We start from the raw sequence: 57,671 nt of genomic DNA, 5'->3' as shown, positions 1-57,671 counted from the left end.
AAAGGAAAAACAAGAATTTACAACGCTGCGTGCGAGCCTTACCTGCAGCAGCTTTGTAAAATGCTCAACCGCATGGGCGCCAATATCTCCGGAATTGGTTCCAATCTTTTAACCATCGAAGGTGTTGAATACCTTCACGGAACAGAGCATACCATGCTTCCGGATATGGTGGAAATAGGATCATGGATTGGTCTTGCAGCCATGACCAAATCTGAAATTACCATCAAAAACGTCAACTGGAATCAGCTTGGCGTAATTCCGAATACCTTCAGAAAACTGGGAATCGAACTTGAACAAAGCAATGATGATATTTTCATTCCTGCCCAGGAACATTATAAAATCCAGAAGTTTATCGACGGATCTATTTTAACGATCTCCGATGCTCCGTGGCCTGGATTCACTCCCGACTTACTATCCATCATTCTGGTAGTGGCCACACAAGCCAAAGGAAGCCTTCTGATTCACCAGAAAATGTTTGAATCAAGATTATTCTTTGTGGATAAACTGATTGATATGGGTGCGCAGATCATTCTTTGCGATCCACACAGAGCAACAGTAATCGGTCTGAATCAGGAAACTCCTTTAAGGGGAACCACAATGGTTTCCCCGGATATCAGGGCCGGAAACGCGCTTCTGATCGCTGCTCTTTCCGCAGAAGGAAAATCGATTATCCACAACATCGAACAAATCGACAGGGGATATGAAAATATTGACGGCAGACTGAAAGCTATCGGTGCCGATATTGAGAGAATTTAACTGAGACGAAATAATGAAACCGCCCTTTTTCGGCGGTTTTTATTTTTGTATTCATAATGCTTTTCTTTGAAAGGCAAAATAAAACGGCAGCCATGAACCGACAGCCGTTTCCTGTAATCAAAACCATATGAAATCACTTATAAATATTTGCGGCAGGTATAGGCTACCGCGGTATTCAGAAGCTTATTTTTATTAAGGAAAAATTCCAGCTGCTCAAAATCATCCGGATATACGTTGATATACAACTGAACCGTTCCGAAGTTTCTTCCGTTTATATATTCAACATTTGCCGACAGCACTTTATGACAGATCCCGAACTGATGGTAAATGGTATTCATCAAATGTTCAAATTTCATCTTTCCATTTAATTCTATTTCCACTAACAGTTCTTTTTTAGAGAGGTTAAGCGCATTCTGCAAAACCTGAAGTCCGGGATTAGGCGTTATCATATCTGGCAATTTCTTTTAAACGTTGTTTACAAAGCAGACCGAAGAAATTTCTTTTTCTCAATGCTTAGCTATGACAAAAATATAAAAAATAATTAGTCTACAAAATTAGTAGGATAATAATTTTTAATTTTAACATTTAAACCAAATAAAATAGAAGAGGAAGCCGGAAGTTTCTTTTATCAGCAATCGTCACCGACAGTATCAAATATGAAAACACTCTTTATTACCCTTTACCTATTTCAGCTCCCTTATCCGCTCCAGCTTATCGGAAGATGCCAGGCCGTTCGGATTGCATCCGGACTCACCTTCCGGGACTTTAAGGTTTTTCTGATGATAAAACCCTTCCCAGAATGCATTGGTTTTTCCGGTTTTTGGATCAATAAAGGTCATCGGTTCCAGTTTGAAGACATGATTGTCCCTGAATGCTCTTTCGACGAAATCTGAGCAGTAATAAGAATTTTCATTTAAGATATAGTTGAAATTATAAGGTTTTCCCAACATGGAATTTGCTCTTTGGATAGCAGCAGGAACAGCTTTTTTAAATTGAGGTTTCAGCCGGTACACCACTACCCGCTGCCCTTCATCTGCCTGATCTTTCAGAAAAACTTTCAGGCTTTGCTTCTGTGAACCGCCTTTGGGAGCAGCATGCAAGACAAAAGTACCCCCTCTGTTCTTTTCCAGGATGCCGATATGGTCAAAGGAAGCATTTTTCTGTTTTTGGGTTACATTACTGATGGCTCCGGAAAGTCCGGTTTCTTTAGCCGTTACAAAAAGCAGATCGCCGTTTTCCAATCCTGAAACGTTTGTGCTTTTGCAGCCAGCCAGCAGATTCAGGGAGAAACTTACGGCAAGCAGATACAGCCGGCAACTATTTCTTTTTAAAATTCTTCTCATAAATATCAATCCATTCTTTAACTGTCATTTTTTTGCTGAGTTCAGCAAGCAGTTCCAATGGAATATCATCCATTTTTTTAAAGCGGACACAGGACTTCCCCATATCCAGCTTTCTTTTAGAGTATTTTGGGTATTCTTCCACAAACCAGTCCAGCAACTCAGGTTTGGCATACATTCCCATATGATAAAGGGCAATGAAATTTTTCTGGGAAGCGATGCTCATAAACGGCAACGGTGAACCAGGCGTACAGTGGTACCCTGCGGGATACGTTTCCAGAGGGACCGCCCAGCCGATCATTCCGTAGCTTAAACCCTGGGAAAATCCATCCGGTAAATTATCATTAATGGTTTCAAAAATTTTCCTGAAAACGTCTTGCCTGTCTTCAGGAATCTGTAAAATATAATCTTCAACGGAAGCGGATTGAATCTGCATTGTAGTCAGTTTTAATAACATGCAAATTAATAAAATTTAAATGAAACCTGATTTTATTCAAACAAAAACAGCTGAACCAATGGCCCAGCTGCTTATTCAATTTATTTACATTAAAAAACTTATTTCTTGATGGCTTTTGCTGTTGAGCGTGAACCGTCTTTGTACGTTACCGTTACCAGATATACGCCTGAATGCAGTTCTCCTAAATGCAGTTCGTTACCCGGATTTTCAATTGTTTTTACCACTCTTCCCGAAACATCTGCTACGGAAACCGACTTCACTTCTTTGGTGTCAGCAATGTATAACACCTCTTTGAAAGGATTCGGGTATACTTTGATTTCGCTTTTCTTCGCGGATGATTCAACAGTTGCCAAAGTATATCGCTAACTATGTCTATTTTATAAATTATCAATCAAAAACTTATTTAATCCATACTTAATCATATTTATCTGAAATAAATTTCCAAAAGGCAATTCTGCTTTTTAATTCTTTATATTTTCTTAAAACATGATAATTTTTTTTGCAGATTTAAAAATTAATACAAAAATCTTTATTTGGAACCTTTATTTTAATATTGGAAAATTAAATCTTATTTTTGCCATACAAATTTTTGAACAATGCCGAATATTTCAAACAGAGCACTGCACATGCCGCCATCGCCGGTAAGAAAACTCGTTCCTTTCGCCCTAAAAGCAAAACAGAGAGGTACGAAAGTATATCACCTCAATATCGGGCAACCGGATATTGAAACCCCGGAAACGGCACTGAATGCTTTAAAAAATATTGATCTGAAAGTATTGGAATATGCTCTTTCCGAAGGGAATATCGAATATAGAAAAGCCCTTACGGAATACTATCATTCGCTAGATTTTACCGACCTTACTCCTGATCATTTTATTGTTACAAACGGTGGTTCGGAAGCTTTGAATTTTGCCATTTCTACACTATGTGACGACGGTGACGAAGTAATCATCCCTGAGCCGTATTATGCCAACTACAACGGATTTACCAGCACGTTCAATGTGAATGTGGTAGCCGTTCCCTCAACCATCGACACAGGCTTCGCCCTTCCTCCGATTGAAGAATTTGAGAAAAAAATAACGGCGAAAACCAGAGCCATCGTCATCTGCAACCCCGGAAATCCTACGGGGTACCTTTATACGCGTGAGGAGCTTAAGAAATTAGCAGAAATTGCCTTAAAATATGATATCGTAGTCATCTCCGATGAAGTATACCGAGAATATGTGTATGACGGGAAGCAGCAGATCTCCATGCTTGCTTTTCCTGAGCTGGCGGAAAACTGCATTATTATCGATTCAGAATCCAAGCGTTATTCCATGTGCGGTGTGAGAATCGGATGTATGATCACCCGTTCCAAAAAAATACACGATGCAGCCATGCTGTTCGCACAGGCAAGATTAAGCCCCGTTCTGCTGGGACAGATTGCAGCAACGGCAGCACATAAAAACGACGATGCTTACATCAGATCCGTAAGAGAAGAATATACTCACCGAAGAAACATTTTAGTTGATCTATTGAATGCCATCCCAGGCGTGATCTGCCCGAAACCTAAAGGTGCATTTTATTGTGTAGCGGAGCTTCCGGTAGACGATACCGAAAAATTTGCACAGTGGCTTCTGGAAAGCTATTCCAATAACAACGAAACAATCATGGTAGCACCGGCCGGAGGTTTTTACAGCAATCCTGAACTGGGTAAAAAACAGGTAAGAATTGCCTATGTTTTAAAGGAGCAGGATCTAAAAAGAAGCGCAGCTATCCTTAAAGACGCTCTCGAAAAATACAGAGCCGAATTCAGTCTTTAATCATTAAAACATAAAATATGTCAGCAATAAAATATCCCGGTCTGAAAATATTCTTACTGCCTGTTTTATTGCTGATTTTCTTTTCCTGTCATGATAAGGAGTCCAAGACCGGCCATCAGAACCCTAATGAAATTATTTCGATCAGCTATTCGGACATCGGCGGGCATCTCGGGAGCTACAGGATTGTAAAGGTCACCGAAGATTCCATCCATGCAGAACAGGGGGTTACGAAAAAGAAAATCCATAAAGAGTGGAAATCGTCCATCAGTCCGCAGACCTGGAAAAGACTCATCTCCACGATCAATGTAAAAACCTTGGACCGGATAAAAAGTTCGCCCAGCCAACAGTCCGTAGACGGATTCGACGAAACCTTCCAGATCAGGACACCGAAAAAATACCATGCTTACGTAAATGCTTTTGCAGATACGGCGCATTACGAACAGCTTAAGAAACTGAAAGACCAGATCCAGGCCCTTCTTCCAACAGAATATAATTAAACAATGCACGAGAATTTTTCACTAAAACCATACAATACATTCGGGGTAGATGTAAAAGCAAACTATTTTGCTGAAGCAAACACCGTTGAAGAATTAAAAGAAGCCCTGCATTTTTCAAAAGAAAACAATCTTCCATGGCTTTTTCTCGGAGGCGGAAGCAACGTTTTATTTACCTGCGATTTCAACGGACTGGTGATTAAATTAAACCTGAAAGGAATATCCGTTCAGCCTCAGAATGAAAATGAAGTATTGGTTACCGCCAAAGCAGGGGAAAACTGGCATGAATTCGTAATGTTCTGTCTGGATAAAAACTTCGGCGGACTGGAAAACCTCTCGCTGATTCCCGGAAACGTAGGCACTTCCCCGATGCAGAATATCGGGGCGTACGGAACCGAAATCAAAGATATTTTCGTGAACTGCACCGTGCTTAATCTGGAGACCCTCGAAATCGAAACTTTTGATCTTGAAAAATGCAGGTTCGGTTACAGAGATTCCATCTTTAAACAGGAAGGCAAGGGAAAATATGTAATCCTGGACGTTACTTTTAAACTTACGACCCAAAATCATTATATTAAAACCGAGTACGGGGCAATACAAGCCGAGCTGGAAAATTCCGGAATTGAAAATCCGACCATTCAGGAGGTCTCAAAGGCCGTTATCAGTATCCGGCAAAGCAAACTTCCCGATCCGAAAGAAGTCGGAAATGCAGGCAGTTTTTTTAAGAACCCGACAATTCCTTCGGCACAGTTTGAATCATTGCAGCAGAGATTTGAAAATATTCCAGGTTACCCAAATGAAGATTCAGTAAAAGTTCCGGCCGGATGGCTCATTGAGCAGTGCGGATGGAAAGGGAAACAGATCGGCAACGTCGCTTCCCACAAACTGCAGGCTCTGGTTATTGTAAATGCCACAGGAAAAGCCACAGGAAAGGAAATCTATGACTTTTCAACGGAGATCATCAATTCCGTTAAAGAAAAATTCGGGATTGAGCTGGAAAGAGAGGTGAATATTATTTAAAAAGTTTGTCGAAGTTCAGAATTTCGATAAAGTTTCCGTACAATCATTCTAAAAAACAAATACACAATATGAAAATCGCTATTCTCGGAGCCGGAAACATGGGCCTTTCGTTTTCAAAATCGTTTTTGAAATACGAGCTGATCAGGCCGGAAAATCTTCATCTCATTACCCGGAACCGGTCTAAATTTCAAAAAATTTCGGAAGAATTCCCAAAATCAAAAATTTCGACTTTTGATGAAGTACAGGAACTGGATGCTGATCTGATCATCATTGCCGTAAAGCCTCAGGATTTTGCCCATGCTGCAGAGAATTTTAAATTTCAGCTGAAAGAAAAACAGATGATCCTATCCATTATGGCAGGAATCAACATCGAAAAAATCCAGAAACTGCTGCGCCATCCGTTGGTCGTAAGAGCCATGCCCAACTCTCCTACCCTTCTCGGAATGGGAATCACCGGCTATACGGCAGCGGAAGGCATTTCGTTCAGCCAGCTTATCCATATCGAAAGACTGCTGAATTCAACGGGAAGGTCGGTATATCTGGAGGACGAAGGATTACTGGATAGCGTAACCGCCCTTTCCGGAAGCGGACCTGCCTACTTCTATTACATTGTGGATGCCATGATCAAAGCCGGAACCGAAATGGGAATCGAGGAAAATCTCTCCAGGCTGTTTGTACAGCAGACGATGCTGGGCGCCTATCACCTGATCAACAATTCCGATAAAAGCCTGGAAGAACTCATCAGCGATGTAGCCTCAAAAGGCGGAACCACCGAAGCTGCCCTGAAAACATTTAATGAAAACCAACTGAAAGGCATTCTTAAAAGCGGCATCCTGAACGCGGAAAAACGGGCGAAGGAATTGAACGGGTAAGGATGAAAAACTTTGTCAAAGTTGCTGAACATCGATCCGGATCACTTCACAAAATGTTCAAACCTTTCTTCTACATTTTTTTTAATTAGAAATCCTAAAAATACCCCGAACGTATTCAGGATAATATCATCCACTTCAAAAATACCCATCCTTGAAAAATACTGAAGTGCTTCAACAATGGTAATGGCTGAAACGAAAGTAAATATAAGATTTTTAAGGACATTAAGCTTAGGAAAAATCCATCCAAGAAACCCAAAAGGCATGAACATGACGATATTTCCTCCGACGATTACGACAGCGTCTTTCCAGGAGATGCAGCCTTTAATGAAATTTATGGTGGACACGATAGGTTCTACCGTAAGTAAATTCTCATCCATCTGTTGCCTGCCCATCCCGAAAAACATCAGATACAGCAGAAACAGCGTATAGGGAACAATAATAATTTTATAAAATTTCTTTAACATCGGTTACAAATGTATTCATTTCAAAAACATTAAATTTGTATATTAAAACAAATTCATGAAATACGTTTTGCTTACGCTGATTTCGGCGATGCTGCTATCCATTTCCTGGCCTACCTACGGGATTCCTTTTTTTATATTTTTTGCGCTGGTTCCGCTTCTGATGATGGAGCACGGGGTATCTAAATTTTCGGATTATAACAGAAAAAGCTGGGTGGTTTTCGGACTGTCCTATTTATGCTTCGTGATCTGGAATACCGTGACAACAGGCTGGCTGTACGGTTCCAAAAACCCTGACGGAAGCCACTCGATGATGGCGGTTTTATTTCCGGTGCTGGTTAATTCCCTTTTGTATGCTTTGGTATTCCAATGTTACCACTGGTATAAAAATGCACAGGGGACCTATTGGGGACTGGCCTTCCTGATTGCCATCTGGATGAGCTTTGAGAAATTCCACCTGGGCTGGGAACTTACCTGGCCGTGGCTGAACCTGGGGAACGCTTTCTCAGACTATCCTAAACTGATCCAGTGGTACGACACGCTGGGCGCGACCGGCGGAAGCTTCTGGATTCTGCTGACGAACGTTCTGATTTTTTACACAGTAAGAATCTGGCAGGCCGGAAGAAAAAGAAAAGATTTAATTAAAAACACCTCAATTGTTGCAGCCCTGATTATCTTTCCGATGATCATTTCGGTGGTAAAATACAACAGCTTTGATGAAAAGCCGATCGGCAGTGTAAATGTACTGATGCTTCAGCCGGACCTCGATCCTTACGCTGAAAAATACTCACAGGACAGCCTGACAATAGAGAACGATCTGCTGAGCCTGGCCGAAAGAAATTCCAAAGGTAAAATCGACTATTATATAGCTCCTGAAACTGCTCTTCCGGGGAACGGATCTATTTCCGAAACGGCTTTTGAAAAGAGTATGATCATCAATAATCTCAAAAGTTTTCTATCGAAACATCCCGGTTCGGTTTTCACCACGGGAATTTCTTCCCATCATTTTTATACTTCGGAAAATAATTTGCCGAAGGAAGCCTATCAGCTCAATCCAGGGCTTTGGGTAGAACGTTTCAACTCAGCCATCCAGGTGATTCCGGATCAGAAAGTGGAAGTTTACCATAAGGGCAAACTGGTTCCGGGAGTAGAAATATTCCCGTATATGAGCTACTTGAAACCGCTTTTGGGCAATGCAATGATCAACCTCGGCGGCACTGTGGCTTCCTTGGGAACCGATAAAGAGAGAACGGCATTTTCAAACCCTTTCAATAAAGGGAATATCGCCCCAATCATCTGTTATGAAAGCATTTACGGCGAATTTACCGGTGACTATGTAAAAAAAGGAGCCAATTTCCTGGCTATTATGACGAATGATTCCTGGTGGGGTGTTACGGAAGGCCACAAACAGCTTTTATCCTATGCCAGACTGAGAGCTATTGAAACGCGCCGGGAAATCGCCAGGGCAGCAAATAGCGGAATTTCCGCCCATATCAATGCGAAAGGCGAAATCATCGAAGATACTTTTTACGGTGATAAAACCGCATTGTATGCCCGCGTAAACCTTTATGACGGAATGACCTTCTATACCAAAGCCGGAGATCTGCTTTCCCGCTTTTCTATTTTTGCATTCGGATTTCTTCTTTTTTATTTTTTAATTAAATGGTTTCAGAATAAAACCAAGAAGAATTAATGTCAGGATGAATTAATTTTCAGATTTATCATTCTTAGACTCAATGCGTACTGGAACAGATACCGGATTAAAATCAGGATTAATTGTCACGTTTTTATTTACAAATAATTTTATAAAAGATTTGCCTATCTGAAAAATTCTTCGTTATTTTGCACTCTCAAATATTATAGTACAAATAAGAACATCGAGATATGTCAAGAATTTGCCAAATAACAGGAAAGCGTGCAATGGTTGGTAACAACGTTTCTCACGCTAATAACAAAACGAAGCGTCGTTTTGAAATTAACTTATTAGAGAAGAAATTTTACCTTCCGGAGCAGGATAAGCACGTAACACTGAAAGTATCAGCTCATGGATTGAGAGTGATTAACAAAATTGGAATCGAGGAAGCTATCGAAAGAGCGACCAGAAACGGATTGATTAAAAAGAACTAAATCATGGCAAAAAAAGGAAACAGAGTTCAAGTAATCCTTGAATGTACAGAGCACAAAGAGAGTGGTATGCCAGGAATGTCAAGATACATTTCTACAAAAAATAAAAAGAACACAACAGAAAGATTGGAATTGAAAAAATACAATCCTGTTCTTAAAAAGGTAACCGTACACAAAGAAATCAAGTAATTTATAAAATATAATTTACCATGGCAAAGAAAGTAGTAGCAACCCTACAGAGCGGACAGTCAAAAAAAATGACTAAAGTGGTGAAAATGGTGAAGTCTTCCAAATCAGGAGCTTACGTTTTCGAAGAAAAAGTAATGAATGCAGACGAAGTAGACGGTTATTTGAAAAAATAATCTCCACTTTATTTACAATATAAAAAACTACTCAGCTTTTGGGTAGTTTTTTTGTTATCTTTGCTTTTAATCTAGCTGGAAGTGAGACCAGAAGCCCGAAAAACACAACGGTTGTGCGCTTCAGGCTTATGTCATCCAAATTCCTTCATTAATTAAATTCCGTAATTCATAAAGATGAGTTGGTTTAAAAATATTTTTAAAAAAGAAGAAAAAGAAACATTAGACAGAGGATTGGAAAAATCCAGCCAGGGTTTCTTTGAAAAAATGACAAAAGCCGTAGTCGGCAAAAGCAAAGTAGACGATGAAGTACTGGATGACCTGGAAGAAGTACTGATTGCCTCCGACGTCGGTGCTTCCACCACCATCAAAATCATCGAAAGAATTGAAGAGCGTGTCGCCCGCGACAAGTATGTTGGCGTAAATGAACTGGATAAAATCCTACGTGAAGAAATTTCGGGACTGCTGCTTGAAAACCCGCATTCGGGGACTGGAAATATCGATACTTCAAAAAAGCCTTATGTCATCATGGTCGTTGGAGTAAACGGCGTAGGAAAGACGACCACCATCGGTAAACTCGCCCACCAGTTTACCACAGAAGGAAAGAAAGTGGTTCTTGGAGCCGCCGATACCTTTAGGGCTGCCGCAGTAGACCAATTGGTCATCTGGAGCCAGCGGGTAGGCGTTCCTATCGTAAAGCAGGAAATGGGCTCCGATCCGGCTTCCGTAGCCTTTGATACGGTTCAAAGTGCGGTTGCCCAAAATGCCGATGTTGTCATTATTGATACTGCCGGAAGGCTTCATAATAAAATCAACCTGATGAACGAGCTTTCCAAGATCAAAAGGGTCATGCAGAAAGTTATTCCGGATGCTCCTCATGAGATCCTACTCGTTCTTGACGGTTCTACCGGCCAGAATGCCTTTGAGCAGGCCAAACAGTTCACCGCTGCTACGGAAGTAAATGCCCTTGCGGTAACAAAACTTGACGGTACGGCAAAGGGAGGTGTGGTTATTGGTATTTCAGACCAGTTTCAGATTCCGGTGAAGTATATCGGCGTAGGGGAAAAAATGCAGGATTTGCAATTATTTAATGGTACAGAGTTTGTAGATTCATTTTTCAAGAAAAGATGATGTTCATCATGTTTTCCCAACATTAATAATGAACCAAATTAAATATTAACATTAAAAAATGCAACTATGGGATTTATAACATGGATTATTTTCGGACTACTGGCCGGAGCAATTGCTAAAGCGATCATGCCTGGAAAACAGGGTGGCGGAATGCTTATCACGATGATTCTGGGAATTATCGGAGCCTTTATCGGAGGATCGATAGGCGTATACGTACTACACTGGGGAGACGTAGATTCTTTCTGGAACTTCAGAAGCTGGATCCTGGCCATCGGAGGTGCTCTTATCGTTCTGTGGATTTACGGAATGCTCACCAGGAGAGCTTAACCGATAAAATACAAAAATTAAAACGGCGGATCTGAATTTCAGGTCCGCCGTTCTTTTTACAATATAATTGAGCTTAGTTGATTTTAATCTGATAAGGCATTTCCATCTTCACTTCCGACTGCAGCTTTCTCTCTTCCACGATCTGCTCCAGCAATTCATAATTGGCTTTTCCTATTTTATTCTTAACTACTCTTGCCGAAATATCATCTTCGTTAAGGTTTTTGAAGATTTGCTCGAATGGTGTCATCTTCTTTGGATACGAGGCTACATTATAAGATTTAAGCCCGGCTTTCTGAGCAGCATACGTTATGGCGTCATTCAGCGTTCCCAGTTCATCTACCAGACCGATTTGTTTGGCTCTTACTCCACTCCATACTCTTCCGCCACCGATATTATCGATCTGCTCAAAGGTTTTCTTTCTGTTCCCGGTTACAAAATGCACAAATCTTTTATAGGTACCTTCCACGCTTCTGGTAATCATATTTACCCCGTACGGGCTCACTCCGTTTAAGGTAGAATAATACTGCGAATTGGCATTGGTGGCAACAATATCGGAACGGATTCCGTTTTTATTGGCAATATCCTTGAAGTACGGAATTACTCCGAAAACACCAATGGATCCTGTAAGCGTATTAGGCTCCGAATAAATTTTATCGGCGGCCATCGCGACGTAATATCCTCCGGAAGCAGCATAATCCCCGAAAGATACCACCAGTGGTTTTTTCTTTTTCAGCTGCTGCAGCTCGAATAAAATTTCATCCGAAGCATTGGCGCTCCCCCCCGGAGAATTGATCCTGAAAACAACGGCTTTCACTTTATCGTCATCCTGAAGGTCTTTGATGTATTTAATATATTTTTCCGAATGAATATCGTTATAATCATCCCCCCCGTTGATAGATCCTGATGCATACAGAACCGCTACCCTGTCGCCTGAATTTTCATCATCTGAATACGAATCGATATATTTGCCTAAAGAAATTTTATTTAGCTTATCATCTTCTTTTAAATTCAATTTAGTACGCATCATACGGTCGTATTCCGTTTTCTGAATAAGTTTATCAGCCAGTTTATACTTCAGTCCCAAATCAGGAATCATCCCGTAAAGACTATCCACCACCGTTCTGAACTGTGCCGTATCGATCTTTCTGGAAGCCGCCATTCTTGTAGAAGTATTTTTCCAGATGTCATTCAGTAAAGTACTCAGCTGTTCTTTATTTTCTGGAGAGATCTCGTTTCTGATAAAAGGTTCCACAGCAGATTTGAATTTCCCATGTCGGATAACTTCTATCCCGATTCCATATTTATCTGCGAAATCTTTAAAAAAGGAGACTTCCGTTGCCAAGCCTTTCAGTTCGATCATTCCTGCGGGATTCAGATAATACTGATCTGCTACCGATCCCAGATAATAGGCAGCCTGAGAAACCGTATTACCGTAAGCATACACAAATTTTCCGCTTTTCTTAAAATCCTGAATGGCATTCCTGAGATCATCGATCTGGGTAATACCGGCGCTCAGATAATCTGCTTCAATGCTGATTCCTTTGATGTTGTCATCGGTCTTTGCCTTGTTGATGGCCTCGATAGCGTCATAGATTAAAACATTTTTACTCTGGTCTCTGATATCAAATATCCCTTGCTGCGCTTCTGTGGGACTGTCTATAATATTTGTTTTAAGATTAATGGTAAGCACGGAATTCTTTTTTACCGCAACTGATTTCTCGCTACCCATCGCGCTGAACACAAGCATTATGATAAAAAAGAAGAAAAACACGACACATAAGATGACAATTGCCACTATATTTGCCAGTACATTTTTTAAAAAACTTTTCATATAATCAATCATTTCTAAATATGTCGCAGCATAAGGTGGTTTTGTTACTAGGAAGTAACCTCGGAGACCGAAAAAAAAATCTGGAAACCGCAATAAAAAAACTGGAAGACAGCGGAAATCAAATATTAAAAATTAGTGAATTTTTAACATCTGAGCCCGTAGAATTTGCCAGTTCCAATATTTTTTGTAATATTGCATTGATAATATTTACCGATCTTTCACCTATTAAGCTTCTTGAACAAATCAAAAGCATTGAAGCGGAAATGGGAAGGGTAAACGATTCTAAAATATCAGGTGTATATACTGACAGAGTAATAGACATAGATATCGTAACCTTTAATTGGCTTAATTTTAGCTCTGAAAGATTAGAAATCCCCCATAGAAAGCATATTTTTGAAAGGGAATTTTCTAAAATATTATTAAAAGATTTTATCTGATATAAAACATAAAACATATTGTATGAAATTAGGTTTATTATTATTGGCCGCATTGCCTATTGCTTCGTATGCACAGGATAGTATAGCTGTTACTTCAAATGATAAGTATCCGAATACATTCTCTTCAGGTTCTGCCAATGTTCAACCTTTTAACAACAAAGCCAAAAGATTCAACGACTGGTCGGTATCAGTGGGTGGTGGGGCTGCATTCATGGTGCATTCCGACCTTAAATCCATCTATGATAAAAAGATCAATTGGGGATATAATGCGTATGTAAGCTTAGACAAACAGATTACGCATGTTTTCGGTCTAAGCCTTATCTACCAGAGAGGTGAAACCACACAAAAGGCCCAGTTGGAAGGTGCAGCCGGTATTGCTGCCGGAGTTGCCACAGCAAACACAAAGTATAACCAGGTTGCTTTAATGGGAGATATTAACTTCTCAAATCTTTTGAGAAGGGTTGATAACCATTCTCCTTACCGATGGGCATTACACGGTTACGCCGGTGCAGGCTTCATGGGTTACAAGACATCATTGTATGACAACAATGAATTCAGATGGAGCAATGATCCTAAAAGAATTCCTTTATTTATTGAGCAAAAATTTGCTATTAACTCCTTTTATTACCAGTTTGGTGCAGGGGTGAAATATAACGTTTCCAAACTTATCGACATCGAAGCGAGAACCATGTATATCATGAGTGGAGATGATGAGTTTGATGGCGGTGGATATGCAGGTCCTGCAGATTATGACCCGTCTTCGAAAGTATCGAAGTACAACATGATCAACAAAGGCAGATCTGATAACGCATGGACTGTTAATTTGGGAGTTTCTTTCAAACTTGGAAAGCACGATACCCACTTAGCTTGGCATGACCCTCTTCAGGAAGCTTATTACAGAGCCAATGTTCTTGAAAACAAAAGCACGGAACTTGTAGTATGTGAAAAAGGAGACCTTGACAACGACGGCGTTTGTGACGATTGGGACAGACAGCTTGATACTCCTGCAGGAGCAAGAGTAGATGGCGCGGGAGTTGCATTGGATATGGACCTGGATGGTGTGATCGATTTATACGATAAGTGTGTAACGGTTCCGGGACCTGTGGAAAATCAGGGATGTCCTACCACCACAACAAAATAACTAAATCATTTAATTAACTAAATAAAAAATACACTATGAAATTAAGTTTAGCAATTGTTGCATTGGCTTTAACTGTTCCTACAGTTGCTTTTGCACAAGACTCAACTGCAGTGGCTTCATCAGGACAATATCCGAATACATTCTCTTCGGGTTCCGCGAATGTTTCCCCGTTTACAGATAAATCAAAAAGATTTAACGATTGGGCAATTTCCATTGGTGCCGGTGTACCATTGATGCAATCTGCAGACTTAACATCCATAAAAAACGGTAACGGTTCAAACCTTTTTGGATATTCTGCATATGTAAGTATTGATAAAGCAATTACGCATGCTTTCGGTCTTAATCTACAGTATGACAGAGGTGAAACAAGACAAGGTTTTTTCAATACTAAAGACTCTGCTCCGGCAAATGCTTCTGTAACACAGCAGGTAGGTGCAAGAACTCAGTATGATGCAATCTCATTATTAGGAGACATCAACTTCTCGAACCTTTTAAGAAGAGTGGATAATCATTCACCTTTCAGATGGGCACTTCACGGATATGCAGGGGTAGGAGTTTTATCTTACAGAGCATACCAGAAAGATGAAAACGGCCAGAGGCTTGCAAATCAGGTTAAAGCATTTGAACTAGGATCAATGTTTGCTCAGGCAGGTGCAGGTCTTAAATTCAAAGTGAACAGAAGACTGGATATCGAAGGTAGAGTAATGTATGTAGTAACCAATGACGATCAATTCGACGGAGGAGGTGCTAAGTATAGCGCGATCAACCAACGTGAAGAGCAGGTTTCCGATAACTTCGTTAACGCGACGTTAGGTATTTCCTTAAAGCTTGGAAAACACGAATCTCACTTAATGTGGCATGACCCACTTCAGGAAATCTATTACAAGCTTGATGTATTGGCTAACAAAAACCAGGATATCGAAGTATGTAAGAAAGGAGATCTTGATAACGATGGCGTTTGCGACGATTGGGACAGACAGCTTGACACTCCTGCAGGAGCAAGAGTTGACGGTGCAGGTGTAGCTCTTGATACGGATCTTGATGGTGTAATCGACCTTTACGATAAGTGTGTAACCGTTCCCGGACCTGTAGAAAACCAAGGTTGCCCTACAGTGGCTCCTACTCCAGTTGGCCCGGTAACTGATGATACAAGAACATTAGAAGGAATTGAATTTGATCTGAATTCAGACAGAATCTTACCTTCCAACACTCCGATCCTTAACAATGCTGTTAACTACATCAATTCTTCATCAGGTTCTTACACAGTAATCGGTGCTACCGATACAAGAGCTTCTGAAGCTTACAACCAGAAATTATCTGAAAGAAGAGCAAACAACGTTAAAGATTATTTAATTAAAAACGGAGTTCAATCCGGTAAACTTGACGCGATCGGTAGAGGTAAAAAAGACCTTAAATACCCTGAGTGCGACCCTGCTACTAAATGTCCTGAATGGAAAAACAGAGCAAACAGAAGAGTTTATTTCGAAGCTAAATAATAATTTTATTATTAAATTATATAAAGCCATGCATTGCGTGGCTTTTTTTATTATATTATTTTTATCCTATGATTTCTCAGCAAGATTTTCAGGAGCTAAAATTCAAAACGCTAAAACATTTTTGGGGGTACGATCATTTCCGTGATGCCCAGGAAGCGATCATTGATTCTGTAATCCGTGAAAAAGATACGCTTGTCCTGTTGCCGACCGGTGCGGGAAAGTCCCTTTGTTACCAGCTGCCCGCCCTGCTAAGGGAAGGAACCTGCCTGGTTATTTCTCCGTTGCTGGCCTTAATGAAAGACCAGGTCAACCAACTAAAAGCCCGCGGAATAGAAGCTGAATATCTATCTTCGGAACTTGATGAATACGATGCAGAAACGATTTATGACCGCTGTAAGGAAGGATTAACCAAAATATTATATATTTCCCCCGAGCGGATTACGAATAAACAGTTCCTTCAGCATATTGAAGAAATTGCTCTTTCCTTTATTGCGGTGGATGAAGCCCACTGTATTTCAGAATGGGGACAGGATTTCCGTCCCAGTTACCAGAATATAAAAGAATTCAGACAAAATCATCCTGAAATTCACTGCCTTGCACTAACAGCCACAGCAACACCAAAAGTACTTGATGAAATCAAATTAAAGCTGGGGTTAAAAGATCCTGAAGTTTTTCAGAAAAGTTTTAAAAGGGATAATATCAAAATTTTCACAGAAGAGATTTCAGATAAATTTCAGAAAGTCTTTGATATTTTAAAATTCACCAATGAATCCGGGATTGTCTATGTAAGAACAAGAAGGGAAGCTGAGCAGCTGAGTGAATTTTTACAGAAAAACCAGTTGACACATGTAGATTTTTTCCATGCCGGTTTATCCACCAAGGAAAAAAATACCCGGCAGCGCATCTGGAATACCAGCGATAATCATGTTCTGATTTCCACCAATGCTTTCGGAATGGGAATCGATAAGGATAACGTACGATTTGTGATCCACTACTCTCCTGCCCCCTCGATCGAAAACTATTATCAGGAAATCGGAAGATCCGGAAGGGACGGTAAGGAAAGTTTTGCATTCCTCCTGTGGAATACACAGGAACTCCTGAATTTTGATCAGATCCTGAAAAATCAAATTCCGAATAAAGCGGAATTTCTCAAGATTATAACTTACCTTTACTCTGTATTTCAGGTAGCTGAATTTGAACTGCCGGAAAAAATCTTTTCGTTAAATATCAACGCGATTCATAATTTTACCAGGCTTTCTACAGCAAAGATCAAAAATGTTCTGGGGTTTCTTCACAACCAGGAAATTATTTATTTTAATGATTATAAAAGCCTTTCTTCACTCCAGCTTATGATGGAAGCCGATGAAACTGATCAGTTGCCGAAAAAAGATGCCTATTTCCTGGAACTGATGCTCCGTTCCATTTCCGGTATTACCACGCACAAAGTGATGTTCAGTGAACAGCAGGTGAGCGGTAAAATCGGGGTAAGCATTGAGCTTATCAAGGAAAGACTGAAAGAACTCCATCAGAAAGGCTATGTGGAATATGTAGATGGCGCTCTGTCCAGTGTCAAATTCTTAAAACCGAGAGACGAAAGACTAAACAGCTCTGTCTACTGGAAACTTTTTGAACACATTCAGAAAAATAAAATCCAGAAGTGGGAAGAAATGAAGTTTTTCCTGGAAGATAATCAGTATTGTAAAATGAAGCTGATATTAAGTTATTTCGGTGAAAAAAACACAAAGAATTGCGGACAGTGCTCCGTTTGTGAGAAAAATAAACAGTCCATTTTCGGGAAAAATATTTCCAATCAGATCCTTAACCTGCTGGTCAAACGGCCGGCCACCATTGAAGAACTGTCGATCCAGCTGAGCTACCATTCCAAAGAAAACATTCTGGAAAATTTGATTTTCCTTTTGGATACGGGAAAAATAAAAATGCTTAACTTCAGAACATACGCTATAGCATGAGTAATGAGCAATCAGCATAAGTAATAATAAATATTTTTAAATCTTTTGATCCTTTCCTAAAGGTTTTATCTTTGCATTATGAAATCATTGAAAGTCGTATTTTTGGGTACTCCCGAGTTTGCAAAAACTGCGCTGGAAGCCATTCACCAGTCTCACCACGAAGTAGTAGGTGTTGTTACCGTTGCAGATAAAGCAAGCGGGCGCGGACAGAAGATCGCCCAATCTCCCGTAAAAGTTTTTGCCGTAGAACATCATCTTCCGGTTTTTCAGCCTGAAAAATTAAGAAACCCGGAGTTTTTAGAAGAACTGAGAAAGCTGGATGCCGACGTTTTCGTAGTAGTCGCTTTCCGGATGATGCCAAAAGTTCTATTTGAAATGCCGAAGATGGGAACTTTCAATCTTCACGCTTCCCTCCTTCCCGATTACCGTGGAGCCGCCCCGATCAATTATGCCATCATCAATGGTGAAGAAAAATCCGGAGCCACAACGTTTTTTATTAATGAAAAAATTGATGAAGGCCATATTCTGCTGCAGGAAGAATTAACAATATTACCCGATGAGAATGCCGGGAGCCTTCACGACCGGCTGATGGAAATGGGGGCAAAACTGGTCGTAAAAACCCTGGACGGACTTGCTGAAAATTCAATCACCGAAAGACCTCAGCCGCAGGTTGAACATCCGAAAAATGCCTTTAAAATCTTTAAAGAAGACACGAGAATTGGCTGGAATAAAAACGCAAAGGAAATCCATCAGTTTATCCTGGGAATGTCGCCCTATCCGGCCGCTTTTACCACATTAAAAATCGGAGAGGAAGAAAAAGGACTGAAAATTTTCGGTGGCAGGTTTGAAATTGCAGATCACGGAAAACCTGCCGGAACCCTGGATATTTCAAAGAATGAATTTAAAATTTATGCTGAAGATGGCATCTATTTTCCCACAGAGTTACAGCTGGAAGGAAAGAAAAGAATGAACATCAAAGATTTCCTGAACGGCTTCAGGAGCTTTGAAAACATACAAATGGCTTGAGGAAATTCTCAAGCCATTTGTATGTGTTGTCAATGGTAAATTTAAGTTCAAAAACAAAAATTCATAAGCAAAGCGAATTAACCATTCACCATTCACTTTACAGCTGCACCATTTCCGTTACCTCCACATCATATCCTCCAACCTGAGGCTTGATGTTCGGATTCTGGGTGATGACTTTAAATTTATTGATTCCTAAATTTTTGAGGATCTGTGTTCCGATTCCATAATCCCTATAGTTGAATGCCAGGGTCGGATGCTGCTGCTGTCCGTCCTGATAGTTCAGAAACTGTTGTAATTTTTTTAGTGTATTTTCAGAATTTGAAACATTATTGATGAAAATGATGGCGCCTTTCCCTGCTTCATTCACCATATTGGTTACTTTTTCCAGCAAAGGCTTTTCACCGTTGTTCAATCTTGTCAGTACATCAAAATACGAATCGGACGACTGTACCCTTACCAAAACGGGTTCGTTTACCGTCCAGCTTCCCTTCGTCAAAGCAAAATGGATCTGATCATTGGAAGTTTCCCTGAAAGCATAAAAATCGAAATCCCCGTAAGCGGTTTTCACTTTTCTTTCTTCAAGTCGGTCAATCAGGTTTCCTTTTTTAAGCTGATAATGGATCAGGTCTTCGATGGAAACAATTTTCATGTCATGTTTCTGCGCAAAAGCGTAGAGCTCCGGCAAACGCGACATTGATCCGTCCTCATTCATGATCTCACAGATCACACCTCCTTCTTTTAATCCTGCCAGACACGTTAAATCGATCGCTGCTTCGGTGTGCCCTGCTCTTTTCAGAACACCGCCTTTTTTTGCACGGAGCGGGAAGATATGCCCAGGTCTCATAAAATCGGTCGGCTTGGATTTTTCATCCATCAAAGCAAGAATGGTTTTCGCCCGGTCTGCTGCTGAAATTCCGGTAGAGGTTCCGTTCCCCAAAAGGTCTACGGAAACGGTAAAGGCTGTTTCCTTCGGATCGCTGCTTCTGCTTACCATGACTTCAAGGCCCAGCTCATCACATCTTTTTTCAGGAAGCGGCATACAGATCAGCCCTCTTCCGTGAAGCGCCATGAAATTGATAATTTCCGGGGTCGTCAGCTCGGCAGCACAAAGGAAATCACCTTCGTTTTCCCGGTCCTCATCATCTACTACTATGATTATTTTACCATTTTTAAGGTCTTCGATGGCCTCAGGAATAGTATTTAACTTAATATCAGACATTTTACTTTTTAATTTATGCAAAGATACTCATTATTCGCCGAATACGGCATTTTTGGCTTTTCTGAAAATATGATAAGACTCCAGTCTTTTCTGATGGTCGTAGATATGGGAATTGATCATCAGCTCATCCACATTAAACTTTTCCTGGAAGCTTTTCAGCTGCTCTTCAATTTCAGCCTGATCCCCGGTCAAGGTATACCGCAGCTTCTGCAGCACCATCGATCTTTCCATCGGTGACCAGATGTCATCCATACTGTCTACCGGCGGGGCAAACGGCTTTCTGTCGTTCCGGATGATATTAATAAACGCCTGGAATAAAGTCGTGGACATTTTATGCGCTTCTTCAGAAGTCTCTGCAGCTACCCCATTGATGCAGGCAATGATGTAAGGCTGATCCAGATATTTTGACGGTTCAAAATGCTCCCTGTAAATATTGAAAGCCATTTCCATCTGCTCCGGCGCAAAATGCCCGGCAAAAGCATACGGCAACCCCAATTCTGCAGCAAGAAAAGCACTGTCGGTGCTCGAGCCGAGAATATACATCGGAATATCCAGCCCTTCTCCGGGAATAGCCCGGACCAGTGCATTTGAATTTTCTTTGGAGAAATACTTCTGCAGTTCCAGGATCTGCCTCGGAAACTGTTCGTTGATGATTGCCGGGTTTCTACCAAGGGCCTGAGCCGTAAGACCATCCGTTCCGGGTGCCCTTCCCAGACCAAGGTCAATTCTTCCCGGGAAAAGGGATTCCAGGGTTCCGAACTGTTCTGCAATAACCAATGAGCTGTGATTCGGAAGCATAATCCCTCCCGATCCGACTCTTATTTTTTTTGTTCCGTTGGCGATAAAGCCGATCAGAACCGAAGTTGCTGAGCTGGCAATGCTTTCCATATTGTGATGTTCGGCAAGCCAGAATCTTTTATAATCTAAATTTTCAGCATGGTTGGCCAGCGACAGGCTGTCCTGAAACGTATCATGAACCGTTTTTCCCTGTTTTACCGGTGCAAGATCCAATACTGATATTTCGAAATTTTTCATACTCTTTATTTTAGTTTTAAAAACTGAACAAAGATAAGGCTAATAAAACGCATTAGTTACTTTTTGTAATTGATAGGATTGATGGTGATGGAAAGGGAAAAGCTATTGAGAATAATCTACCGTAAGTTTACAGAAGTAACCGGATCAAAAGGCTGGAGGAGGGAAGCTGGATGCCGGAAGCTTTTCTGTAGAAATCATTTGAGACCGTGTAAGATTTATAATCTTCTTTTTATTTAAACAAGTAATAGTCCCGAATTCACATATTTAATTTTTGGTTAATATATACTGCTTCGTATATTTACTTAAATAAAACAAAAACTGTGAAAAATAGTATTTCCGCTCTATCGGTTTTTCTGATCTTTAGTTGCGGACAAAAAGAAAATCCTCAAATAAAGTCTAAAACGGATTCCTTAATCAAGGGGAAATTTTTTTTCGCAAAGTGCGGAAGCTAAAAAGATTAAAACATCAGATACGGCATCTTCAAAACACCAAACCACATTAGATACTGTGGTTATAAAAACGGAAAACGGTATCGTAAGAAAATTCGACAAGAAAATATTCAATAAAATAGTTGACACCCATCCTGAATTTTTTGATGAAGTAATTCAAAGTCCTGAAGCTCTTTATTATATGTACGGAAAAAATTTTGGAAGTGAAGCAGGCCAGGATACGTACTGCCTTTTGTATGCTTACTTTATAAAGCAAAGAAATCCAGGAGCAGAAAAGTCGGAGCAGAGAACAAGACTTACGGATATTTACTTAAATATAAATTCTATATTCGGCTATCTTTCTTATGGAGGAACCTATTTTGGACATCAGGAATCCCGTCTTCCGGCAGAGTCCGAATATTCTATTTATGTCAGTTCAGATCAAGATAATTTAACAGGTCAGTATGATATTTCAAAACAAAAAAAGCTTTATATGCAATCTTTAAGGCAAAGAATTGCAGATGAAGTCACAGCTGACAATTCTTTAACCCATCAAGAAAAAATAGAGAGAATCAAGAAGATCGATACATTTGTTGATAACATCAATCATTTAATTACTAATGCCTTTTATCTTAAATGGGCTCAGCATTTCCAATATAAATATTATTAAATTTAAAGGATGAAACCAAAAGTAATGTACATTGAAAATAAATTCCGTGATCACAGCGGTCCGGCCTGGATTGGATTTGTTGAATTTTCAAAATCCGGGCAAACGATTTATTTCAACAATAAAGCGTTGAAAAAACTTAAAGTCCCGGGTATTTGGGGAAATTATTTTGATATTGAAACCGGCGAGGAATATTGGGTTTCAGGAGTAAAGAAGGACGGACGAGACCGGCATCGGTTTGGCGGCAGAAAAATTATGATTGATAAAAATTCCGTTTCGGAATATTTAAAGCTTGTTGATTTTACCGTATTGGATGAAAAGCATTTCGAATTCATTGATTTTGAAAAAACTTATAAAGCAAGATTTAATGAATTGGAGAATGCAGAAACTTTTTTAAGAAACGAAATGCGCGCTTTTACATTTTACGACAATAACCGAAGAAAATTAATTTCAGACCTAAAATATCCTGATTGAAAATAGCCACTTTAAACATCGACTGGGCAAAAAAGAAAAAGCCCGACCGGACAGCGGAATTCCTGGATCTGTTTGATTTCGATTTCCTCATATTGACGGAAGCGGTTGATCTCCATCTAAAAAGTTTTCCTTACCGATATTGTTGTGCTCCCATTCCGGAAAATACGGTATACGAAAACCTGAATTACACGAAATACCTGAAAGGAGAAACAGCGTTCCGGACTATTTTATATTCAAAAACAGCTTGTACAAAAAGATACCAGGTGACCGACGATAAAACCAATTTGGCACTGGAGTTTGAAACAGCATTAGGTACTATCATTTTCTACTGTACCATCATCGGAACCTGGTTTAACCGAAAACCTTTTGTGGATACAGAATTGCAGAATACCATCAACGACTGCAGAAAAATTTATACTGAAAACAGGAATATTTTTATTGTCGGTGATTTTAATACATCATTTAAAAAAGGTGAAGAACGTTTTTCTGTCAATACTAAAACCACGGCAGTTTTAAAAGAGCTGTTTGAAGAACTGAATCTGGTTAATGTAACTTCGGAAATCGAAGAAAATATCGATCATATCATTATTCCAAAAAGATTTTCGGAAAATACAGAACAAGGAATTTTTATGGATAAAAATATTGTAAGTGATCATAAGGGAATTTTTATTTCAGTAATAATATAAACAGGTAGCGAAAATCTACTAATATTGCAGAAAATAAAATCATGAAAACAAAAATTATTTATCTTTTTCTTGTGTCGTTTCTAATGATCAGCTGCAACTTCAACCAGTTTTATAAAGACCGGGAATCTGATAAAGCCGATGGCGAGAAAATACCGCAGAAGTTCTATTGGGAAATTCGGTATGGCGGAAATCAGGACAATATTTTTAAGCTGTTCGGAGAAAAATTTTTCAGTGTAACGAACAAAGAAAAACTTACAGAACTTTTAAATGTGGCGGAGCAAATCGGTCCGGTTGAAGAATATAATCTTTCTCACTGGGAAACTATGGTTGTAAAAGGTAGTAATCCCAAAAGTGAATATCTTTTCGTTTATGATGTGAAAAGAGGCACGGAAAAAACACAGGAAACTTTCACTTTAGAAAAAGATGAAAACGGAGATATAAAAATTGTAGGCTATCGTGTCAATCAGGATATGCTTAGTAAATAAAAAAACGGCCAGTAATTTTCTCAATTGCTGACCGTCTTTATTCTTTTCAGAAAACTTTTATTTTTCTTCGGCATACCGTTTAAACACCTGTTTTTCCTTACCTTCCTTTTTATTCTGAATCACTAAAACATCTTTGCTCAGTTCCTGGATTTCAAATGTTTTTTCTTTTCCCAATAACGTAATTTTCAGGTTTCCTTTGGTTCTTTCAATTTTGTAAGGTCCGTTCATTCCACCAATCATTCCGTTGGAAGCCTGATCGATCATTTCCAGACTTGCGGTACTGTCCTTTTTAAAGGTAAATATTCCGGTGGAATTGCTGTTCGCTATCGATTTTTGAGACCAAGAACCAATCAGCAAATCATAATTGAATTTGGAATCATGATCTGCATTCAGCAAAAAAGCAAACAAAAAAGTAAATAGATATTTCATTGTGATGAGGATTTAAGACCTAAAAATACAAAATTTCATCTGGTTTTTATTCTTCCTAAATTGTATATTAAAAAAACCTCACAGGTTTTGAAAACCTGTGAGGTTTGTCACTGACAGATCAGCAATATTTTATTGATTTTTCTCTTTCAGGTAATTAAAATGATTAATCAAAATCCTGATTTCATTGAATTCAAAATGGCTTGGAAGAACATTCTTCCATTCCGTTAAAGTTTCTTTCGGGTCTTTATAAAAAATCTCTTCAAAGGCTTTGATTTTGTCAGAAGTAATAACCCTTGAAATATCGAGCAATCCCTGTTCGGCAAATTTCGCCAGGTGCCCGATCACCGTTTCTTTTACCAGACCTCTTTCCAGGGCGATCTCGGCGATGGTTTTTCCCTGCTCAAAAAGCTGGAACGTCAGCACCTGGGAGGGAACTTTGGCAATTTTCATGCTTACTTCCTGATTGTTCTTTTCATCCAGCAGCCTGGTTTCCAGCAGATGGATTTCCTTCAGGCTGTTCAGATACTCTTCCACATCCTCCAGCCAAACCCGGAATTCTTCGTTATACTGTTTCAGGCCTTTGGTCCCTTTGATCTCCGCATAAAAATCTTTCAGCGGATTGAAAACTTTATCCCGGATCTCGGTAAAGAAGAAGTTAACGGCGCCTTTGGTTTTATTTTCTATCTCCGACCACTCCTCTTTCTGCTCAATAAAATTATTGACTTTCTGGGAAATCACTCTTTCCAATTTTTCAAAAATTTTTCCGAGGTTTACAATTTCATGCTTCAGCTGAAGATACAATTGGTTTGTTTTCACATGATCGATGCTCTTGGTAGCCACCGACAGTTTATTCCACTCCTCCACTTCATTCACGAACCATAAGCAATCCACCGTACGAAGGACTTTCTTTATGCTGTAATCGTATTTTTCATTGTTCAGGATCGCTTCCACTTTATCATTGGCAACGGTATCTGTATGAAAAGACAGGATCCGATTATCTTTAAAAATAACTTCCGGCGTGATTCTGGATTTTAAGACAATTCCTTCCAGCGTACGGCAACGCGACAAAGCCACATACACCTGCCCGGCCGTAAAACTTTTTCCGGCATCGATGATTACGCGGTCAAACGTAAGCCCCTGACTTTTATGGATGGTTACCGCCCACGCCAGCTTGATCGGAAATTGCTCGAAACTTCCCAGAACTTCTTCCTTGATATTCTTATCGGTGTCCAGGAAATATTTTTTCTGTTCCCAGACTTCCCTTTTCACCGTGATTTCCCGTTCGCTTCCGTCGAGGATTATTTTAATTTCGTTTTCATCCAACGCGGAAATTTCGCCCAGCTTTCCGTTGAAATACCGTTTTTCCCCGGAAATATCATTCCTGATAAACATGATTTGCGCACCGATCTTTAAGTCCAGAAACTGTTCGTTGGGAAACTGGTTCTCCCTGAATTCCCCAAACAGCTTGGCTTCATAAGTCTTGGCCGTCACCTTAATTTCTTCCAGTTTTTCCTGGTTGATATCGTCGGCCATTTTGTTGTGCGAACACAGATAAACGTAAGGTTCATCTTCCGAACTAAAGCCGGGATCGTATCTTTCGTTCAGTTTTTCAAAATCGATATTGGCAACGTCGCCGTCACGGATCGCATTCAGGATCGCCAGGAAATTCTCGTCCGACTGCCGGTAGACTTTGGTGAGTTCAATAGTGATGAGAGGGATTTCCTTAATCGCATGGCTGTCGAAAAAGAAAGGAGAATGGTAATACATTTTTAAGATATGCTCATCTCGCACCACCGGCGGAAGCTGATACAGATCCCCGATGAAAAGCATCTGTACCCCACCGAAACGCTGGTTGTTCCGTCTGATAAATCTCAGGGAAAAATCCATCATATCCAGCACATCGGCCCTCAGCATCGAAACCTCATCGATGATGATGATCTCCACTTCCCGGAGAAGCTTTAATTTATCTTTCCGGTATTTGAAATGGGGCATCAGGTCGGCGATATTATTCGCCAGACTGGTGTCTATTCTTTCCGTGGTCGGTAAAAACGTTCTCAACGGCAGCCCAAACATCGAATGAATGGTAACGCCTCCCGCATTGATCGCTGCAATCCCGGTAGGAGCCACCACAATGTGTTTTTTTCTGGTACGTTTTACGAAATCGTTGAGGAAAGTTGTTTTTCCCGTTCCTGCTTTTCCCGTTAAAAATACGCTTCGGTTGGTGTGTTCTATTAAGTCAAAAAAATGATTGTTCATCGTCTTCAAAATTACGGAAATGAATTTTAAAAACCTTACCTTGGCATAAGTTTTGAAAATTTTGAGACAGATTATTTTATTATGTTAAAACACATTGCATGTATTTCCACCTTTCTGCTGGGTTTTTCTTTACTATCCGTTTCCTGCGGCTCTGCAAAGGATGTTGACGCCAACCTGCCAAAAGATATTTCTGAAAGGCCTGTTAATGAAAGCAGCCAACGATACGAGCAGGCACAGCTGGATCAGCTGAAAGCCTCCATCGAATCCGAAGCGGCTAAAGAAAAATGCACCAACGCCAGCGAATGGGCTTTTGCGCCGATGGGTGCCAAAGCATGCGGCGGCCCTCAATTATATATCGCTTACCCTAAAAAAATGGAAGCTGAGATTTTAAGCAGAATTGATGATTATACGGAAAAGGTAAAAGCATTTAACCAAAAATATGGCGTTATCTCCGACTGTATGATGATAAACCCGCCTACCGCCATCAAATGCATCAGTGGAAAAGCAGAACTGATAAATCCGTAAAATTCACTTATAAAGCAAAATTCACCATTCGCCATTCAAACGTCAATGGTCAATTTCTTCTGGTCAATTTTTATTAGGTTAAAAAATTCACTTACACAGCAAAATTCATTTAACCGTTCATATCAATTATACTAAATCATTAATTTACATAAACTTACTTTTAATAAATACAGTAATTTGCTCCAGAGGAGCAATATCTGCGTAGTAGTATAAATGTATAATTCCTAACCGGCACTCCGTAGGAGTGCAATCTTTTACCGTTATACAGATAGCACACCTCCGGCGTGCTGTTAATAAAACATGTTGATTTTTTTGGCTACACAGATAATATTCCTACGGAATATTCATTTTTGGACAGTCGCACTTAGGGTCGATGGTCTATTTTTATTACGTCAAATTTACTTGCGGAGCAAAATTCACCATTCACCATTCACCATTCACTCTTTAAATGTCAATGGTCAATTCCTTCGGGTCAATGGTCAATTTTATTACGTTAAAAATTCACTTGCGGAGCAAAATTCACTATTGACCATTCACCTCTTTAACGTTTTCCTTGTACCACGAAGAATATTTCACGTAATTGTCTGCAATCCTGTTCACTTCACCTTCCAGCAGCTGAGCGCTGATGTCTTTGATTTTACGGGCAGGAACACCGCCCCAGACTTCTCCTGATTTAATATGCGTTCCCTGGGTAACTACGGAACCGGCACCCACAATCGAGTTTTCTTCTATGAGGCAGGCATCCATCACGATAGACCCCATTCCGATCAGAACATTATCTTTAATGGTACAGCCGTGGACAATCGCGTTATGCCCTATCGAAACATTGTTTCCTATATTCAGGGGATGCTTCTGATACGTACAGTGCAGCATGGCGTTATCCTGAACATTTACTTTGTCTCCCATTTTGATGTAATGAACATCGCCGCGGATCACCGCATTGTACCAGATGCTGCAGTCTTTTCCCATCGCTACGTCGCCGATGATCACAGCCGTTTCCGCCAGAAATGTATTTTCTCCAATTTGCGGAGATTTGCTTAAAAGTTCTTTGATCAGTGCCATATATTTAATTTGAAAATTTACTTATGTGCCAATTTAAAAATGATTGTTGCTTATACTTTTGTCTTCCGGCTTTTAAATGATGCCGATAGCAAAAATCTAACTGCGGATGTCTGCCTTCTAATTTCTAATTGCGTATTTTTGTATCTCAAATTTAAAGAAAAAATGCGTACTATACTTATAGAGCCTACCGAAAACCCGAAAGTGATGAAATTTGTGGCGGATTATAACCTGATCCCGGGATCTCTGGAGCTCGACAGAAATTCCGATATTTCAGAAATTCCCATGGCACAAGAGCTTTTTAACTATCCTTTTGTTGAAAAGATATTTATTACTGCGAATTTTGTGGCGGTGGCCAAACAGGACACCGTAGAATGGGAGCATGTAGCGGAAAGCCTGAAGAACGTTATTGAAGACGAATTACTGGCCAACCCGAGAATCTATCTTCAGAAGAAAAAAGAACTGTATCAGATCTACGCGGAAATGACACCGAACCCGAATGTGATGAAGTTCGTTTCCAATAAGTTACTAATGGAAGGCTTTGTGGAAGTAAAATCCAGGGAACAGGCAGAAGGGGTTCCTTTGGCCCAGGCAATCTTCAAAGAGTTTGATTTTGCAAAGGAAGTTTTTATATCCGATAATTTTGTAGCGGTAACCAGAGATAACTCTGTAGAATGGCACCAGGTAATGATGTCCGTACGCGCTCTGATCGCTGAATATCTCCAGAATGGAGGGGAAATTTCCAGTATCGAAGCCCAGAAGCATGAAAATCCGGTGGAGAAAATAATCAACAGGGATTATACTGCTGACGAACAGAAAATTTCCGATATTTTAAATGAATACGTGGCTCCGGCGGTGGAAAACGACGGCGGAAAAATTTCCCTGATGGAATACGACCAGGAAAACAAAACGGCTAAAATGCTGCTGCAGGGCGCGTGTTCCGGATGTCCGAGCTCTACAGCGACGCTAAAAAACGGAATTGAAAATATTTTAAAACAGTTTGTTCCGGATCTTGTGGAAAAAGTGGAAGCCGTAAACGGATAAAAAATATAAGGAATCGGTAATGAATAACCATCCGTTGCATTACTTATTGCCGATTGCTCATTACTCATGATTATGAAAGGAATTTTATTAGTAAACCTCGGATCACCGAGATCAACCGCAGTAGGAGACGTAAGAGAATATCTGGACGAGTTCCTGATGGACGAAAGGGTAATCGACTACCGATGGTTCTTCCGGGCACTTCTTGTACAGGGGATTATTCTGAATACCAGACCCAAAAAATCTGCCGAAGCCTACAAAACGGTGTGGACCGATGAAGGCTCTCCTCTGATCGTTATTACCGAAAAAATTCAGAAAAAGCTTCAGAAGCTGGTGGATGTCCCGGTGGAAATCGGGATGAGGTATGCCCAGCCGAGCATCGAAGCAGGCATTCAGAAGCTGGTAGACCAGGGCGTTTCGGAGATCGTTCTTTTTCCGCTGTATCCGCAGTATGCGATGAGCACCACGGAAACGGTTATCGAGAAAGCAGAGGAAGTAAGAAAGCAGAAATTTCCGAAAGTAAAAATCAATTATATCCAGCCGTTCTACGACAGGGAAATTTACATCAACTGCCTTGCGGAAAGCATTAAAGAAAAACTTCCCGAAAATTTCGATGCCCTGCAGTTTTCTTATCACGGGGTTCCGGAAAGGCATATTTATAAGACCGATCCTACGAAAACCTGCAACCTGAACGACTGCTGCTCAAGGGAAAGCAATCCAAGCCATAAATTCTGCTACCGTCACCAGTGCTTTAGCACCACGAACAGAGTGATTGAAAAGCTGAACATTCCGAAAGAAAAAACGATCGTTTCTTTTCAGTCGAGGTTAGGAAAAGATAAGTGGATCGAACCTTATACCGATGAAACTTTAGAAACGATTCCGGGAAAAGGGGTAAAAAACCTGGCGATTGTCTGTCCGGCCTTCGTATCGGACTGTCTGGAAACCCTGGAAGAAATTTCCGTAGAGGGAAAACACCAGTTTACCCATGCCGGAGGAGAAAGCTTCCATTATATTCCTTGTCTGAACGATGAAGACCGATGGATAGAAGTCGTAAAAACCCTTTGTGAAGAAAAATTAAATGAATTTTACCTGGTGTAAATTCTTGATTTAACCCATAAAAAAAGCCCACAGAAAAATAAATTCCTATGGGCTTTTTTTATGGGTTGAAGATTACTTTTTAATTAAATTCCCTGCTTTCTGTCCGTTTACCGTTACGATGTAAATTCCAGGAAGCATATTGCCTGGAAGTTGGATTTCCAGCCTGTTCGCTCCGTCTGTTGTTTTAACCTTTTCGGAAACTTCCCTTTTCCCGGTTAAGCTCATCAGCTCCACGACACTGTTTCCTGCCTTACCTTCAAAGGAAACAGTAAATTTGTCGGTAGCAGGATTTGGGCTTATGGTATATAGCAATGCATCCGGAGCTGCCATTTTACGGGCAGACGAGGTTCCGCCTCCTACGCCTACGGCATTCCATGCATTCGCAACCTGAGTAACTTCAGCACCTCCTGCGCCATAAAGATCGGCAGCTGCCTGAAGAGAATAGGTTCTGGCATTCATAAAAGTAGAAGAAGAAGTAAGATAAGTAGTCAGCGTTCGGTAAGCGATTGCAGCCGCTTTATCGAGCCCGATTCCGGTAACATTGTAGGCAAAGCCTTTGTCATTTGTTCCGCTTCCTCCGGTTACCAGTAAATAATACCAGAAATTAAGCACTCCGGAATTGGTATGAACCCCACAGTAGTCATTGGATTGGGTAGGACTTGCACAACCTGACGTTGTCGTCGCTTTCCAGTAGGTTCCGAGGTAAGTATCCGGTTGGCCGTATGCATTCGGATTGGCCATATCACGGATTACATAGCTGAAATCCTCTCCAAGTTTCCAGCTAGCCTGGGCTGGCCTTGCCCAAAGTTCTATTGAATTTCCGAAGATATCCGAAAAGCCCTCATTCAATGCGCCGGATTCTCTCTGGTACGCCAGATTTGCCGTTTTGGAAGTCATCCCGTGGGCTATTTCATGGCCGCAAACATCCAATGCCGTTAAAGGTTTTCCGCCGTTGGTAGAAGAACTTCCGTCACCATACGTCATTCTGGCACCGTCCCAGAATGCATTGAAATAATTGGTAGAATAATGCACGTAGGATTTTATACCGAAATTATTATTGTCTATACTTTTCCTTCCGAATTTGGTATACAGATAATCAACCGTCATTTCTGCTCCCCAGTGCGCATCTGTAGCGTATTGGTCTTTATTGCTGTTGACGTTATTCCAGCTGTTGTCTGCATCCGTAAAGTCCACCGCAGAAGAATAGTTTGTTCCTTTCTTTAAATTATAGGTTTCTACTGCGGTTCCGGCGTTCCTTCCCGTTTCCCGCAACCTGTAGCTTCCGTTGTAAGAATCGGTTGTAATGCTTCTGGTGCCGCTGTACGCTGTGACAGCAGTTCCCGGAGCATTAACTTCATGGATGATCGCATCAATGCCCAACACCTTTCCGTCTTTTGCATCTACAAAAACATATTGTCTGCTTAAAGGTTTTTCGGCATAGATATCAAACTTATAGGCAAGTTTCAAATCATTCATTTTTTCATCCGAAGGATCTGAATAATAGACGATTTCGCCTTTAGGAGCAAAACTTGCACTTTTGTTACCGGATTCTCTTTTGATAAAATCTTCCTCTTCCTTATTCTGCCACTTGTAAGATTCGGCACCGATAAAAACCAGCGCATTTTGTAAAGCGATATTTTCTGAAATTTTAGCACTTTTTTCCAGGTTTTTCGGAGCGTTCACAATCCATTTTCCGGACTCTCCTATAATTTTGCCTTCTTTCGTCTGTACTGCCATCATTCCGTACTCTACCGGAATATTATTAATGGTCTGCTGGAATCGGTGTGTCTCATATCCCAACTGGTCTTTTTCATATCCCAGCTTCCGGCCTTTTGCGGCAGAAAGCCTCTGGGAAGTTTCATCAAATAGAACCGGACTTCCCTGGAAAGACGGGCGGTCTTTTTCAAATCTCATGAACTCGGCATGAAGGCCTTCTTTTGACGGAACCAGTTTTGACGGAATATTCTGTGCGAAGACAAATGACGATACGGCAACACTTGATACTAAGATAAATTTAATTTTCATAATAATATATTGGTTTTAAAATTAATTAACAAAATATTTACACCAAATTAACAATACAATTAATTAAAATTAAATAGAAAGTATAAATCAATAACAAAATCATAATTAAGATATTATATTCAAATACATTTATCCAGTAAAATTTTAAACAAATATTAATTTTAAATTAAATTATTTAAAATAAAAATATTTTTTAATGAATTATTTTTTCATTATGCTCTACATTATATTTCAAACTATATTGAATTATTACCAAGTATAAATACTCTACTTATATATATATGATTTTTTTACCACCCCCCTATAAAAAACATTACAAAACCTAAATAAATATTAAATTTTAAATTAAACCCCTATAATTTTATAATAAAATTTTTAAATTTAAATATTTTCATTACCTTTACCCCATCAAACAACAACATCATTAACCTTAAAAATTAAAATGATGAATACAACTGCCGAAATTCTGAAAAATAAAATTGAAAACTTCAATCCTGCCATGCTGGAAGCTTTTGTAAAAATGATGGAAAGCTTTGAAATAAAAAGCGAAGTGGAAATCCCGCAATTTCACCGCGACGAGATTTTATACAGGATCCGGTTTCATCATGAAAATCCTGCTACAAAATTAGATTTCTACGAAAATATTTCCGAGCTGAGAAAATATTGTGCATGATATGAAAGTATTGCTCTCTTCCATCGCCAAAAACGACATAAGGCTTCTTGTGCGTGTTTTCAACGCGGAAAAAGAAAGTAAAAAAGGAAATGATTTTTTAGAAAAACTGCAGAAATCCATTGACGGGATCCTTCAGGTCCAAAATCAAGAAACAAAAAGCGGTGAAATTTCCGTATGGCCCATGCTGGACTTCCCGGTGAATATCCATTATATTTTCGAGGATGAAGAAAACCTGCTGATTACGGCCGTTTTTAAAAACTAATCGGTTCTGACTATTATTATATTTTAACCTTGCAGGAATTTTCTTGTGAGGTTTTTTATATACAATATTGAAAATAAACCTCATAGGTTTCCAAAACCTATGAGGTTTATATGACGGATTTATGTTACCTCACCGGCGTCCTGAACTCTCCATACCCGATCAGTCCGTCATAATTCCTGCCGAAAGGCGCATAATACAAAAAGGCCTGATAAAGATTTTCCGTCTGCCAGAAGTTACCGTTAACTTCCCCGAAATTCAGGCTTCCGTCCGGATTCTTTGTCGCCAGGATGTAATTATAAAACCCTTGTTTCAAATATATTTTGGCTGTATATTTTTTTGACGCCGGATCATACTGCATCTGGTTTTCTTTGGTTGGGATAAAATTATTAAATCCGCCCAGCACATAAATCTCCTTATCCACCGGCTCGGAATCCAGATAAAAATGCACCCACGAATAATCGGCTTCCCGGGCCGCATCCCTTTCCCGACCCAGATCGTTTCTCCGGTAATACCACGCTCCGTTTACATCCGGCTGATACTGGTAATTCAGCGGAAATGCCCATACCGGATGAAGATACGTCTGGTTTACCCCGTCGATCTGCTCGGCAGCGCGCACCATATCTGCCGCCATGTTCATATTTTTATTGTCGAAATAATAGAATTCGTTATTTCCCGGAAATACCAGCGACATCTGCTGGAAAAGAATCTGATTCCCTAATGTTGCGCTCGGCCTTAAGTTATTTACCGTTTCGTTGGGATTGTTGTTCTGCATGACATTCAACGTGATGGAATTCACGTTGGAAGACAGATCCCCGGCTTTCGGAAGGGCTTTTACCTCTATCCTTTGCTGGGCTTCCGGATTCCGGGCGTCGGCAAACCGGGAAACAGCCACGGCCAGAGTAGCCCCGTTTTCCACCAGGTAAAACCTTTTTGTAAACAGTGGCTTATCTGCAGAATCTTTATAGACGATCAGCTCAAAGTTTCCCGAAATTTTGGGCTGTATTTTATCATTCGGAAAGGTCAGCGTATAATGCGTATAAGCCTGCAATGTATTGAAAGAATACTGGAATTTATCCAGCAGCCCGTTCATACTTCCGTTGGCAATTTCCGTAAAAAAAAGATTGTCATCTTCCCAGTTACGGTTATAATGCTTGATGGTGTAGCGGTAAATTTCACTCGCATTGGTTAGGTCGTCGAAGCTCAGCACCAGCTGCTGCCCGAAACTGATCACCGGTGTTTCATCATTTGTCTGTGGATTAAACAGCTGAATGCTCTGGATATTTTGTCCGAAGACCAGCCCGCTTAAAGAAAGTAAAAAGAGTCGCAATGTTTTCATTATGACGAAGATAAAGAAAAATCGTTTTTAAACGGTAAAAGGAATCCCCCTTTATGCATTAAAAGTTTATTAAAATTTTCAATCCATCCATTTTGTGCCTACCTTTGTTATTACTAAAAAATTCAGCATATGCTCCAGATCCAAGGTTTCGTATTCAATTTTGCAAGCGAAAACACCTATGTCCTTTACAACGAAAATAAAAAAGCCTGGCTTTTCGATCCGGGAAACAGGAATGAACAGGAAACAAAAACCCTTGAAAACTTTATTGCGGAAAAAGAATTAACCATTGAGAAAATCCTCCTGACCCACGCCCATATCGATCACATTCTCGGGTTACAATGGGCCTTTGACACGTATAAAGTTCCCGTAACCATGCATCGTGACGATAAAGAAGTTCTGGATATGTTCCAGATCAGCGGGATGAGGTTCGGGATCGAGCTTGAACACATAAAGGTGGATATCGATTATATAGAAGAAGGCGACGAACTGGATTTCGATGGAGAAATATTTAAAATCAACCATGTTCCGGGACATTCTCCGGGAAGCATCGTCTACCATAACGAAAAACAGCAGTTTATGATCTCCGGCGATGTCTTGTTTGAAGGCAGCATTGGCAGAACCGATCTTTTCAAAGGAAACTACGAGCAGCTGATCGAAGGAATTAAAACAAAATTATTTATCCTTGACGATCAAACGCAGGTATTTTCAGGACATGGAAATCCAACGACCATCGGTTTTGAGAAGCAGTATAATCCGTTTTTAAAGTAAGACATCTGTCATTTTAATCTTATATTTTAAAAGCTTATTGCGTGAAAGTCATCCTGAGTACCAAGCAATAAGGATTTATCTATAAAAAAAGCTGTTCAATCAAAGAACAGCTTTTCATATTTAAATTGTAAGGCTATCAACAGATTATTTCCATTTGATATTACATCCCATACTCGGTTTCTGGATTTCTTCCTGCGGCTCGCCTAATAAAAGGTTTTCAAAGGCAATGATCAGGTCCTCGCCTGTTACTTCTTTATGATTTCCCGGTCTCGAATCGTCCATCTGCCCTCTGTAGATCAGATCAAGCTTCTCATCAAAGAAAAAGAAATCCGGGGTACAGGCAGCATCATAAGCTTTGGCGATGGCCTGGCTTTCATCGTACAGATATGGAAAATCGAACTTTTTTTCAATCTGGAATTCGATCATTTTATCCGGAGCGTCGGCAGGATATTTTTCCACATCATTGGCGTTAATGGCTATAAATTCGATACCTCTTTCATTGTAGTCTTCGTACAGTTCGTTTAATTTATCGATAACATGAAGCACAAACGGGCAATGGTTGCACATAAAGATCACCAGAGTCCCTTTTTCTCCTTTCAGATCATCCAACGACTGAATTTCGTTGCTTCCGGATGGGTTCGGCAATTCAAAAAACGGTGCTTTTGTACCGAGAGCTATCATATTTGAGGGCGTATTCATAACTTTTTTATTTAGCCACAAAGATAAAAATTTCTTTTATAGAAAGCGTATTCAGCACTTTATAAACTTTAGTTAAAAGTTAAATTTTAGAAATCGTTTGGAAGTTATCGTCAAAAGTTTGTAGTTTTGCTAACACTGTTAGACATAAAAAAATCATGGGATTACATGAGCGCCGTCAGCGAGAAAAAGAAAATATACGTGCCAGTATTCTGGATGCGGCATTCTCTTTGGCAAAAACTGAAGGCTGGGCATCGCTTTCCATAAGAAAGATTGCCGATGCCATAGAATACAGTGCACCGGTAGTGTATGACTATTTTGAAAATAAAGAAGCCATCCTTTACGAAATTTCAGTTAATGGTTTCCACTGTCTTCATATTGAATTGCTAAAGGCACAGCAGGCTCACAACAGTCCGGAAGATCAGCTGACCGCTATTATTGATGCTTATTGGGAATTTGCCTTTAAAAACAAGGAATATTACCAGCTAATGTTTGGTCTCGGAATGCAGTGCAGCGGAAAAGGCATGATGAAAGAAGAATTTTCCTCTTTTCAGGATATGCTTTATGAAGGAACACTGGAAATTATTAAGAAAAAAGGCTCAAACCCGGACAATGCCTGTCACTCTTCCCATGCGCTTTTTTCAGCAGTGCACGGACTGATCTCTATTATGATGATGCGTAACGACGACATTCCTTCGACCATGAATAAAACAACCCTGGACGAAACGGTTGCAGCATTTATTAAGTCACTGTAAATTTTTTTGAACTCAAAATTAACACTGTTAGAATTATTAACACTTAATTATTATTAAATTATATGAATTAAATTAACTTTATTAATTAACACCGTTAGAAAAAGTAACACACCTCATCCTTACCATATTCAAAACAATATTTAACTTAATCTTATGAAGACAACTATCTGCACTCAACATTAAAAAATCCGGATTTTTTTTTAAATTATCGTTAACACCGTTAGGAAACATTACAGCATTTATATTAAGAACATCATTATTAAAATCTAACATTCATTAAAATTTAAACTCACATGAAAATATTTGGAAAAACAAGGATCATTATCCTGATGGCGAGTATTATCCTTTTACAAAATTGTACCAAAGCCGCCGAAGGATCTGCTACTGCACCGCCGCCGCCTGAGCTTCCCGTATACACCGTAATTACCGCTCCCGCTACTGTTTACCAGGAATTCCCAACTGCTTTGGAAGGAAAAAACAATGTGGAAATCCGTTCTCAGGTAGACGGATATCTGGATAAAATCTATGTGGAAGAAGGCGCTTATGTAAGAGCCGGGCAACCATTGTTTAAAATAGATTCCAGAAGCTATGGCGAGCAGATGAATATGGCTGCTGCCAATCTACAGGCCGCCAATGCCAATATTCAGAAGGCAAAAGTAGAAGTCGACCGTCTGCGGCCTCTTGTAGCGGCGAAAGTTGTTTCTGATGTACAGCTGAGAACGGCAAAAGCCAATTATGCCGCCGCTGTAGCCGCTGCTTCACAGGCCAGAGCATCCGTAGGAAATGCGAGAATCAATGTCGGTTTTACCACCATTACCGCTCCTGTAAGCGGTTATATCGGAAGAATTCCTTACAAAAAAGGAAGCCTGATTTCCCGCACAGACCCGAATCCTTTGACTTTATTGTCCGATATCAGCGAGATTTATGCCTACTTCTCCTTAAGCGAACTGGATTTTATCGCTTTCCAGAAGAAGTATCCGGGTGCCACATTAAACGAAAAGCTCAAAAATATGCCGATGGTAGAACTGGTGATCGCGGATAACAGCATTTATTCCGAGAAGGGTAAAATGAGCATCGTCGACGGCCAGTTCGACAAAACCACCGGAGCCATTAGCGTCCGTGCTGTATTCCCGAATACCAATGGCACATTAAGAACGGGAAATACCGGAAGGGTACGTATGCCGCAGCTGTTTGACAAGACCTTGGTGATTCCGCAGGAAGCTACGTATGAAATTCAGGATAAAACCTATGTTTATGTTCTCGGAAAAGATAAAAAAGTAACCGGAAAACCCGTAAAAATCTCAGGGAAAACCGATAGCTACTATTTTATTTCGGAGGGACTGTCCGTGGGTGATAAAATCGTGTTCACAGGAATCGGTTCTTTGAAGGACGACGCTGTTATTCAGCCGAAAGCGATTTCTTCTGACAGCCTGCTTAAAGCAAGACCTTTATAACAGTTTAAACTTTTATTTCTTAACCACAAAAGTCACAAAAGCTTTTAAACACATTGGTTACATGAGATTTTAAGTTTATAATATTGCGTATATCTTTAGAACACAGAAGAATAAAAATCAAATATTTTCATAAGGTTATGCCTGCTTTACATTCTCAGTTTGCCATCTTGAAAAGATATGAACTGCATTATTTAATCGCAATCATCTGTGCAAATCCGTGAAATCTGTGGTAGAAATATAACCACAAAAGCTTTTAAAACATTAGCAATTTATCTTTAAACCCTACGAAATACTTTTGTGCCTTTCGTGGTAAAAATACAGTTTAAGCTCCATTAAAAAATAAACTTCTTATGTTAAAACAATTTATAGAAAGGCCGGTACTTTCAACGGTCATTTCCATCATCCTTTTATTACTGGGTGCTCTGTCGCTCTTTAATTTACCCATTGCCTTGTTTCCGGATATTGCGCCGCCGAGCGTGCAGGTAACGGCTTTTTACCCGGGAGCCAATGCGGAAGTAGTGGCCCGCTCGGTTGCTACGCCCATTGAGGAAGCGGTAAACGGGGTGGAAAACATGACGTACATGACCTCCAACTCCAGCAACGACGGTACGATGACTTTAAGCGTTTTCTTCAAGCAGGGTTCCGATCCGGATAACGCCGCCGTAAACGTCCAGAACCGCGTTTCCAAAGCCATGAGCCAGCTTCCCCAGGAAGTGGTGCAGGCGGGAATCTCCACGCAGAAAGTCCAGAACAGTATGATTATGTTTATGGGACTTACCAGCAACGATCCCAAGCAATACGATGAGCTTTTTCTTCAAAACTATTTAAAAATAAACATCATTCCGCAGATCCAGCGTATTCCGGGAGTTGCCCAGGCCCAGGTTTTCGGGACACGGGACTATTCCATGCGGCTCTGGCTGAAGCCGGACCGTCTGGCGGCCAACAACCTTTCGCCACAGGAAGTGCTGAACGCCGTAAAAGACCATAATCTGGAAGCAGCTCCGGGCCGTCTGGGACAGGGAAGCAAAGAAACCTACGAGTATATTTTAAAATACAAAGGGAAATTAAACAAAAACGAAGACTACGAAAATATAGCCATCAAAGCCAACAGCGACGGTTCTTTTCTCAGGCTGAGAGACGTGGCAAGAGTAGAATTTGGTTCGTACACCTATACCGCAGCCAACAGAGTCGACGGAAAACCGGTATCCGGATTTGCCATTATGCAGACGGCAGGCTCCAACGCCAATGAAATCCTCACTGAAATTGAAAGACAGGTGGATCAGTTTAAGACTACCCTTCCGAAAGGCGTAGAACCGATTATTATGTACAACTCGAAAGATTTCCTGGATGCTTCCATTCATCAGGTAGTAGAAACTTTGGTAATCGCCTTTATCCTTGTTTTTATCGTGGTATATATTTTCCTTCAGGATTTCAGGTCTACCTTAATCCCGGCCATTGCGGTTCCGGTAGCCATTATCGGTACATTCTTTTTCCTGAACCTCTTCGGGTTCAGCATCAATATGCTCACGCTTTTCGCCCTGGTGCTCGCTATCGGTATTGTCGTGGATGATGCGATCGTCGTGGTGGAAGCCGTCCACTCCAAAATGGAACATACGGGAATGCCGGTAGAACATGCCACGATGAGCTCGATGAGTGAAATTTCGGGAGCGATTATTTCCATTACATTGGTAATGTGTGCCGTATTTATCCCGGTAGGATTCATGCAGGGTCCGGCGGGTGTTTTTTACAGGCAGTTCGCTTTTACCCTTGCCATTGCCATCCTGATTTCAGCCATTAATGCGTTAACGCTAAGCCCTGCCTTATGTGCTTTATTCTTGAATGATCCTCAGGGAGAGCATTGGGAACACGGTAAAAAAACCGGTTTCGGAGCCAGATTTTTCAATGCATTTAATACCAGCTTTAATAATTTAACCAGGAAATACATCTACAGCCTTAAATTTTTAATTAAAAACAAATGGGTGGCCGTAGGCGGACTGGCCTTACTGATCGCTGCCAGTGTTTTCTTAATTAAAAAAGCACCATCCGGGTTTATTCCCACCGAAGACCAGGGTTTCATTCTTTATGCTGTAAACACGCCACCTGGAAGCTCCCTGGACAGAACGCACCGTGCCACTGAGCAGATCGACAAGATCATCAATGGTGAAAAAGCGAAGAACCACCTTTGGGTCGCAGACGGACTAAATTTCATCAGCAACGCGAATGCCTCGCCGTATTCCGCAGGATTTATTAAACTGAAGGACCATGACCAGCGAGGTGCCGTTACCGATCCGGACCAGATTGCTGCCGGGCTTACGGGGAAAGTTTCGCAGGTAAAAGATGCCAGTGCCTTCTTTTTCAACTTCCCTACCGTTCAGGGATTTGGGAATGTTTCGGGGTTTGAATTCATGCTTCAGGATAAAACCAACGGCTCATTGGAACAGCTGGGAACCACCACACAGATGTTTATCGGTGAACTGATGAAACGTCCGGAAATCGCTTTCGCATTCACGACCTATGCTGCCGGAAATCCCCAGTTCACTATTGAGGTTGATAATGATAAAGCAAACCAGCTTGGCGTTTCCATTACCGAACTGATGCAGACGATGCAGATCTACTACGGAAGCAGTTTCGTTTCAGACTTTAACCGGTTCGGAAAATATTACCGGGTGATGGCGCAGGCCGATATTCCGTATCGTACCGATGCGAACTCCCTGGAAGGGATTTATGTTAAAAACAAGTCAGGCGAAATGGTTCCCGTAAAAACACTGGTTACTTTAAAAAGGTCTTTCGGGCCTGAAACCGTGACGAGAAACAACCTGTTTAATGCTGTTACCATCAACGGAACGCCTAAGCCGGGTTACAGTACCGGGGATGCCATCAAAGCGGTGGAAGAAGTTGCGCAGAAGTCGCTGCCGAGAGGTTATGGCTACGAATGGACCGGAATTACCCGCGAGGAGATCAAAACCGGTGGACAAACGGCATTTATCTTTATGTTAAGTATCTTGTTCGTATATTTTCTGCTGGCTGCCCAATACGAAAGTTATATTCTTCCGTTTGCGGTTATCTTAACCATTCCAACCGGGATTTTCGGAGTATTTGCCTTCACAGGACTGGCCGGGATCGATAATAATATTTACGTTCAGGTCGGATTGATCATGCTCGTCGGATTATTGGCGAAAAATGCCATCCTGATCGTCGAATTTGCCGTACAGAGAAGAAATGCCGGAAGAAGTTTGCTGGAATCTGCGCTTCAGGCTTCCAGACTGCGTCTGCGGCCGATCTTAATGACCTCTTTTGCTTTTATTGTCGGGATGCTGCCGCTTGTCTTCACCCAGGGTGCTTCTGCCAAAGGAAACCATTCCATCGGGTTCAGTACGGTGGGAGGCATGTTAACGGGAGTTGTATTCGGGATCTTTATTATTCCGGTGATGTTTGTGATCTTCCAGTACCTGCATGAAAAAATGCCGAGCCGGAAAAAGAAAAGGCTTCAGCGACAAAAACTGGAAGCTGAACTTTTAACGCCGGCGCATTAATCAAAAATATAAGACTTTAATCAACTTAATTTGAACCATTAAGATTCTCATTTAGAAATTAAGAATATTAAGATGAACTGTATTTCCAGCATCATACTTTATAAAATCTATCTGATTTTGCTTAACTAAAACTTAACCTCTTCATTTTTCTTAATGGTTCGGATCAAGAAAAACAGAAATGCCGGATGCTAAACTGATCCAACAACGTATTAATTAAGAAAGAATAACAAAATTGGGATTTTAACCACAACTATTGTCACAAATAAACACAATAATCTGTAAAATCTGTGGGAAATTACAGTTGCGCCAGCAACATCTTTCCAAAATTTTGTTATCAATAAAATTTAAAAAACTATGAAAAGAATAAAAAATATCATCATCACTTTCGGACTGGCTCTCGGTTCGGTCTCCTGCGTGTCGAAACTAGCCTACCAGGAGCCGAAGCCCGAGCTGCCGGAGAAATTTGCGTACACTGCCACTGCCGATACCGCCAGTGTGGCCGACCTCGAATGGAAGCAGTTTTTCAGCGATCCCATTTTGCAAAGGCTGATCGAAAAAGGGATCAAAAACAATTACGATCTTCAGATCGCCCTGAAACAGGTAGCCGCATCACAGGAAAAACTGAAGCAGGCAAAATACCTTCAGTATCCGGATGTTGGGTTCGGTGTCTCCGCGCAGATCTCGAAGCCGTCTAAGAACAGCATGAACGGACAAAGCCTGAATTTGTTCTTAGGACAGAATCATGTGGAAGATTATAATGCCGCATTTAATTTATCCTGGGAAGCCGACATCTGGGGAAAAATTAAAAACCAGCAGGAAGTTTCCAGAATGCAGTACCTGCAAACTTATGAAGCCACGAAAGCCATTCAAACCCAGGTGGTGGCGGCTATTGCTCAGGGTTATTACAATTTACTGATGCTCGATAAGCAGCAGCAGATTGCAAAATCGAATCTGGAGCTCAGTACAAATACCTTATCCATCACGGAAAAGATGTGGCAAAGCGGTGACACGACTTCCCTTGGCGTTCAGCAGGCGACCGCGCAGAAGCAGTCTACCGAACTCCTGATTACCCAGCTTGAACAGAATATTGCCGTTCAGGAAAATGCTTTGAGTATTTTGGTCGGGGAAAATCCAGGGAAAATAGAGCGGACGATCGAAATGTCCGAAACCTCTTTGCCACAGGATATTTCCGCAGGGCTTCCGGCCGCAATGGTCAGCCGCCGTCCGGATGTCCGCCAGCAGGAACTGGTGCTGCTGGAATCGAACGCACTGGTGGGTATTGCCCAGGCCAATATGTATCCGGCTTTGCGGATTACAGCCAATGGCGGCGTGAATTCATTTAAGATCGACAACTGGTTCCAGATTCCGGCTTCTTTATTCGGTTCGGTGCTTGGAGGAATTACTCAGCCGGTCTTCCAAAAAAGGCAGCTGAAAACAAACCTGAATGTTGCTAAGATACAGCGTGAGAAAAACGTTCTGGCTTTCCGTCAGTCTGTTCTGAATGCCGTTGGTGAAGTTTCTGACGCCCTGGTTTCCAACGAGAACCTAAAAGTTCAGGAACAGAAAGCCTCCGAGCAGGTAACCACTTTAAAAAACGGAATCAAAAGTGCCGAAATGCTCTACAAAGGCGGAATGGCGAATTATCTGGAAGTGATTACCGCTCAGGGGAATTCTTTACAGGCTGAACTGAATCTGGCCTCTGTAAAAAGACAAAGACTGAGCAGCATCGTAGACCTGTACCGGGCACTGGGAGGCGGCTGGAAATAATCACTTTTAAATTATATTGTTCGTAATGCGGTCTTTCGGGACTGCATTTTTTATTTGAAGCATTAAGATTTCGTTAAGTGGTTGCTTCATTAAGAAAATCTGATAGATTTTATAAGCATTGTTTTTAAAGCGGAACTCAACTTAATATTCTAAATTCCTAGATCAAATCTTAATGGTTTGAATTAATCTGTTCTTCAATATAATTAACTAAACCATCAAAATCCTCCTGAGCATATCCCAACGGCAGATAGTGAATATCATCGGCTTTCCGGTACCAGGTAAGCTGTCGTTTGGCGTATCTCCGGCTGTTTTTCTTGATTTCGGAGACAGCAAAATCCAGATCCCATTCTCCAGCGAAATAGTTAAACAATTCAGCATAACCCACCGTGTTTAAAGCTGTTAAATGTTTGAATTTTTCTAAACTTCTGGCTTCTTCCAGTAAACCGTTTTCCATCATCAGGTCCACCCTTCTGTTAATTCTGCCGTACAGTTCTTCCCTATGTGCTTCGATGCCGATTCGAATGGTCCTGAAGTCTCTGGAATCCTGCGAAACGGCAATCTGTTCGGAATATTTCCTATCCGTTTGCCAGATCACATCAATGGCACGCAGCAGCCTTCTGTGGTTGTGAAAATCGACGACAGCAAAATATTCCGGGTCGAGTTCCTTCAACAGTTTCTGAAGTTTTTCAATGCCTTCATTATCAAAAATAGCCTGTAATTTCTTTTGGTTTTCTTCATTTGCTTCCGGCAGGTCGTTCAGTCCTTCGATCACTGCTTTTTCATACATCATGCTTCCGCCCACCAAAATAACAATATCACGATCTTTAAAAAGTTCGTTAAGTTTTTTTAAGGCATCTTCTTCATATTGCCCGATGGAATAATAATCTTCCACCGAAAGATTACCGATAAAATGGTGCGGAGCCTCTGCCAGTTCTTCCGCTGATGGGGAAGCCGTTCCGATTTTCATTTCCCTGAAAAACTGCCTCGAATCGCAGGAAACAATTTCGGTACTGAAGTATTTAGCCAGATCGATGGCCAGTCTTGTTTTCCCGATTCCAGTAGGCCCTACCACAGAAATTAAATTTTTCCTTTTCACAGGGCAAATTTACGAAAATGAGATTATTTCAATATACTGCAAAAAAGCAAAGGACTTTCGTTGTTTAGCTATTTAAAAGTTTACAGAATAATCCTAAAAACCTTTTGCCATTAAACCGTTAAGAAATGAAGGGGTTAAATTTTGTTAGGAAAAATCAAATAGGCTTTATAAGCATTATGGGTAAAGCAATGCTCAACTTAATATTTCTTTAAGCCTTCATCAAATCTTAATGGTTAAATATCCTTAACCATCTTACTTTCTACATTAAGCTTCCGGATTGTGGATGTAATAAACTATAGACTTAAATGTTTATCTTTGTACTACAATAAAAAACTATGATTTTATCAATGACCGGCTTTGGTAGAGCCGAAGGTGTTTTTGAAGGGAAAAAGATCACAATCGATATCAAATCACTGAACAGTAAAAGCTTCGATTTGAATATCAAAATTCCGCTCCGGTACAAAGAGAAGGAATTCGAGATCCGAAAGATTCTTAACGACCGGATTATCCGCGGAAAGGTAGACTGCTATGTCAACCTGGAGAACCTGGAAGAGTCTACCGATGTAAAAATCAACAAAAGCCTGATTGATTCTTATATCACCGAGCTTAAAAACGTTGCCTCCGACGGTCCCGATTTTGAATACCTGAAAATGGCGGTACGGTTTCCGGATGCGATTACTTCAAGACCCGACGAGCTTTCCGAAGGCGAATGGGAAGCATTGGCGAAAATCGTACATGCGGCGGTCGACCGTTTCGAAGAATTCAGAAAGACGGAAGGCAATATCCTGCACGAAGAGCTGGAAAGAAACCTTCAGAACATTGAAAAAAATCTCGCCGAAGTGGTTCCTTTTGAAGAAGAGCGAATCGTTGCCGTAAAGGAGCGTTACCAGAAGTCATTGAAAGAATTTGAAAATGTGGATGAAACCCGTTTTTACCAGGAAATGGCTTATTTTACTGAAAAACTGGATATTTCAGAAGAAAAAGTAAGGCTTGCCCAGCATTTAAAATATTATAAGGAAGTGATGGACAATGAGGATTTTAACGGAAAAAAACTTGGGTTTATTTCCCAGGAAATCGGCCGTGAAATCAACACACTGGGTTCCAAAGCAAATCATGCTGCCATCCAGAAACTGGTAGTGATGATGAAGGATGATCTGGAAAAAATTAAAGAACAGACGTTAAATGTGCTTTAAATTCAAAGTTTAATGTTTAATATTCAAGGTTGACCCCTTTGAAACAAATGATCTTTAAATAACGAATTTAAATTTAAACCATAAACTTTGAACAATAAAGTTATCATATTTTCAGCGCCATCGGGAAGCGGCAAAACAACATTGGTAAAACACGCTCTGCAGGTTTTTGATGAATTACAGTTCTCTATTTCATGTACCACCAGGAAGCCAAGAGGCAGCGAAGTGCATGCCGTGGATTATCATTTTCTGACCCCGGATGAATTCAGGCAGAAAATTTCCGAGGACGCGTTTGTGGAATTCGAGGAAGTCTATACTGACAAATATTACGGAACCCTGAAATCTGAAGTGGAAAAGATCTGGAACCAGGGCAAAACCGTGATCTTTGATGTGGATGTAAAAGGCGGTATTTCCCTGAAGAAATATTTCGGGGAGCAGGCGCTTTCCATTTTCATCGAACCGCCTTCCATTGAAGAACTGGAAAGAAGGCTGACCTCCAGAGGGACGGACGATGCGGAAACCATTAAAATCCGTGTAGCCAAGGCAGAAGAAGAGATCTCTTATGCCGGGGAATTTGATAAGATCGTGATCAATGCCGATCTGGACGAAGCAAAAAAAGAAATCGAAAGTTTAATACAACATTTTATCAGAAATTAAAGAAAGGCTGCTGGAAATGTAAAAGATACGCTTTTCCTGCTTCTGAATTTTAATTTCTGATGTTAACGATAAAAACATTGAGGTGGATATGAGTACCGAAACATTAGAAAAAGCGAAATCTGCAATTCCGGTAAGGGGATTTTTAGATATCAAAGACCTGATTATTCCTGAAGGCGAAGAACTCGTAAAAGCGATTCTCAAGCTGAAAGAAGAAAAAAACGCCGTAATTCTGGCCCATTATTACCAGCCGGGAGAAATTCAGGATATCGCTGATTTCTTAGGGGATTCCCTGCAGCTGGCAAGACAGGCAAAAGATACCAATGCAGATATGATCGTATTCTGCGGTGTGCATTTCATGGCGGAAGCTGCAAAAATTTTAAATCCGACCAAGAAAGTGGTTCTTCCGGATACGATGGCAGGATGCTCTTTGGCAGACGGCTGTTCGGGAGAAGGATTAAGAAAAATGCGCGAGCAGCACCCGGATGCACTGGTGGCAACTTATATTAACTGTAACGCAGAAACCAAGGCTGAAAGTGATATTATCGTTACCAGCTCCAATGCAGAAACGGTAATCGAAGCCCTGCCGAAAGACCGCCCGATTATTTTTGCTCCGGATAAAAATTTAGGAAGATACCTGTCGCAGAAAACGGGACGCGACATGATCCTTTGGGACGGAAGCTGCATTGTCCACGAAGCTTTTTCCATGGAGAGGATTGCCAAACAGCTTGCTGATAACCCGGATGCGAAACTGATTGCCCACCCGGAAAGTGAAGAAGCGGTTCTGAAGCTGGCCCATTTTATCGGCTCCACTTCTGCCCTGCTGAATTACGTGGAACAGGACGACTGCCAGAAATTCATCATTGCCACGGAAGAAGGCATTCTTCATGAAATGAAAAAACGCGCCCCTCACAAAGAACTGATTCCCGCACTGGTTTTCGACGAAAGCTGCAATTGCTCCGAATGTTTCTACATGAAACGCAATACGATGGAAAAGCTTTATCTGTGTATGAAGTACGAACTTCCCGAAATCATTATTGATGAAGAATTAAGGCTAAAAGCATTAAAGCCGATTGAAGCGATGTTGGATCTTTCGAAGAGTATAAAATAAAAGAAAGCACTGTTTTTAGCAGTGCTTTTTTATTTTCATCTCTTATTCATAACAGTCGGCGCTAACGTCTACACACATCTGGCAGTTCTGAGACAGTGCAAAATATTGAGCACACGTGTTAGAATATTCGGGTCCTGTTCCGTAATTGTTGTTGACAGGGCAGCCTGCACAATTTAGAGAACCTTTGATTTCAATTTTGATATGGTTAACTTTTTCATACCAACAATTTTTTATACGGGATTATTTAGGTATTCAACAGGATTATAATAGTAAAAACACACTTTTCTGCCTCTTAGTTACGTACATTCCGCACACCCTGCCTGTCCACTGTCTAAATCTGTTGAACACTGGTCTCCACCACTACCTGTAATGGTTTTTAAATGCTGTCTGTCTAACTTTTCTAAATTTTTCATATTATTTAGTTTAAAGTTTACCGATTATTAAGGATTGAAGCACTCAGAACTTACCAAGACACATGATTTACAACGGCTTGGCAATACGTTATAATCTTCACAGGAATACGTATAGCCGTTGGATGGCCCTCCCGGTCCGTATCCTCCTGTAGGACAGCCATTACAGTTAGCAGCTCCGCTGATCTGATAAAGATCTTTTCTCTTCAATTTTTTCAGATTTTTCATAAGTAATTATTTATAGTTTGATAGACTAAATATAACATTTTTCCGTATAAATATTAGAGTTTAAAAAAAATATTTCTTTTTAATGTGAAAAATAACATCACCACAATGTTTCGGGCATAAAGTATTTTACGCATAATGATCCTGAATCTGAAATACTCAAAGTATTATGTGGTATTATTTGTCAGACTATTAGTTGTAAATTATCTTATTCCATTGAGTACTTAAATTTTTGAACCCTTTTGACCGCGTTATAAACCATTGAAACATTTTTACAAAATGCAGCCAATCTAAATTATATCCTGAAATATCTCTTGCTCTTTTAAAGATAATTTGTACATTTGTTTCAGTTACAATGAATTTTTTAAGAAACATATCTGATATTTCCGCTCGAAATTTCTCAATTTCGGAAGTTCCTTTTGTTTCTGTTACAATTACTACAACCACTACAATTACCCCATAACGGGGTATATTTTCACATATCATCCGCAGGTATATACTCTTTTGTAAAAGAGTACAATTTCATTTTACTATAACTTAAAAACAAGACCCAATGAAAGTTTTAAAATTCGGAGGAACTTCCGTTGCCCATGCCGGAAATATAGCGAAGGTTGAAAGCATTATAAAAAAAGCGTCTGAAAAAAATAAAATTGTGGTGGTGGTCTCTGCACTTCAGGGAGTGACCGATCAGCTGATACATGCTGCAGAGTCTGCCGCTGATCAGAATAAACATTATATTGAGACTTTAAAAGAGCTTGAAGAAAGGCACCTGGAACTTGTAAAAGAACTTCTCCCGATTTTTGCGCAGAGTTCACTGCTGAGTTTCGTCAAAAAACACTTTAATGATATCGAAGACCTCTGCTACGGAACTTTTGTCTTAGGAGAGTTTACTCCAAAAATCAAAGACCGGATCACTTCTTACGGCGAATTTCTCTCTTCCCGCATCATCCATGCAAAACTTCAGTCCGAAGGCCTGGACGTTTCCTGGATGAACTCTGCCGAACGAATCGTTACCGACAGCAATTTTACCTATGCAAAAGTAAATTCTGAGCTTACGGAAAAAAATATCAGAGAATATTTCATGGAAAACCACAACCGGATTTCCATCGCCCCTGGCTTTATCGCCGGAGATGAAAACGGAAATCCTACCACCCTCGGGCGGGGCGGTTCCGATTATACGGCATCCATTATTGCTGCAGCCATCGATGCCGAAGAACTTGAGATCTGGACGGATGTGAGCGGAATGATGACGGCAGATCCCAGATTGGTGTCCCGTGCAAAGCCGATCCCGGAAATTTCGTACGCTGAAGCTATGGAACTCTCCCACTTTGGGGCAAAAGTTTTATATCCGCCAACCATTCAGCCGGTCTTGGCGAAAAATATTGATTTGAGAATAAAGAATACTTTCGATCCTGAAGCATACGGGACCTTAATCTCCGGTCATCCCAAAACACCAGATAAAGAGGACCCGCAATTTGCAGTTGGAATTTCAAACATGGATCATATTGCACTGCTGACGCTGGAAGGCAGCGGGATGATCGGGGTTCCGGGATTTTCTGCAAAATTATTTCAGTGCCTCAACCAGGAAGAAATTAGTGTGATTCTCATTACCCAGAGTTCATCGGAACATTCCATTACCGTGGCCATTAACGAGAAAGATGTTTCTTCAGCAAAAAAGGCGATCAGTTCCTCTTTTCAGGATGACCTGAAACTTAAAAGGATTGAACCTGTAAAAATTGAAACCGGCCTCTGCATTATTGCTTTGGTAGGAGACAATATGAAAAGCAGAAGCGGCGTAAGTGCTAAAATGTTCGGTTGCCTCGGAAATAACGGCATTAACATCCGGGCAATTGCACAGGGATCTTCGGAAAAGAACATCAGTATCGTGATTTCAGAGAAAGATATCCGAAAAGCCGTTAATGTTTTGCATGAAGAAATTTTTGAATCTGAAGTCAAACAGGTTCATCTTTACATCTGCGGAACTGGAAATGTGGGCACAAAATTAATCCGTCAAATTTACGATCAGAGCGAATATCTTAAAGAGAATATGCTTATCAGTCTAAGAATTGCCGGCCTCTGCAACAGCCGCAAAATGCTTTTTTCCAGCAAAGGCATTTCTGAAGCTGAATTTTTAACGTTGAATGAAAACGGAATAGAATTTTCTGAAGAAAAGTTTGCTGATGAAATGATTTCAGGAAATCTGAGAAATTCGGTTTTTGTAGATGTTACTGCAAGCCCGGATGTTCCCCACATTTACGAAAAACTATTAAAACACAGTGTGAATATTGTAGCCTGTAATAAAATTGCGGCTTCTTCAGATTTCGCAAATTATAAGAATTTAAAAAATGTTGCCCGAAACCACAACTGTAAATTTTTCTTTGAAACCAATGTCGGTGCAGGCCTTCCCATTATCGGAACCATTAATGACCTGATCAGAAGCGGTGATAAAATAACGTCCATTCAGGCTGTACTGAGCGGAACATTAAATTTTGTTTTTAATCACTATGACGGAAGCAGATCTTTTTCAGAAGTAGTAGCCCAGGCACAGCGGGAAGGTTACACCGAACCGGATCCCAGGCTTGATCTGGCGGGAACCGATGTTGCCCGTAAAATCTTAATTCTGGCAAGAGAAGCAGGCTATCCTATTGAATTCGGGGCCGTTGAAATTGAAGACTTTCTGCCTGAAGAATGTATGAAAGGGAGTGTAGAAGATTTTTACAAAGCCCTTTTTAAATATGAAGATCACTTTAGAAAGTTGCTTGAAAGTGCGAGATACAGAGGAAAAATTTTGAAATATGTTGCGGAATTCAAAGATGGAAAGGCCAAAATAGGACTGCAGCATGTAGCTCCCGAAAGCGATCTGTTTCATCTGTACGGAAAAGACAATATTGTTATTTTTAAAACCCTGAGGTATTCTGAACAGCCGTTGGTGGTGAAAGGTGCCGGAGCCGGAGCAGAAGTTACGGCCAGTGGTATTTTTGCTGATATTGTCCGCTCCGTTTAAAATATTACTTATGAAAAAAGTCAGATTAAAAGTACCGGCCACCGTTGCCAATTTGGTTTGCGGATTCGATATTCTGGGAATGGCCATCCATGAACCTTATGATGAAATGGAGCTGAAACTGCTGGAAACCCCTGAAGTTATTATTCGGCACAGGGATGATTTCGGATTGCCGGAAGAACCTTCAGCCAATGTAGCCGGCGTTGTATTGCTGAAAATGATTGAACATCTGAACCTGAAGAAAGGCTTTGAAGTAACCATCCGTAAAAGAATAAAACCGGGAAGCGGGCTCGGATCGAGTGCTGCCAGTGCCGCCGGGGCCGCAGTAGGAGCCAATGAGCTTTTGGGAAACATTTTCAAGAGAGAAGAACTGGTTTATTTTGCCATGTTCGGTGAAGAACTTGCTTCCGGCGTAAGACATGCGGATAATATTGCGCCCTGTATCTATGGCGGAATAACTCTGGTTAAATCCTCAGATCCGGTGGATATCATTCCACTCAGTACGCCTGATTTATTTGTAACAGCCGTTCATCCGCAAATTGAAGTAAAAACGTCAGATGCAAGACAGATTTTAAAGACCACGGTTCTCCTGAAGGACGCAATAGCACAATGGGGGAATATTGCCGGACTGATCGCAGGAATTCAGAAAAACGATTATGGACTGATAGGCAGAAGCCTTAAAGATGTTATTATAGAACCCGTAAGAAGCATTCTGATTCCGAAATTTGATGAAATAAAAAAGAAAAGTATGGAATTGAAAGCATTAGGCGGTGGTATTTCAGGCTCAGGACCTTCTGTATTTATGCTGTCTGAAACGGAAAAAGTTTCCCGGTGTATTGCAGAAATGATGAAAGACACTTACGACGGCATCGGGATTGAAAGTATGGTCTGTATTTCAAAAATAAATCCGTCAGGAATTACCATCATGGATTAAAAAGAATAGAAATGAATTATTATAATTTAAAAGATAAAAAAGAAACTGCTGATTTCAAAGCAGCAACTATCAAAGGCCAGGGAAGAGATAAGGGATTGTTTTTTCCTGAATCCATTCCACCGTTCGATCCTCAATGGATTGAAGATCTGCATCAGTTTTCCAATGAAGACATTGCCTTTCAATGTATGAAAGATTTCGTCGGGAATCAGGTCCCGGCAGATATTTTAAGGGCAATCGTCTCAGAAACCGTAAGTTTTGAAATTCCTTTAAAAAAAATCAGCGGAAATATATATTCCCTGGAACTTTTTCATGGACCGACTTTGGCTTTCAAGGACATCGGTGCCAGATTTATGAGCCGCTGCCTGTCTTATTTTCTGAAAGATGAAAATAAAAAAGTTACGGTTTTGGTGGCTACTTCCGGAGATACCGGAGGCGCAGTGGCTCATGGGTTTTATAAAACACCGGGAGTAAATGTCGTGATCTTATATCCGAAAAATAAAGTAAGTATGGTGCAGGAGAAACAACTCACTACACTTGGCGAAAATATTTCCGCACTGGAAGTCAATGGCAGCTTTGACGATTGTCAGAATCTGGTAAAACAGGCTTTTTCGGATCAGGAAATTAATGCAGACTTATTTCTGACCTCAGCCAATTCCATTAATGTGGCCCGATGGCTTCCTCAGCAGGTTTACTATCTGCTGGCATTAAAACAGTGGCAGAAAACGGAAAAGCAGCCACCCGTGATTTCTGTGCCCAGCGGAAATTTCGGAAACATCTGTGCCGGAATTCTTGCCTATTTAAGAGGTTTGCCTGTCGAACATTTTATTGCCGCCTGCAACGAAAACGACAGCGTTCCTAGGTATTTAAAAACCCAGGAGTTACTGTATCATGAAACGGTACCTACGCTTTCCAATGCCATGGACGTCGGAAATCCGAGTAATTTTGTACGGATCTCAGAACTTTTTGATAACAATTTTGAAAATATAAAAAATACCATTTCAGGGTATTCTGTTAATGACGAAAAAACATTGCAGACGATCAGGAACGTATACACAAAATATCATTATCTGCTTGAACCCCACAGCGCGGTTGCTTATGCTGCCCTTGAGCAATATTTAGAAGAAAATCCCGGGAAGAAAGGCTTTATCCTGGGAACTGCCCATCCGGTAAAATTTCCTGAAGCTATTGAAAAAGCGGTACAGATTGAAATTGATATTCCCGGATCGCTGCAGGGCTTAATGAAAAAAGAGAAAAAAAGTATCGAAATACAGCCGGATTTTGCAGAATTAAAACGATTTTTGCTTACCAAAAGTAAAGGAATATGAGCAGGATTTATCTTGAAAATGTAAAAATATACGCCTATCACGGGGTTTTGCCGGAAGAAAACAGTATCGGGACCTATTACATCCTAAATGCAGAACTTCATACAGACTTGTGGAAAGCGGCAGGATCTGATGATTTGAACGATACGGTAAGCTATGCCGACATCAACGAAATCATCCATACTGAAATGGAGATCAAATCCAAACTGCTGGAGCATGTAGCCGGAAGAATCATTTCCGGAATACACGAAAAATTTCCGCAAATCGATTATATCAAATTAAAAATTACCAAGACGGCCCCGCCCATGAAAGGTGAAATGCAGGGCGCAGGCATCGAACTGGAAAAGAGTTTTAAGCCTGAAAATTAAAACTTCCCGATTTAATTTCTATAAAAATTATTCCTTTGAAAGTCATCAAATTACTATTTCTGATTCTTTTCATCAATGTTTTCGCACAGAACAGTGCGGAAAACCCGGTCCCGGATTACAATTTTCCGAAAATAAAATCGAGCATTACCATGCCCGTAGCCATTCCATTGGCAGAAATCAGCAATATCATCAATGCTTCGGTAAAGGATCTTATTTATCAGGACGATTCTTATACGGATAACAATAATGACCAGTTTAAGGTAAAAGTATGGAAAACCCGGCCCATTCGACTCGTTGGAGGAACAAATCAAAACATACTGATTGAAGTGCCTCTAAAAATATGGGCTGAAAAAGGTATCGGAACGCTGGGTGTCTATACGTATCAGAATACCACTTTTGAAACAGTAATGTCTTTCAGTACCACGATTAATTTTCAAAGTAACTGGACGCTTAAAACGAATACCGAACCCAATGGCTTCCGGTGGGTGGTAAAACCTGTTCTGGACTTTGGGCGGATAAAGATCCCAATTACCGGCCTGGTAGAAAAAAGCCTGATCGAACAGCAACAGAAATTCAGCAAAACCATCGATCAGCAGCTGGCAACCCAGCTGAATTTCCAGCAATATGCTGTCATGGCCTGGAATGCTTTTTCGAATCCGTTCAACATTTCGGAGGAATATAAAACATGGCTTAAAATCACCCCGATCAAAGTCAATATAACACCTTTGAAATTTTACAGTAACCAGATTGGTACCGAGTTAGGAATTGACGTATTTTCCGAAACTTTTACAGGAACACAGCCTGCGTCTTCTCCACTTATAAAGACCGCTGCAAATTTCAGTTCTGTTCCTGCTTTAAACGATACATTCTTACTTCAGACAACGGCGAACATCCCTTTTACGGAAGCCACGGAGATCGCCCGTAATATGTTTTTAAATAGAGAATATGATATCAGAGGTTCTTCCGTGAAAATTAAAGATATTAAAGTATATGGGGTGGACGACAAGGTGATGATAGAAGCGGAAACAGAAGGTTATATAAAAGGAAAGGCTTTTATCTCCGGAATTCCCGTTTATGATGAAACCCGAAAGAAAATCGTCCTGTCGAATACAAAATTCAATCTCCGGACCGCCAATATTTTACAGAAAACGGCAACGCTTCTTTTCCGTGGCAGGATTGTAAAGATCATTGAAGAAGAATACGGAATTCCTACACAGGAATTAGAGAAAAGCTCGGAAAAGAGCATAGAGGAAGCTTTCAATAAAGAATATTATAAAGGATTGAAAATGACTGGAGCCGTGTTTAATCTAAAACCCGGCCAGATTTTTATGAATCCCTACGGAATTACTGCCGTTATTGACACGAATGCGACTTTGAAACTGACCGTAAAAGAAATTTAAAATTTATAACCCATGAATATTTACAAATCGTAGACAGAAACAGAGCATCTAAAGGATCCCGGCTTTTAAATTATATCATTGATGGAATCTTAGGATATATTGCGGCTCTTTTATTCATTGGATTCTCAGCAATCATCTACACCTTTGTTTCGGGATCCTCATTATTATTGGTAGGCACAGAAATGAAAAATATAAATCCGCTTCTGGATTGCGGAATTACGTTGAGCTGTTATGTTCTGTTCATGTTTTTGATCGAAACACTTACAAAGGGCAGAAGCATTGGAAAAATGATCACGGGAACACGTGTGATTATGATCGACGGAACAAAACCAACCACTAAAAATTACTTCATTAGAAACATCATCCGAATGCTGCCGTTTATTGATCAGTTATCCTTTTTAGGCGAAAACGCGTTTCATGACAACTGGAGCAATACCAGAGTTGTCAATCTTAAAAATTATGAGACTGAAATACAGGCCAAAAGCGATATAGAAAGCATCGGCACGAAAGAAATTCCTTAAAAATTTTTGTTGAAAACTAAATTTTAGTATATTTGCACACCTCAAAAATGGTAAATGGTACTTTGGCCGAGCGGCTAGGCAGTGGTCTGCAACACCATCTACAGCGGTTCGAATCCGCTAGGTACCTCTGAAACCTCCGGTCTTTGACCGGAGGTTTTCTGTTTGAATTCTATCTCTATTTTTTCCTGTAAAATGAATTTCGGATGATAACTGAAAGAAAATCCCCGGCCGGAGCCAGGGAATAATTTGAAAGATATAGTGGTGATTAAATATGTTGGCAAGTTCAAAGAACGTACCAATAATTTAAATACATTAAGTCTGATTTAAGATGGATAAATTTTTAAACGACACTGCCTCCCCAACAATGAACAGAAAGAATGAAAAGATCATCCATTATTTATAGATATTATTTCCTTTATTCTTGTGTGAATAATACTGCTGCAACCTACAATTTATCTCAGTTAATGAAACACTTAGTGACCATAAGAGCTGTGAAGATTTAACCGGACACTTTAGTAAAAAGAATCTTGTAAGCTTAAACGTTGTAACAAACAAATGGAAGTTAATTCCTTTAAACAACCTTCTACTAAATACTGCAGGTAAAAAAATCATAAAAAAACCTCTCATAATGAGAGGCAAACTTACTGAGAATAAATATTGTGTTATTGCTATTGTAAAAATAGAATCATTATAAAGATATTTTTATGACCGAGATCACAACTGGAAAAAAACTTATATTTCTATAAGAATCAAAAACTCATAACAGTAAAATTTAAGCACCGTAAACACGATGTAGACCTATCAATCTTAAAATTTATGATTATAATCTCACAAATATTCTATTTTTCACACAATATTGATTAAATTTGTAAAAAACTATTAGATGCCATGACATTCAACGAAGCACTTAAACAGAAAAAAAATATTTTGAAAGATACCAGCGAGTTTACCAGGACGCTCTATGATTACGTGATCATCCCTGCATTGGAAGAAGAAGGCCGGAATTACATTGAAGAATTTAAAAATGCTCCTTCTCTTTTCCTGGATGACAGCTGTAAAAATTACAGCAGCAACGCAAGATTTAGAGTATTTCTTCTTCCGAAAAACCAACGATAAAAAGAACAGATATTAAAATTTTTAAACTTTTCAGGATATTTTTTTCAATAAAAAAATCCCCGTATTGCTACAGGGATTAAAAAACTAATAACCATGAAAACTCAAATTAAACATGAGTGACTGCAAAGGTATGAAATGTTCTTCTTAAATACACATATTGACATTATAAATTTCATCTATTAACACAACTTTATCATAGGTTAAAAAAAGTTTAATTTATGATAAGCATAACAGACCTTTGTGGAACAACGAATTTATGGTGTTTTTAATTGAACTCATAAATAGGAACGACCTAAAAAAATCAAACAATCATTTAAAAAATGTTAAAAAAATAAGCTCTCATTTCTGGGAGCTTATTTACTTTTGCTTTTATCAATTAATTTTATTCTTTGATAAATTTCTTCTGTACAGTACCTTTTAGATCATCGATATCGATAACGTAAATTCCGTTGATTAACGCATGGACATCAATCTTATTGTTTAAGATAATACCGCTTGATACCAACTGTCCTGTAGCATTATAAATTTTATAATTCGCTTTAGGACTTATGTTTTTAACATTCAGCACTGTTTTTACCGGGTTAGGATAAATCAGGATATCCGTCTGG

The 57,671-nt window shown here is 40.3% G+C and carries 57 protein-coding genes and 1 tRNA gene (1 of these 58 running past the window's edge); 41 read left to right on the top strand and 17 right to left on the bottom strand.

The annotated features are described in order from the left end of the window. Window positions 1-756, top strand: partial view of a UDP-N-acetylglucosamine 1-carboxyvinyltransferase gene (gene murA, locus ACED20_RS14100; RefSeq protein ID WP_294202809.1) — the 3' portion only. 552 nt of this gene lie to the left of the window's left edge; the window shows 756 of its 1,308 coding nt (coding positions 553-1,308); the start codon falls outside the window, past its left edge; its stop codon occupies window positions 754-756. Window positions 757-893: 137 nt separating this feature from the next. On the opposite strand, the gene ACED20_RS14095 is transcribed toward murA, so the two are convergent. The 4 genes from ACED20_RS14095 to ACED20_RS14080 all read right to left on the bottom strand — a co-directional run bounded on the left by ACED20_RS14095 (window position 894) and on the right by ACED20_RS14080 (window position 2,906). Continuing rightward, a complete protein-coding gene (locus tag ACED20_RS14095; RefSeq protein WP_294222362.1) occupies window positions 894-1,205 on the bottom strand; it encodes an NIL domain-containing protein in 312 nt (103 codons plus the stop codon). Between the two features lie 234 nt (window positions 1,206-1,439). Then, a complete protein-coding gene (locus tag ACED20_RS14090; RefSeq protein WP_294234599.1) occupies window positions 1,440-2,099 on the bottom strand; it encodes a YiiX/YebB-like N1pC/P60 family cysteine hydrolase in 660 nt (219 codons plus the stop codon). Next, window positions 2,074-2,532, bottom strand: a complete 459-nt coding sequence (locus tag ACED20_RS14085; protein WP_345766448.1) for a DUF1801 domain-containing protein — start codon at window positions 2,530-2,532, stop codon at window positions 2,074-2,076. Before ACED20_RS14085 ends, ACED20_RS14090 begins: the two co-directional genes overlap by 26 nt. A gap of 119 nt (window positions 2,533-2,651) precedes the next feature. Then, window positions 2,652-2,906: a T9SS type A sorting domain-containing protein gene (locus ACED20_RS14080; RefSeq protein WP_294291776.1), complete on the bottom strand. Its 255-nt coding sequence runs from the start codon at window positions 2,904-2,906 to the stop codon at window positions 2,652-2,654. Window positions 2,907-3,149: 243 nt separating this feature from the next. Between ACED20_RS14080 and ACED20_RS14075 the strand changes: the two genes are divergently transcribed. Genes ACED20_RS14075 through proC form a run of 4 tightly spaced genes read left to right on the top strand, consistent with a single transcriptional unit; the run spans window position 3,150 to window position 6,741 of the window. After that, window positions 3,150-4,355, top strand: coding sequence for a pyridoxal phosphate-dependent aminotransferase (locus tag ACED20_RS14075; RefSeq protein ID WP_378105288.1), 1,206 nt, complete (start codon window positions 3,150-3,152; stop codon window positions 4,353-4,355). 17 nt (window positions 4,356-4,372) lie between these two features. After that, window positions 4,373-4,852, top strand: coding sequence for a hypothetical protein (locus ACED20_RS14070; RefSeq protein ID WP_294202798.1), 480 nt, complete (start codon window positions 4,373-4,375; stop codon window positions 4,850-4,852). 3 nt (window positions 4,853-4,855) lie between these two features. After that, window positions 4,856-5,869, top strand: a complete 1,014-nt coding sequence (gene murB / locus ACED20_RS14065; protein WP_294234581.1) for a UDP-N-acetylmuramate dehydrogenase — start codon at window positions 4,856-4,858, stop codon at window positions 5,867-5,869. 5 nt (window positions 5,870-5,874) lie between these two features. Continuing rightward, on the top strand, window positions 5,875-6,741 hold the full coding sequence (gene proC, locus ACED20_RS14060) for a pyrroline-5-carboxylate reductase (RefSeq protein WP_294264675.1): 867 nt from the start codon (window positions 5,875-5,877) through the stop codon (window positions 6,739-6,741). Between the two features lie 41 nt (window positions 6,742-6,782). On the opposite strand, the gene ACED20_RS14055 is transcribed toward proC, so the two are convergent. Further along, window positions 6,783-7,205, bottom strand: a complete 423-nt coding sequence (locus ACED20_RS14055) for a VanZ family protein (protein ID WP_294202793.1) — start codon at window positions 7,203-7,205, stop codon at window positions 6,783-6,785. A gap of 55 nt (window positions 7,206-7,260) precedes the next feature. Here ACED20_RS14055 and lnt point away from each other — a divergent pair, with 55 nt between their 5' ends. The 6 genes from lnt (at window position 7,261) to ACED20_RS14025 (ending at window position 11,143) form a co-directional block, all read left to right on the top strand. Next, window positions 7,261-8,895, top strand: a complete 1,635-nt coding sequence (gene lnt / locus ACED20_RS14050; protein ID WP_378105284.1) for an apolipoprotein N-acyltransferase — start codon at window positions 7,261-7,263, stop codon at window positions 8,893-8,895. A 191-nt stretch (window positions 8,896-9,086) separates the two neighbouring features. Continuing rightward, entirely contained in the window at window positions 9,087-9,329 is a 243-nt protein-coding gene (rpmB, locus tag ACED20_RS14045) for a 50S ribosomal protein L28 (protein ID WP_002976757.1), read from the top strand. Window positions 9,330-9,332: 3 nt separating this feature from the next. Beyond that, window positions 9,333-9,515 carry a 50S ribosomal protein L33 gene (gene rpmG / locus ACED20_RS14040; protein ID WP_027379950.1) on the top strand — a complete coding sequence of 61 codons (183 nt, stop codon included), beginning with the start codon at window positions 9,333-9,335 and terminating at the stop codon, window positions 9,513-9,515. A 20-nt stretch (window positions 9,516-9,535) separates the two neighbouring features. Then, a complete protein-coding gene (locus ACED20_RS14035; RefSeq protein ID WP_002976755.1) occupies window positions 9,536-9,688 on the top strand; it encodes a DUF4295 domain-containing protein in 153 nt (50 codons plus the stop codon). A 174-nt stretch (window positions 9,689-9,862) separates the two neighbouring features. After that, the gene (gene ftsY, locus ACED20_RS14030) at window positions 9,863-10,816 is read left to right on the top strand and encodes a signal recognition particle-docking protein FtsY (RefSeq protein ID WP_294202666.1); all 954 of its coding nucleotides are present in this window, start codon (window positions 9,863-9,865) and stop codon (window positions 10,814-10,816) included. Window positions 10,817-10,882: 66 nt separating this feature from the next. Further along, window positions 10,883-11,143, top strand: coding sequence for a GlsB/YeaQ/YmgE family stress response membrane protein (locus ACED20_RS14025; RefSeq protein ID WP_294202664.1), 261 nt, complete (start codon window positions 10,883-10,885; stop codon window positions 11,141-11,143). Between the two features lie 73 nt (window positions 11,144-11,216). On the opposite strand, the gene sppA is transcribed toward ACED20_RS14025, so the two are convergent. After that, window positions 11,217-12,974, bottom strand: a complete 1,758-nt coding sequence (gene sppA, locus ACED20_RS14020) for a signal peptide peptidase SppA (RefSeq protein WP_378105278.1) — start codon at window positions 12,972-12,974, stop codon at window positions 11,217-11,219. A gap of 20 nt (window positions 12,975-12,994) precedes the next feature. Here sppA and folK point away from each other — a divergent pair, with 20 nt between their 5' ends. The 5 genes from folK to fmt all read left to right on the top strand — a co-directional run bounded on the left by folK (window position 12,995) and on the right by fmt (window position 19,044). Next, window positions 12,995-13,411, top strand: coding sequence for a 2-amino-4-hydroxy-6-hydroxymethyldihydropteridine diphosphokinase (gene folK, locus ACED20_RS14015; RefSeq protein ID WP_294222421.1), 417 nt, complete (start codon window positions 12,995-12,997; stop codon window positions 13,409-13,411). Between the two features lie 22 nt (window positions 13,412-13,433). Beyond that, window positions 13,434-14,552, top strand: a complete 1,119-nt coding sequence (locus ACED20_RS14010; RefSeq protein WP_294202659.1) for an OmpA family protein — start codon at window positions 13,434-13,436, stop codon at window positions 14,550-14,552. 35 nt (window positions 14,553-14,587) lie between these two features. Then, a complete protein-coding gene (locus tag ACED20_RS14005) occupies window positions 14,588-16,048 on the top strand; it encodes an OmpA family protein (RefSeq protein ID WP_294202656.1) in 1,461 nt (486 codons plus the stop codon). 68 nt (window positions 16,049-16,116) lie between these two features. Continuing rightward, the gene (locus ACED20_RS14000; RefSeq protein ID WP_294231285.1) at window positions 16,117-18,018 is read left to right on the top strand and encodes an ATP-dependent DNA helicase RecQ; all 1,902 of its coding nucleotides are present in this window, start codon (window positions 16,117-16,119) and stop codon (window positions 18,016-18,018) included. A gap of 78 nt (window positions 18,019-18,096) precedes the next feature. Beyond that, a complete protein-coding gene (gene fmt / locus ACED20_RS13995; protein WP_378105273.1) occupies window positions 18,097-19,044 on the top strand; it encodes a methionyl-tRNA formyltransferase in 948 nt (315 codons plus the stop codon). Window positions 19,045-19,141: 97 nt separating this feature from the next. Here the strand turns inward: fmt and ribB are convergent, their stop codons facing one another. Further along, entirely contained in the window at window positions 19,142-20,263 is a 1,122-nt protein-coding gene (gene ribB / locus ACED20_RS13990; RefSeq protein WP_294202651.1) for a 3,4-dihydroxy-2-butanone-4-phosphate synthase, read from the bottom strand. A 30-nt stretch (window positions 20,264-20,293) separates the two neighbouring features. Beyond that, the gene (locus ACED20_RS13985) at window positions 20,294-21,298 is read right to left on the bottom strand and encodes an LLM class flavin-dependent oxidoreductase (RefSeq protein ID WP_294240118.1); all 1,005 of its coding nucleotides are present in this window, start codon (window positions 21,296-21,298) and stop codon (window positions 20,294-20,296) included. A 630-nt stretch (window positions 21,299-21,928) separates the two neighbouring features. Here ACED20_RS13985 and ACED20_RS13980 point away from each other — a divergent pair. Genes ACED20_RS13980 through ACED20_RS13965 form a run of 4 tightly spaced genes read left to right on the top strand, consistent with a single transcriptional unit; the run spans window position 21,929 to window position 24,038 of the window. After that, on the top strand, window positions 21,929-22,396 hold the full coding sequence (locus tag ACED20_RS13980; protein WP_378105270.1) for a hypothetical protein: 468 nt from the start codon (window positions 21,929-21,931) through the stop codon (window positions 22,394-22,396). Between the two features lie 9 nt (window positions 22,397-22,405). Then, a complete protein-coding gene (locus ACED20_RS13975) occupies window positions 22,406-22,867 on the top strand; it encodes a mannose-1-phosphate guanylyltransferase (RefSeq protein ID WP_378105268.1) in 462 nt (153 codons plus the stop codon). Continuing rightward, on the top strand, window positions 22,864-23,553 hold the full coding sequence (locus ACED20_RS13970) for a hypothetical protein (RefSeq protein ID WP_378105265.1): 690 nt from the start codon (window positions 22,864-22,866) through the stop codon (window positions 23,551-23,553). The genes ACED20_RS13975 and ACED20_RS13970 overlap by 4 nt, the downstream gene beginning before the upstream one ends. 41 nt (window positions 23,554-23,594) lie before the next feature. Continuing rightward, a complete protein-coding gene (locus tag ACED20_RS13965) occupies window positions 23,595-24,038 on the top strand; it encodes a hypothetical protein (protein WP_345766456.1) in 444 nt (147 codons plus the stop codon). Between the two features lie 57 nt (window positions 24,039-24,095). On the opposite strand, the gene ACED20_RS13960 is transcribed toward ACED20_RS13965, so the two are convergent. Together ACED20_RS13960 and ACED20_RS13955 are read right to left on the bottom strand one after the other, a co-directional pair. Continuing rightward, complete coding sequence (locus ACED20_RS13960) at window positions 24,096-24,467, bottom strand: hypothetical protein (protein ID WP_294202643.1); 372 nt, start codon at window positions 24,465-24,467, stop codon at window positions 24,096-24,098. A gap of 129 nt (window positions 24,468-24,596) precedes the next feature. Next, the gene (locus ACED20_RS13955; RefSeq protein ID WP_294231269.1) at window positions 24,597-26,723 is read right to left on the bottom strand and encodes a helix-turn-helix domain-containing protein; all 2,127 of its coding nucleotides are present in this window, start codon (window positions 26,721-26,723) and stop codon (window positions 24,597-24,599) included. Between the two features lie 81 nt (window positions 26,724-26,804). On the opposite strand from ACED20_RS13955, the gene ACED20_RS13950 reads away from it, so the two are divergent. Continuing rightward, window positions 26,805-27,248, top strand: a complete 444-nt coding sequence (locus tag ACED20_RS13950) for a hypothetical protein (RefSeq protein WP_294197761.1) — start codon at window positions 26,805-26,807, stop codon at window positions 27,246-27,248. Window positions 27,249-27,770: 522 nt separating this feature from the next. Here ACED20_RS13950 and ACED20_RS13945 read toward each other — a convergent pair. Next, window positions 27,771-28,310 (bottom strand): gamma carbonic anhydrase family protein, encoded by a 540-nt coding sequence (locus tag ACED20_RS13945; protein ID WP_294240103.1) that lies wholly within the window; start codon window positions 28,308-28,310, stop codon window positions 27,771-27,773. Window positions 28,311-28,472: 162 nt separating this feature from the next. Here ACED20_RS13945 and ACED20_RS13940 point away from each other — a divergent pair, with 162 nt between their 5' ends. Both ACED20_RS13940 and hemH read left to right on the top strand, forming a co-directional pair. Beyond that, window positions 28,473-29,351 (top strand): NifU family protein, encoded by an 879-nt coding sequence (locus ACED20_RS13940; protein ID WP_294197758.1) that lies wholly within the window; start codon window positions 28,473-28,475, stop codon window positions 29,349-29,351. A gap of 66 nt (window positions 29,352-29,417) precedes the next feature. After that, complete coding sequence (gene hemH, locus ACED20_RS13935) at window positions 29,418-30,446, top strand: ferrochelatase (RefSeq protein ID WP_294240101.1); 1,029 nt, start codon at window positions 29,418-29,420, stop codon at window positions 30,444-30,446. A gap of 72 nt (window positions 30,447-30,518) precedes the next feature. Here hemH and ACED20_RS13930 read toward each other — a convergent pair whose 3' ends face one another. Beyond that, window positions 30,519-32,471, bottom strand: coding sequence for a M4 family metallopeptidase (locus ACED20_RS13930; RefSeq protein ID WP_294240098.1), 1,953 nt, complete (start codon window positions 32,469-32,471; stop codon window positions 30,519-30,521). Window positions 32,472-32,913: 442 nt separating this feature from the next. On the opposite strand from ACED20_RS13930, the gene ACED20_RS13925 reads away from it, so the two are divergent. After that, window positions 32,914-33,144, top strand: a complete 231-nt coding sequence (locus ACED20_RS13925) for a hypothetical protein (RefSeq protein WP_294197754.1) — start codon at window positions 32,914-32,916, stop codon at window positions 33,142-33,144. Window position 33,145: 1 nt separating this feature from the next. Next, window positions 33,146-33,406, top strand: coding sequence for a hypothetical protein (locus ACED20_RS13920; protein WP_294197752.1), 261 nt, complete (start codon window positions 33,146-33,148; stop codon window positions 33,404-33,406). Between the two features lie 124 nt (window positions 33,407-33,530). Here ACED20_RS13920 and ACED20_RS13915 read toward each other — a convergent pair whose 3' ends face one another. Continuing rightward, the gene (locus ACED20_RS13915) at window positions 33,531-34,742 is read right to left on the bottom strand and encodes a type IX secretion system plug protein domain-containing protein (protein ID WP_294240095.1); all 1,212 of its coding nucleotides are present in this window, start codon (window positions 34,740-34,742) and stop codon (window positions 33,531-33,533) included. Window positions 34,743-34,871: 129 nt separating this feature from the next. Between ACED20_RS13915 and ACED20_RS13910 the strand changes: the two genes are divergently transcribed. Further along, complete coding sequence (locus ACED20_RS13910) at window positions 34,872-35,510, top strand: MBL fold metallo-hydrolase (protein ID WP_294240092.1); 639 nt, start codon at window positions 34,872-34,874, stop codon at window positions 35,508-35,510. A gap of 144 nt (window positions 35,511-35,654) precedes the next feature. On the opposite strand, the gene ACED20_RS13905 is transcribed toward ACED20_RS13910, so the two are convergent. Further along, entirely contained in the window at window positions 35,655-36,209 is a 555-nt protein-coding gene (locus ACED20_RS13905; protein WP_294197744.1) for a thioredoxin family protein, read from the bottom strand. A gap of 155 nt (window positions 36,210-36,364) precedes the next feature. On the opposite strand from ACED20_RS13905, the gene ACED20_RS13900 reads away from it, so the two are divergent. From ACED20_RS13900 to ACED20_RS13885, 4 genes are all read left to right on the top strand, one after another. Beyond that, a complete protein-coding gene (locus ACED20_RS13900; RefSeq protein WP_294197742.1) occupies window positions 36,365-36,961 on the top strand; it encodes a TetR/AcrR family transcriptional regulator in 597 nt (198 codons plus the stop codon). A 293-nt stretch (window positions 36,962-37,254) separates the two neighbouring features. Beyond that, window positions 37,255-38,415 carry an efflux RND transporter periplasmic adaptor subunit gene (locus ACED20_RS13895; RefSeq protein WP_294240090.1) on the top strand — a complete coding sequence of 387 codons (1,161 nt, stop codon included), beginning with the start codon at window positions 37,255-37,257 and terminating at the stop codon, window positions 38,413-38,415. 350 nt (window positions 38,416-38,765) lie between these two features. After that, window positions 38,766-41,948, top strand: a complete 3,183-nt coding sequence (locus ACED20_RS13890) for an efflux RND transporter permease subunit (RefSeq protein WP_378105254.1) — start codon at window positions 38,766-38,768, stop codon at window positions 41,946-41,948. 354 nt (window positions 41,949-42,302) lie between these two features. Beyond that, entirely contained in the window at window positions 42,303-43,715 is a 1,413-nt protein-coding gene (locus ACED20_RS13885; RefSeq protein ID WP_345766460.1) for an efflux transporter outer membrane subunit, read from the top strand. Between the two features lie 169 nt (window positions 43,716-43,884). Here ACED20_RS13885 and miaA read toward each other — a convergent pair whose 3' ends face one another. Continuing rightward, a complete protein-coding gene (miaA, locus tag ACED20_RS13880) occupies window positions 43,885-44,811 on the bottom strand; it encodes a tRNA (adenosine(37)-N6)-dimethylallyltransferase MiaA (RefSeq protein WP_378105251.1) in 927 nt (308 codons plus the stop codon). Between the two features lie 335 nt (window positions 44,812-45,146). Here miaA and ACED20_RS13875 point away from each other — a divergent pair, with 335 nt between their 5' ends. The 3 genes from ACED20_RS13875 to nadA all read left to right on the top strand — a co-directional run bounded on the left by ACED20_RS13875 (window position 45,147) and on the right by nadA (window position 47,766). Beyond that, window positions 45,147-46,004, top strand: a complete 858-nt coding sequence (locus ACED20_RS13875) for a YicC/YloC family endoribonuclease (RefSeq protein WP_294240078.1) — start codon at window positions 45,147-45,149, stop codon at window positions 46,002-46,004. Between the two features lie 87 nt (window positions 46,005-46,091). Continuing rightward, on the top strand, window positions 46,092-46,658 hold the full coding sequence (gene gmk / locus ACED20_RS13870) for a guanylate kinase (RefSeq protein ID WP_294240076.1): 567 nt from the start codon (window positions 46,092-46,094) through the stop codon (window positions 46,656-46,658). Between the two features lie 88 nt (window positions 46,659-46,746). Beyond that, on the top strand, window positions 46,747-47,766 hold the full coding sequence (nadA, locus tag ACED20_RS13865; RefSeq protein WP_294240073.1) for a quinolinate synthase NadA: 1,020 nt from the start codon (window positions 46,747-46,749) through the stop codon (window positions 47,764-47,766). Window positions 47,767-48,206: 440 nt separating this feature from the next. On the opposite strand, the gene ACED20_RS13860 is transcribed toward nadA, so the two are convergent. Next, the gene (locus ACED20_RS13860) at window positions 48,207-48,404 is read right to left on the bottom strand and encodes a hypothetical protein (protein WP_294220007.1); all 198 of its coding nucleotides are present in this window, start codon (window positions 48,402-48,404) and stop codon (window positions 48,207-48,209) included. Between the two features lie 550 nt (window positions 48,405-48,954). Here ACED20_RS13860 and thrA point away from each other — a divergent pair. The 8 genes from thrA (at window position 48,955) to ACED20_RS13820 (ending at window position 57,063) form a co-directional block, all read left to right on the top strand. Then, a complete protein-coding gene (gene thrA, locus ACED20_RS13855) occupies window positions 48,955-51,405 on the top strand; it encodes a bifunctional aspartate kinase/homoserine dehydrogenase I (RefSeq protein ID WP_294202022.1) in 2,451 nt (816 codons plus the stop codon). A 10-nt stretch (window positions 51,406-51,415) separates the two neighbouring features. Continuing rightward, the gene (locus ACED20_RS13850) at window positions 51,416-52,336 is read left to right on the top strand and encodes a homoserine kinase (protein ID WP_294240070.1); all 921 of its coding nucleotides are present in this window, start codon (window positions 51,416-51,418) and stop codon (window positions 52,334-52,336) included. A gap of 11 nt (window positions 52,337-52,347) precedes the next feature. Continuing rightward, entirely contained in the window at window positions 52,348-53,661 is a 1,314-nt protein-coding gene (gene thrC / locus ACED20_RS13845) for a threonine synthase (RefSeq protein WP_378105245.1), read from the top strand. Next, entirely contained in the window at window positions 53,658-54,026 is a 369-nt protein-coding gene (folB, locus tag ACED20_RS13840; protein WP_294202016.1) for a dihydroneopterin aldolase, read from the top strand. Before thrC ends, folB begins: the two co-directional genes overlap by 4 nt. A 35-nt stretch (window positions 54,027-54,061) precedes the next feature. Further along, window positions 54,062-55,426, top strand: coding sequence for a DUF4403 family protein (locus tag ACED20_RS13835; RefSeq protein ID WP_345766463.1), 1,365 nt, complete (start codon window positions 54,062-54,064; stop codon window positions 55,424-55,426). Between the two features lie 5 nt (window positions 55,427-55,431). After that, on the top strand, window positions 55,432-55,947 hold the full coding sequence (locus ACED20_RS13830; protein ID WP_378105375.1) for an RDD family protein: 516 nt from the start codon (window positions 55,432-55,434) through the stop codon (window positions 55,945-55,947). A 56-nt stretch (window positions 55,948-56,003) separates the two neighbouring features. After that, window positions 56,004-56,074 (top strand) — tRNA-Cys (locus ACED20_RS13825). Window positions 56,075-56,835: 761 nt separating this feature from the next. After that, complete coding sequence (locus ACED20_RS13820) at window positions 56,836-57,063, top strand: hypothetical protein (protein WP_294202013.1); 228 nt, start codon at window positions 56,836-56,838, stop codon at window positions 57,061-57,063. A 382-nt stretch (window positions 57,064-57,445) separates the two neighbouring features. On the opposite strand, the gene ACED20_RS13815 is transcribed toward ACED20_RS13820, so the two are convergent. Further along, window positions 57,446-57,671: T9SS type A sorting domain-containing protein (locus tag ACED20_RS13815; protein WP_378105241.1), on the bottom strand; the 226-nt coding region annotated here is incomplete at its 5' end.

The organism is Chryseobacterium sp. sg2396, from assembly GCF_042610505.1.
Lineage (GTDB): Bacteria > Bacteroidota > Bacteroidia > Flavobacteriales > Weeksellaceae > Chryseobacterium.
This window is presented reverse-complemented; position numbering and strand designations above follow the sequence as displayed.

Excerpts from the sequence above, each read along its gene's own strand:
- ACED20_RS14095 (WP_294222362.1), bottom strand. The coding sequence starts at position 1,205 with ATGATAACGCCTAATCCCGGACTTCAGGTTTTGCAGAATGCGCTTAAC.
- ACED20_RS14090 (WP_294234599.1), bottom strand. The coding sequence starts at position 2,099 with ATGAGAAGAATTTTAAAAAGAAATAGTTGCCGGCTGTATCTGCTTGCC.
- ACED20_RS14085 (WP_345766448.1), bottom strand. The coding sequence starts at position 2,532 with ATGCAGATTCAATCCGCTTCCGTTGAAGATTATATTTTACAGATTCCT.
- ACED20_RS14075 (WP_378105288.1), top strand. The coding sequence starts at position 3,150 with ATGCCGAATATTTCAAACAGAGCACTGCACATGCCGCCATCGCCGGTA.
- ACED20_RS14070 (WP_294202798.1), top strand. The coding sequence starts at position 4,373 with ATGTCAGCAATAAAATATCCCGGTCTGAAAATATTCTTACTGCCTGTT.
- murB (WP_294234581.1), top strand. The coding sequence starts at position 4,856 with ATGCACGAGAATTTTTCACTAAAACCATACAATACATTCGGGGTAGAT.
- ACED20_RS14055 (WP_294202793.1), bottom strand. The coding sequence starts at position 7,205 with ATGTTAAAGAAATTTTATAAAATTATTATTGTTCCCTATACGCTGTTT.
- lnt (WP_378105284.1), top strand. The coding sequence starts at position 7,261 with ATGAAATACGTTTTGCTTACGCTGATTTCGGCGATGCTGCTATCCATT.
- rpmB (WP_002976757.1), top strand. The coding sequence starts at position 9,087 with ATGTCAAGAATTTGCCAAATAACAGGAAAGCGTGCAATGGTTGGTAAC.
- rpmG (WP_027379950.1), top strand. The coding sequence starts at position 9,333 with ATGGCAAAAAAAGGAAACAGAGTTCAAGTAATCCTTGAATGTACAGAG.
- ACED20_RS14035 (WP_002976755.1), top strand. The coding sequence starts at position 9,536 with ATGGCAAAGAAAGTAGTAGCAACCCTACAGAGCGGACAGTCAAAAAAA.
- ftsY (WP_294202666.1), top strand. The coding sequence starts at position 9,863 with ATGAGTTGGTTTAAAAATATTTTTAAAAAAGAAGAAAAAGAAACATTA.
- ACED20_RS14025 (WP_294202664.1), top strand. The coding sequence starts at position 10,883 with ATGGGATTTATAACATGGATTATTTTCGGACTACTGGCCGGAGCAATT.
- sppA (WP_378105278.1), bottom strand. The coding sequence starts at position 12,974 with ATGAAAAGTTTTTTAAAAAATGTACTGGCAAATATAGTGGCAATTGTC.
- folK (WP_294222421.1), top strand. The coding sequence starts at position 12,995 with ATGTCGCAGCATAAGGTGGTTTTGTTACTAGGAAGTAACCTCGGAGAC.
- ACED20_RS14010 (WP_294202659.1), top strand. The coding sequence starts at position 13,434 with ATGAAATTAGGTTTATTATTATTGGCCGCATTGCCTATTGCTTCGTAT.
- ACED20_RS14005 (WP_294202656.1), top strand. The coding sequence starts at position 14,588 with ATGAAATTAAGTTTAGCAATTGTTGCATTGGCTTTAACTGTTCCTACA.
- ACED20_RS14000 (WP_294231285.1), top strand. The coding sequence starts at position 16,117 with ATGATTTCTCAGCAAGATTTTCAGGAGCTAAAATTCAAAACGCTAAAA.
- fmt (WP_378105273.1), top strand. The coding sequence starts at position 18,097 with ATGAAATCATTGAAAGTCGTATTTTTGGGTACTCCCGAGTTTGCAAAA.
- ribB (WP_294202651.1), bottom strand. The coding sequence starts at position 20,263 with ATGTCTGATATTAAGTTAAATACTATTCCTGAGGCCATCGAAGACCTT.
- ACED20_RS13985 (WP_294240118.1), bottom strand. The coding sequence starts at position 21,298 with ATGAAAAATTTCGAAATATCAGTATTGGATCTTGCACCGGTAAAACAG.
- ACED20_RS13980 (WP_378105270.1), top strand. The coding sequence starts at position 21,929 with ATGTACGGAAAAAATTTTGGAAGTGAAGCAGGCCAGGATACGTACTGC.
- ACED20_RS13975 (WP_378105268.1), top strand. The coding sequence starts at position 22,406 with ATGAAACCAAAAGTAATGTACATTGAAAATAAATTCCGTGATCACAGC.
- ACED20_RS13965 (WP_345766456.1), top strand. The coding sequence starts at position 23,595 with ATGAAAACAAAAATTATTTATCTTTTTCTTGTGTCGTTTCTAATGATC.
- ACED20_RS13960 (WP_294202643.1), bottom strand. The coding sequence starts at position 24,467 with ATGAAATATCTATTTACTTTTTTGTTTGCTTTTTTGCTGAATGCAGAT.
- ACED20_RS13955 (WP_294231269.1), bottom strand. The coding sequence starts at position 26,723 with ATGAACAATCATTTTTTTGACTTAATAGAACACACCAACCGAAGCGTA.
- ACED20_RS13950 (WP_294197761.1), top strand. The coding sequence starts at position 26,805 with ATGTTAAAACACATTGCATGTATTTCCACCTTTCTGCTGGGTTTTTCT.
- ACED20_RS13945 (WP_294240103.1), bottom strand. The coding sequence starts at position 28,310 with ATGGCACTGATCAAAGAACTTTTAAGCAAATCTCCGCAAATTGGAGAA.
- ACED20_RS13940 (WP_294197758.1), top strand. The coding sequence starts at position 28,473 with ATGCGTACTATACTTATAGAGCCTACCGAAAACCCGAAAGTGATGAAA.
- hemH (WP_294240101.1), top strand. The coding sequence starts at position 29,418 with ATGATTATGAAAGGAATTTTATTAGTAAACCTCGGATCACCGAGATCA.
- ACED20_RS13930 (WP_294240098.1), bottom strand. The coding sequence starts at position 32,471 with ATGAAAATTAAATTTATCTTAGTATCAAGTGTTGCCGTATCGTCATTT.
- ACED20_RS13925 (WP_294197754.1), top strand. The coding sequence starts at position 32,914 with ATGATGAATACAACTGCCGAAATTCTGAAAAATAAAATTGAAAACTTC.
- ACED20_RS13920 (WP_294197752.1), top strand. The coding sequence starts at position 33,146 with ATGAAAGTATTGCTCTCTTCCATCGCCAAAAACGACATAAGGCTTCTT.
- ACED20_RS13915 (WP_294240095.1), bottom strand. The coding sequence starts at position 34,742 with ATGAAAACATTGCGACTCTTTTTACTTTCTTTAAGCGGGCTGGTCTTC.
- ACED20_RS13910 (WP_294240092.1), top strand. The coding sequence starts at position 34,872 with ATGCTCCAGATCCAAGGTTTCGTATTCAATTTTGCAAGCGAAAACACC.
- ACED20_RS13905 (WP_294197744.1), bottom strand. The coding sequence starts at position 36,209 with ATGAATACGCCCTCAAATATGATAGCTCTCGGTACAAAAGCACCGTTT.
- ACED20_RS13900 (WP_294197742.1), top strand. The coding sequence starts at position 36,365 with ATGGGATTACATGAGCGCCGTCAGCGAGAAAAAGAAAATATACGTGCC.
- ACED20_RS13895 (WP_294240090.1), top strand. The coding sequence starts at position 37,255 with ATGAAAATATTTGGAAAAACAAGGATCATTATCCTGATGGCGAGTATT.
- ACED20_RS13890 (WP_378105254.1), top strand. The coding sequence starts at position 38,766 with ATGTTAAAACAATTTATAGAAAGGCCGGTACTTTCAACGGTCATTTCC.
- ACED20_RS13885 (WP_345766460.1), top strand. The coding sequence starts at position 42,303 with ATGAAAAGAATAAAAAATATCATCATCACTTTCGGACTGGCTCTCGGT.
- ACED20_RS13875 (WP_294240078.1), top strand. The coding sequence starts at position 45,147 with ATGATTTTATCAATGACCGGCTTTGGTAGAGCCGAAGGTGTTTTTGAA.
- nadA (WP_294240073.1), top strand. The coding sequence starts at position 46,747 with ATGAGTACCGAAACATTAGAAAAAGCGAAATCTGCAATTCCGGTAAGG.
- ACED20_RS13860 (WP_294220007.1), bottom strand. The coding sequence starts at position 48,404 with ATGAAAAATCTGAAAAAATTGAAGAGAAAAGATCTTTATCAGATCAGC.
- thrA (WP_294202022.1), top strand. The coding sequence starts at position 48,955 with ATGAAAGTTTTAAAATTCGGAGGAACTTCCGTTGCCCATGCCGGAAAT.
- ACED20_RS13850 (WP_294240070.1), top strand. The coding sequence starts at position 51,416 with ATGAAAAAAGTCAGATTAAAAGTACCGGCCACCGTTGCCAATTTGGTT.
- thrC (WP_378105245.1), top strand. The coding sequence starts at position 52,348 with ATGAATTATTATAATTTAAAAGATAAAAAAGAAACTGCTGATTTCAAA.
- folB (WP_294202016.1), top strand. The coding sequence starts at position 53,658 with ATGAGCAGGATTTATCTTGAAAATGTAAAAATATACGCCTATCACGGG.
- ACED20_RS13820 (WP_294202013.1), top strand. The coding sequence starts at position 56,836 with ATGACATTCAACGAAGCACTTAAACAGAAAAAAAATATTTTGAAAGAT.